The sequence below is a fragment of the Haloarcula hispanica ATCC 33960 genome (assembly GCF_000223905.1).
GTDB lineage: Archaea > Halobacteriota > Halobacteria > Halobacteriales > Haloarculaceae > Haloarcula > Haloarcula hispanica.
This window is the reverse complement of sequence record NC_015943.1, coordinates 226,435-284,105: the sequence shown is the minus strand read 5'-3', so window position 1 is coordinate 284,105 and position 57,671 is coordinate 226,435. Positions and strand designations below refer to the sequence as shown.

Genomic DNA, 57,671 nt, shown 5'->3' with positions numbered 1-57,671 from the left:
GTTTCAATTGTTACTATAGAAATCCCCGTTGACGATGTCCGCGACGCGCTGCCGGTCAAACAGTTCCGTGTCGTCCGTCACGTCCCCGAATACGTCGGGGTAAATCTGTTTTGCGGCCTGTTCGGTCAAAAACAGGTTGTGGATCGGTCCCTGATGGAGGTATCCGCCACGATAGACGCGACCGTTCTTGACGGCCGTCAGTTGGCTACCGACCGGATGATCTTCCATATATGCGAGGATGGTATTTCGGAACTCCTCGACCGACATCTCGGCGAAATTCCGGAACAGAATCACGTCCGGGTCCAAATCGAGTAGCCCTTCGTAGTCGAGGTCCATGTTCCCCGTAGTGCTCTGATTCTCGATGTCCGTCCCGCCAAGTGCGTCGCTCACGCCGAGGTCACGCCACTGCTTCTTACTCGTTCCCTGGTCGTTGAGCCGGTACGGTGTGAACTCATCTGGTTCCTGCGTGACACCGTACGTAAGGAAGACATTCGGTCGCTCATCGGCTGTCGGGAGTTGGCTCTGTATGTCCGCAATGAACTCGTCGTGGAGTTCTTTGAACGCCGCATAGCGCTCTTGTTCTTGGAACACCTGTGCGACCTTTTCGAAGGCCTCGTACAACGTGTAGTACCGGTAGTCGTGCCAGTCGTCCGATCTTCGGAAGATCAAGTTCCCCACGAACGGGGCAACGTTCGTGGTGATTTCCTCGATGTCCGACTCATCCCAGTCGAACCAATTAATGAGCATTTGCGGATCGTATAGGTGGACATCGTTGTCAAGTTCGTAGAATTCTTCCTTTGTCCGGACCTCTGGATAACTCTCGATAGGTTCGGTATCGATCTCCACACCTGGTATTTCGTTGTACAGATGTGTGTAGTATCGGTCAGCACCTCCGATACCGGTCATGCCATCGGCTTGGCCCAGTGCGACCCCCATATCAGCGTAGCTACCGTCGTAGGCAATCCATTGATCAGGAGTTGAGTCGAACTCTACCTCACCTATCGGTTCCATCGTTACCGAATAGTTAGTAGATTCAGTAGCGGTCTCAGTTGATTTCTCCGTTGTATTATTGGCCGGAGTGGATTGAGAGTCAGATCCAAATACACCGGCACAGCCCGCCAGCAATCCGCTGCCTGTAGCAACTCCGCCGTACTTGAGGACATCTCGCCGCGTTGGTGTTTCCTGGGAACCGTTATTGCCGTCCATACTTTTAGGCCAGCCTAATCTCACTTAACGTTGGCGTTTTAGGACGGCCTAAAAGACGTTGTGAGTGGATTCGCTATTTCGACGTAGACCGACTCGTCATCTAAAGTCGAATCCAGTTCGTCATATCCCTCGAACCTCGTAAACAGGTTCCCCTTGCATGGTATTTGATCGCTGTCGAGTAGTACTGAGAGAAGGTCGGAGGTTGCGGGCTCGATCTCCACAAGAGACGCTATCTCTTCGCGGAGAACCTTTAATAGCGTAGTTTCATCAGCAGCCCGGCCGACACCCAGTGCGTTAATCACACCGAATGCATTGTTGATGAATAGATAGTATCTCAGGCAACGGTCAATAATTTCGTCGGAGCAAACGGTTTCTACCCGATTTTCCAGGCCGGGAATCCAGCTATCGACCAGATCGTACCGTGATCTGGGGAAGCAGTATCCACCGTTGTCTCGATAGAACCCTTCCTTTGGCCAGCCGTCCTCATCCAGTCGAACTACAGTGTTTTGCTGATGAGCTTCCAGTCCGACACCAAGCTTGAAGTACGACCACACAACAGGGTGAATTACGGTTCTCAGATACTGACGGAACCACTCACGGGCTACTTTTGACGCCGGACGACCCTCCCGCTGTGCTATTCGCTGGATGATCTGTGAGACCCACGGTGGCTCAGACGGTCGATCCTGACAGAGCGCAACGACGGTAGCAGTATTCTCCGTAGAAATGCCTCTGAATGGGTTTTCTCGAAGAATCATCTCGAACCCCGATTCGCTTCCGGAGCCGACATCGATTGTTGCAGCAGCAGCGTCTGCCAATATCGAGAACTGCGGATGAGCATCACTGAGCCGATCGGCGTACTCTGTAGTGAGAAGCTCGGCAGCGGCGACTGCTAACCGAAGTTTCGACCGCGGTATTGTTCTCTCGGCGTTCGTTATCTCTATGGCTACCGAGGATTTGACCATATAGGGAGTTTCGGGGCTCCATAGCGTCCGAACAGAAGAGGTAGGATAGAATGTGGGACCGAATTCGCCAAGATCGATCAGGTGTCCCGTGTCTATTGCATCCGCCATGTATTGTCGTGAGCGTAGGGCGTCAGCCTGCCACGGATGGACGGGAATAAGTAACTTTCCATCGTTGAGAGCAGACTCTGCTCGCTGCGGGATCATACTGTTCGCTTCGCGGAGTCCTGACGAGATCCACTGGGTTGCACTCTCGTCGTGTGCCGACCATTGTGAAACGATCTCGGCATCAGCGGCAAAGTAGTCGAGCTGAAACGAACCACGGAGTTCTGGTGCATACTCGGCAACCTCGTGCTCCGCGATTCCCTCACGGCTCTTTGGAGTCGGATGGAGGAGGTGACCGTAACAGAGCGACTGTTCTGCTCGAATGAAAGTGGGGAGTTTCTCCAAGTGAGCAGCGTTGTCACTGCGTTCACGAATGAATCGCTCTATTTCGCGCTGTGAGACAAGGATACGTCGCAGTAAATCGGTCGCCTCGGTTGTATCTGCTCCCGTTGACAACATAATCTCGCGGCGGATAAACGCAGCCAGCGTTCCAGCGTCTACTGTAGAAGTCTGGCCCTTTTGACGGACGTGTATCGGAAGGTCAAATATGTGTCGACCGGTTTCAGAGTCGTATCGAAGCGCTGCATACACCGCAACCTCCTGTTGTGTGAATGGTACGTAAAGGATGGATTCAGTACTGTGAACCGACACGGGAGCCTCCGCACCGGAAATGATCCGTCCATTACCGGTCTCCCGGTGATAACAGTTCAGTAGTGCATGCAGGGTAGCTGATTCAGCGTGCTCTGCTGGCGTTTTGCAGTTTGCTCCGAGCCCCTGTGACCTCTTCCTGTCGCTCATAATTATATCCCGGCTGTTTCGTCTATCGCCGCTTCGACGGCTTCGGTGAAACGAACGGCAATCTCGTTCACTTGGTTCTGGTCGATAGTGAGTGGCGGCAGGAACCGTGCGACAGCTGAGTCACGGCCACCGGTTTCGATGACGAGTCCGCGATCAAAACACTCCGCCTTCACCGTCGACGCAAGTTCGCTGTTTGGCGGGGGAACCTCTCCATCGTCAGTGTCCACCGTCTGGTCGACAAACTCTACACCGAGCATCAACCCACAGCCACGTACGTCACCGATCGCATCGAAGCGGGCGTTTAGCGAGTCGAGTTCCTCTCGAAGCTGCTCGCCCATCTTCGCTGCGTGCTCGTCAAGGTCGTTTTCTAATACGTGCCGTATTGTTACTCGGCCGGCGGCCATTGCAAGCTGGTGCCCGCGGAACGTTCCGGCATGAGCGCCAGGTTCCCACACGTCGAAATTCTCATCGTAGACAACAAGCGCCAGTGGGAGACCGCCGCCGACCGCTTTCGAGCAGGTAACGATGTCCGGAGTGATTCCTGCGTGTTCGAACGCCCATGTCTCACCAGTGCGGCCCAGACCGGTCTGGATCTCGTCAACGATCAGCGGAACGTCGTTTTCACGCGTCATTCGGCGGAGCTTCCGCAACCACTTGTCGGGTGCCGGATTGACGCCGCCCTCTCCCTGAACGGGTTCGACGATCGCCGCCGCAGGGTCGGTGACGCCGCTCTCGGAGTCAGCGATCACTCGCTCTACAAATCGGCTGATAGATTCGTGTTCACCTGCCTTCAGCCCGAACGGATGACGGTATGGGTCCGGGTATGGTAGGTGGTGGACGCCTGGCATAAGCCCCGGAACTGCCTCTTTCGCATCGGTGTCTCCCATAAGGCTGAGAGAACCATTGGTCATCCCGTGATACCCGCCCTGAAAGCCGAGGACGCTTCGGTTGCCGGTCGCAGTTTTCGCCAATTTCAGTGCGGCCTCGACGGCGTCAGTTCCTGCCGGGGAGCAGAACTGTACTTTTGCCGTGTCCGAGAACTCGTCCGGGAAGCTCTCGAATAGCGCGTCCACGAACGCTTCCTTCTCAGGGGTCGTGATATCTAATGTGTGGAGGGGCCGGTCCTCGGCTAGCACTCGCTCCACCTCCGAAACCACGTCTGGATGGTTGTGTCCGAGGGCTAGCGTCCCGGCTCCAGCCAAGCAATCGATGTACTCGTTTCCGTCGGCGTCGACAAGTATCGCACCTTTGGCTCGTGCGACTGCGAAGGGAAGTGTTCGTGGATACGTCCGCGCGCTGGACTCTCTATTCTCTTGGCTCTGCCGTAGTTGGGTATTAGATTGCTCGTATCTTCGGTGCGGGATTCTCCCTGAACGGCTGGATTCTCGATACATGCGTTTTTTAGGCTAGCCTAAAAACACAAAAGCCTGTCGGGTGATTGAAAAATGGCGGTGAAATCTGACAGCCGGAATTTTATTCTACATCGTTACAGTGAATGAGGTGGCAAGGGTCTGTGTTAAGCGGTAAGAGCCTAATACACGCTTCGTAGGTGCTCCATCTCCCACGATTGTGCGCTGTCGTACGCGAACTGGCGCCAGTGACTGCGTTTTACCTGTACATATGTTTCGAACAACGCGTCACCGAGCACGTCCCGCAACACGTCGTCGGACTCAAGTTCGTCAAGCGCCTGGCCAAGCGTCCGGGGCAATCGCTCGACACACTTTTTAGACCGCTCCTCCGCAGTGAGATTCCCTGGATCAACGGAGAGTGGTTCGGGAACCTCCAGACCCCGATCAACACCGTCGTATCCAGCCCCGAGAAGTCCCAGCAAGCAGAGATAGGGGTTCACCGCATTGTCCGCACCACGGAATTCCAGTCGTAACGAGTTCCCACTCTGATCGCCCGCCTTAAGCGCCGGGACGCGAACCAAAGCCTCTCGGTTCTCCTGTCCCCAGCAGACGTACCCTGCTGCACCGTTCTGCGGTCGTAGTCGGGCGTACGAGTTGGCAGTGGGGGCTGCAAGGGCTGTAAGTGCTGGTGCGTGCTCTAGCACACCGGCAATGAATTGCTTGCCTATCCGGCTCAGGCTCCCATCCCCAGAGTCGTAGAACTGGTTCGTCTCCCCGTCCCAGAGTGAAACATGAAGGTGGCAGCCATTCGTCGCGTTATCAAACGGCCTAGGTAAGAACGTGGCCCGGTATCCATCAGATCGGGCGACGCTGTCGACCGTCTCACGAACGAGGACGTGCTCATCGGCCGCACGGAGTCCAAACTGGTGACCTGTCACGATTTCGTGCTTTCCGGGGGCGTACTCTGGATGGTACTTTTCCACAACGACGTCTTGTTCCTCGAGAGCATCGATAGCTCGGAGGATCGTCCCGTGTGTTTCGCGCGTGCTTTCTGTAAGATATGCGCCGGGCGAACCGATAGTCTGGTCGCCGCCTTCTGGGTTCCGCTCAAACAGATGGAACTCGCTCTCGAAGGAGACTCGTGGCGACAAGCCTTTACTCTCGAGGGTGCGCGAGAACGAACGGAGGGACGAACGAGCGTCAATCGTCCAGGGATTCCCGTCGAGCGTTTGTATGTTGCAAAACATGACTCCTGTTCGCTCCGCGTAGGGAAGGGCTCGAAACGTGTCTGGGTCCGGACGGAGCCGAACTTCCCCGACAGTCGTGAGATGACCGTCCTTGTTTCTCCGCCCGACCGCGTTGTACATTTGAATCAACTGTGAGACGGTCGTTCCGTTTTCGATTGCTTCGTCCAGTTTGGCCGTGTCAACAGTTTGCGCGCGAACTGCGCCGCTCTGTGTGACGAAGAGCAACCGAACAAGGTCGATATCTTCCTCTGCACATCGGGACTGGATAGCTGGTTCTTTTGTCATCAGCACTCCTCGATAGGAGATGTTATTAGGCTAGCCTAAAAAAGTAGGCGCTGTAGTGTGAAATGCACGATGCTATAGTAACAATTGAAACGATTCACACACTGATCGCACTGCCCTCGTGGATCAGGTGTGCATTGATTTTCAATGGCTACTAGCCGTCCATACAACACACCGTTCTTGCAGGACAAGGTTTATATATAATTTAGGCTAGCCTAAAACTAGGCGATTACGATGTTCGTACTCAGTCACTGCAAGAGCGACAGACGGATTGCAAACACAGACGGGGAGTACAGATAATGGAGTACTCAGACACGGTACGCTCCACATTCGGAAGCGACCACTGGAAGCGGGCGAACGAGGCTATGTTACGGAAGATATTTGCGGAGTTCACCCGCGAGGGCCTTTTAGCTCCGACGGAGACACGGACCGTCCCCGCAGAATCCGACGAACCCGTCGAGGAGTGGACTCGATACGTGGTACGGTTGACAGATGGTGTCGAGTACCAGTTCGACGCGCATCAGCGCGCGCTCGGAACCTATCGAGTCCGTTGTGACTCGATCATTCGACGTGACGGTATTGCAGGGACTGAGCCGGAGCCGGCAGACGATCCGATTCAGTTCCTGGTCGACGCCCAGGCGTATTTGGGAACCAGCCAGACAACCCTCGCACGCCTCCTCAGAGAGTACTACAACACACTCGTCGCCGACACACACGTTCGCGCGTCGAAAGATAACCGTGAGCGTGAGTCGATTCTTGACCTCCCCTACGCAATGGTCGAAGGAGAACTGGAAGGACATCCCAAGTACACATATAACAAAGGCAGGGTCGGGTTCGATTACGACGACTACCATAAGTACGCCCCCGAGACGAAACGTAAGCGGACACTCTCCTGGGTCGCGGCACATGAGAATCGGGCCACGTTCACGTCGGTTGCTGGGATCTCACAGAGAGAACTCCTTGAGAACGAGTTGGGGGACCAGTATCAGGCGTTCAGGTCACGGCTTTCGAGTGACGGGCTCGATCCGGACGACTACGTTCTCTTTCCTGTTCACGACTGGCAGTGGACGGACAGCGTTATCCAACTGTTCGCTGGCGACATCGCGGACGACTTGCTCGTCCCTCTCGGTGAAGGTCCCGATACGTACCTTCCCCAGCAGTCCATTCGTACGTTCTCAAATGTCACGGATCCCGAGAAGAAGCATGTGAAGCTCCCCATACGCGTGCTGAACACCAACGTGTACCGTGGGATACTCGGTGAGCAAGCTGAAGCCGCCCCTCGTGTGACCGAGTTCGTACAGTCAATCCTAGACGACGATCCGTATCTTCGAACCAATTGTAACCTCGTCCTTCCCGGAGAAATCGCAGGTGTGAACTACGAACACCCCAAGTTCAGCCAACTCGAGGACGCTCCGTACCAACTTCACGAGCTACTCGGGTGTGTCTGGCGAGAGAGCGTCACGCCTTCAGTAGACTCCAGCGAGTCCCCGATAGCTCTGGCTGCAGTGTACGAGGATGACTTCGATGGGACGCCGGTCGTGGCAAAACTCGTCGATCGATCGGGGATGACACCGGAGACGTGGCTCACCGAGTTTCTGGAGACTCTGCTGAATCCAATTCTACACTGTCTCTATCGCTATGGTCTTGTATTTATGCCGCACGGTACGAATGTCGTCCTGATACTGGAGGACGACGTTCCCACCCGGATTGCGATCACGGACTTCGTTGACGAGGTTGCGGTCATAGACCGGAACTTCCCTGAACTGATCGAGAAGCTCCCCGAAGAACTCCGCGACGATGACCGATACACGCACAGTATCGTGAAGCGGAAACCACCGATTCTCCTCTGTCATCGAATCGTGGGAACGCTGTTCGACGGTGTGTTCCGGTTTGTCTCTGACGCGCTGGAGCGAACCCACGGACTCACTGAAGCAGCGTTCTGGCAGCACGTTCGGAACACCATCGAAAACTACCACAAAAAGTTCCCGAGATACGAGGATCGGTACGAAGCAATCGACCTTTTTAGACCTCGGTTCCGGAACTACTGTCTCAACCGGAATCGGTTGCTGGATCACGGCTACACGAACACCAATACGCGCCCGAAAGTGCGCCATCACGGTACCATTCCCAACCCACTCGCTGAGTTCACATGATACGCATTGACCAGACTTGCGAGAATCAAGAGTTCAATAGCAGCAGCGTTTTGAACACATGACAGAGGAGAACACAGGCGGGGACGGGTCCACTATCGACGAACTCGGACGGGACATCGAACAGCCTCTCCGTAGTCTGTTCGTTCGATATGGACGGACGAAGCAGCGACGGTTAGCACTCGGATTGTTCGCCAGTGTCGTCTCACGCGGAGCAGGGCTCGTCACGCCGATAGTTCTGGGAACAACCATCGACGCCGTCTTTAACAATGAGGGAGCGTATACACTTCCTCTCGTCCCCAGTGCCTGGTTGCCATCGGACGCAACGAGTCAGTTTTGGCTCTCAGCCTTGCTTGTTGGCGGGTCGCTCGTACTGGTCGCTTTGACGGCATGGCTCCGAGACTATATGATGAATGATTTCGCCCACGGTGTTATGTACGATATTCGAGCGGACAGCTACAGGAAGTTCCAAGAGTTAGACACGGTGTTTCAGGAGGAGGTAGACACTGGGGAGGTCATGTCCATCCTGAACAACGATACGACCAATTTGGAACGGTTCTTCGACAACGGACTTCAAGACATGGTACGGATCGGTGTCATGGTGGTCGGAGTTACGGGAATTCTTCTTCATCTCAACTACCAGCTCGCAGTGATTACACTGCTCGCACTCCCGCTTTTCATAGGTTTCACATGGTGGTTCACCCAGGCGGTCGAGCCACGATACGCCGGCTGGCGGTCGTCAGTCGGGCATCTAAACACTCGTTTGCAGAACGCGATCAGCGGCAGCCTGCTCGTCAAAACAGCGCCAGCAAAGGGATACGAGGCTAACCGCATCGATAACGCGGCGAAAGATCTGTACGACGATGCGATCAGTGCAATCAGATTGAGTGTTGTTTACCGGCCTGGCATGCGGTTTTTAACCGGATTGATACTCTTCGCAACGTTCGTCGTCGGAGGAACTTGGGTGTTCACCGGGCCACCAGGTCCGTTAACGGGTGATCTCACTGTCGGTACATTCGTCGTATTTATGTTACTCACCCAACGGCTCACCGACCCACTCGCGAAGCTTTCCGACGTCGTCGACCGGTACGAGAACGCGAAAGCCTCTGGAAAGCGGATCTGTGGACTCCTACGAGCACCCACGTACGTAACCGAAAATCCCGACGCAGCGGTGCTCGACAGCATCGATGGTCACGTCGAGTTCGATACAGTGTCATTCGCTTACGGGACAAATAATCCTGAGTCGAGCGCTGACGAACCTGTACTTGCTGACATCTCGTTCACGCTGAATCCGGGCGAAACCGTTGCACTCGTCGGCCCGACTGGTGCAGGAAAGTCGACGATAGCAAAGCTCCTCTTACGATTATACGATGTGACGAGCGGAGAGATACGAGCGGACGGGCACGATATTCGGGAGGTGACGCTAGGGAGCTTGCGCGAGTCCATCGGATACGTCAACCAAGAGCCATTCCTATTCGATGGCACGGTAGCGGAAAACATTCGATACGGGCAGTCACAGGCGAGTGACGAAGCCGTCCGACAGGCGGCACGAGCGGCACAGGCACACGAGTTCGTCGAGAATCTCCGAGACGGGTACGGGACAGAAGTCGGGGAGCGCGGTGTGAAGCTCTCTGGGGGACAACGCCAGCGAATCGCGCTTGCCAGAGTATTCCTTCAGGATCCGGATGTCGTCGTTCTTGACGAGGCGACGGCAAGTGTTGACACGGAAACGGAACTGCTGATCAATCGGAGTCTGACTGAACTTGCGGAGGAACGCTCCACGATAGCAATCGCGCATCGTCTCTCAACGGTCTGTGATGCAGATCGGATACTGGTCATTGAAGACGGACAGATAGTCGAGCGCGGCACTCACAAGTATTTGCTGGAGGAAGACGGGTTGTACGCGATGCTGTGGAGAATTCAGACTGGAGAGATGGACGAACTCCCCGAGCGTTTAGAGCGTCATGTTGCGACCGACTCTGTCGTAACTAGGTAACCGACCCTACCCAAAACGTCGTGTTTAGTCAAGGGTCAGGTAATTACTCTGGTGATCCGGGTCCGAGATCCTGCTTGGCGATGGGAAGAAATCGAATATCCCGTGGTCGTTGCAATAAGCTTTGGTGGAACTGTCGGCTCACAGGGGCGTTTTTAGCGACAGTGTCTGTTGGAGAAACCGCTAGAAAGAACCATAGAACCGATTAAATCACCGTATCTTACAAGTGTACGCTTGTTATATCATGATGGTGGTGTTTATACTTGTAAATTCAGGCAGAATATGTGAGAAATATTTTATGTTATTACATAGCACTGGTGTGGCGTTTGGGTTTATTACACATCGGCCACTGCTTCCCATCCATTACTAGTGCCCGAGAACACCCCGTTTGGGTGCTTTAGCTGTCCCAACCCGGAAGACAAATAATCCAACCGCTAGGTAGGTAACCGCCTGCCCGACCAATACCCCTAGGTCGAATACCGGAAGTTCCCACACGCGGAGTTCGCGCTTCCGTTCATCGGTCAGATAGTCATCAGACACGACTTTGGCACTTGCACTACCCTGCTCGCCAGCGATATCTTGGACGTGTTCCAGTAGATCCTGCGTGGTTCGCGAATACGCATCGTACCAGAACCGCCGGCCCATGTGCGACTTCCGTGCGACGCCGTCGATCTCTTCTGGAACTCGGCCTTCTCGGCAAGGTCGTGGAACTAGCCTGCGATTGTGGCTCCGTCGACGTGGCCGTTTTTCGAGCGTTCCGAGGGGAACAGATAGCCGTCGATGCGGGTGGCTTGTACTGGACTTATGTCTCTACGGTGGTTTGGTAAATATCGCTTTAAAGCACACATCGCTATATGGATTGTTGCGTTGGAAGTTGAGACTACAGTGGGTTTAACAGGACTGTGATCCGTGGTTTCAGCCGAATCAACGAATGGAGACGGATTCAAATTGCTCTCCAAACGGTCGGTCTTGTGTACAGGCAACGAATTCAGAGTGGTTCTGAGGCACCAGCTATAGTAACGATTGAAACGATGTACACACTGATCGCACTGCCGCCGTGCGATCAGGTGTGCATTGATTTCCAATGGTACTATAGTGTAGCCACTCAGACGCCGCGCTAACCCGAACGGAGTACCTCACTTTCCGATTCCATTCTTCTTCAGCAGCGTCAACGTATTATCGACTGTCACAATTGGCGAGTGTGCGTATGCACCGGTCAATTCGACCTGCACGAGTCGCTGTATTAGTCATACAGACAAGACATTTATTTCCTTCTCCAGATACCCTACTCATGAATTATCGATTGGTCCATTCAATCTTTGCCCTCATAGTTGCAGCTTCACTCATCGGTGCTCCAATTACTATGTTGGACTGGAGCCAGGAGGCAGACTTCACTACTGAGCCTATCGAGGAATCCGACATCAATGAAAACAGTCCGGTACTCCAGTATGATAATCTCTCAAACTCCGCGCAAGACCCTGTTCGACGAGCCATCGAATCCCCCGACGGCCATTACACGATTTATGGGCATGAAGACTTTCCGGACCGTTTCTTCTACAGTGATACGATCAACCCCGGAAAGGGTCAGTATGTGATTGCCTATGAGGGGCAGTACTATCGGCTCTTTACGATGTCGGGTGGCGGATTCTTCTTCGTATATTTGGTCTACCAACTGCCGTTCATCATCTATGGGGCTCTCCTCGCCGGAGTTGCGTTCATGCCGTCACAAGGTTGGACCGGAACTCGAACTGAGGCACTTATTACTGTCCCCGGAATCGCGTTCCACCTCCTCGGTCCCGAATTTGACTTCCCTTTGCTTGCCCCAATACAATTCGTTAAACTTGGAGTTATCGCCGTTATTGTCGTCCTGATAGGACTCCTGTGGGCATACATGAGGGAGAGGAACGGCAAGCAGTATATGCGGTAGCCGCAATGAATCGCGACCGGTGGGTCATCCACTCGATCTGCGACCCATTGCTTTGTGCGAGCAGCGTATTCGATAGTGTCTGGTCTTGGTCACTTGAGATGCTCGTAGCCCCAACTCTCCAGTATTGAAGCCACAGTGTCGGGATTCTCTGCCGCCAGTTCGACGAACGCCTCGCGCAGATCCGTCACCGAGACATCTTTTGAGCGCATACCGAGTTCATCGGCCACGTCGCCCCTCACTTGGTCCTCTAATTCGGCGTATTCGTCACGGAGGAACGCGACGTGTTCGTTATCGCGGTCTTCTTTGACCGTCTGTCGGCGAATGACGTACGGGATTTCGTCTGTACTCATGTTGTCGGTGCTATCGCTTTCGGATTCGGACGGAGATTCGGCTGTCGTTTCAGGTGTTGGGTCCGGCGCTGGGTCGTCTTGCTCGTCGGTCGTCTCCTCGGCGAACGGGTCCTCTCCGGGGCCTTCTTTCATGCCCGCCATTTACGCCACCTCCTCGATAGCGCCGGGTTCCGGTGGGTTCGGGGCTTCGATCTCGGCTTGCGCTTCGAGGTAGCGAGCCAATCGGTCGTACTGTGCTAGCGTTTCGACCTCGTAGTCACGTCGACGGTCGCGATGGTCTCGGACATACGTGAACGCCGAGCACTGCTGTGCCCACGACCCTTCCATTAGCGAGGTACGGTCGCCGAAGATTTCTGGTGTCGAGTACGGGATCTCGCTAAGGACGCGCTTCTGGTCGTTCGTCCCTTTCACGCCGACCGGGACGGCCACAAGGACGCCTACATCGATTTCAAGCGTGTCTTCAAGCCCGGAAACGAGCTGTTCCAACCCCTCAACAGCGGCTTGACCCTTCGCGCTCGGTTCGACTGGGATAACCAACGACCGTGTGGCGTTGATAGCGTTGTGTAGGTGTGGGCCTTCCGTTGCCGGCGGGTCACAAATCAGCACATCGTACTCATCACGAACGCCAGCATCGGCGAGCGTGCTGAGTAACGCGGCGTGAATATTGAACGCATCCCCGACAGCGGCGGCCTGGTCCTGTTCGCGGCGGAGCCAGTCCCCGAGATCGGCGAGTTGGTTGTGTTCAGGGATGACATCGACGCCGTGTTCAGCGGTGACGATGAGATCCTCAAAGTCACCTTTGGGCCGGTTGATCATATGCCGGGCGAGATGATCGATGTTCTTCGAGCGGTCCTTGTCGACGCCAAATAGCCGCGAGAGATTGCCTTCTTGCGGATCTAGTGGGACGACCAGTGGTTTGAGACCGGCGCGGGCGTGTGCGACGGCGAGGTTCGCGGCGGTCGTCGTCTTGCCGACGCCGCCGGCCTCGCTGTAAGTGCTGTATGAGAGCATAGCTGGTTGTTATAGCCTTCAGTTGAAATAACCTATTGATTGATTTTCCTGATTCAAGCAACTTGTTCAACTAACCGATTCAATCAACTGGTTCAATCAATTGGTTCAATCATCTAGTTCAAGAGGCAACACAAATCGACAAAATGCGGTCAGGGCACACCGCTGGCTGGCCGCGTCTGGTCGTCCGGATCGCTGTCACAAGATAGTACCATGGCTTAAGTACACAACCGCACTACAGAGGAGTCGAATGGGTTCGGAGCCGGAGCCGACGCACACGTCGCTGGAGACACTGCAGGAAGCACTCCAAACGGAGCGAATCACCTACGTCGATACGCTGAACGAGGATATCGGCACAGTCGTCGAGAGCGCAGACCAGCTCGCCTTCGATTACGTCGTCGGTGATGTCTCCGACTATGGTGTGTCCTCAAGCGACCACGTCCACCTCGATCTGGTCCACGAGGGTTCGACGATCCACTGCGTGCTCTTTGGGTACAAACGATCGACAATCGACACCACAATCGAGGATGGGATGCAGGTAGCTGTCAAAGGCTCGCTGTCGTACTACGAAGACGGGGGCAACGTCTCCGTCATCGTCGAAGACATCGTGGCGGTCGGTGAGGGCACGTACCAGCAGATCTACGAGCAAAACAGGGAACTGCTGGACTCGGATGGATTGCTCGATCCGGAGCACAAGCAAGCCCTGCCGGACTTTCCAGAACGGATCGGGATCGCCACCAGTGCGACAAGCGATGCCCGGATGGATGCGATCACCAGCGTCCACGAGCGGTATCCCGACGTGGATATCGTCATCCAGAACACGAGCGTTCAGGGCGACGATGCGATGATGTCGATCATGGGTGCGATCAGTGAACTCGATGACGACCCGCTGATCGACGTTATCGTGCTTACTCGCGGTGGTGGGTCCGACAAGCACCTCCGGGTGTTCAACGAAACGCCGCTCTGCCGTGTTATCCACAAAACCGAGACGCCAATCGTAGTTGGGGTCGGCCACGAGAACGACCGAACACTGGCCGACGAAGTGGCCGACAGACGGGTGATGACGCCGACCGAGGTAGGCAACATCGTTCCGGAGCGGACAACCCTTGACGCGGAGCTGGACACACTCGAAGAGCGTCTCAACACGGCCTACACAGCGACCGTCGAGACGACGCTGGAGACGATGGATGACCGACTCACCCACGCCTACAGACGGACCGCCGAATCGGACCTGTCCTCGTTCGAAGGCGAACTCGACCGCGCATACGACACGCACGTTCGCGATGCACTGACCGATCTTGAGAACCGGCTAGAGCAAGCACGCACCCAGTACGATCAGGAGCGGAAACGGAAACAGGAGGCCACAGCCTATCGCCGCCAGCGTCGACGGCTGCTGCTCGTCCTGCTCGCTCTGGGCCTGCTTGTTGTGGCTCTGCTCCTGTACATCCTGCTTCCACTATGAAAGACGAGACAATCGCCGACAAGACCGACCGGCTCGAACAGATTATCGACCAGCTCGAAAACGGAGACGTCTCGCTGGAACGGGCGAACGAACTCCATGCCGAGGGAACGAAACTGATCGCCGAACTCGAATCCGAACTAGCTGTTGGGGACGGCGAGGTTATCGACCGCTGAAGCCCGGTTGAATCCGTTTTGTGCTGTGGTATCCTCCCCCGCGAAAGCGTTCGAGAAGTACACGTCAGGCACAGTCTTCGCTCCGATTAATTCGTCACCCAATCGAGAGAGTCATTGTGCTGCCGGAGATACGTTGGTGCGACGTTGCCGTCCAGCTGGGGGACTGACTCACCAGCTCGGTCGACGATTGTCTGTTTCAGCAGGTCGCTGTCGGTCTCGAAGTCGGGATTGACGTGCAGCCGATAGTTGCGGTCGATAGTGAATAGTTCGCGGTCGAAAGCTGCGTGGTGAATCTTGCTGAGTGGGAGGACATTGGTGGGATCCGCCCGGTGCTGTGGGTAGTCGCTCCAGGGCAGGACATGAGCGACATCCAACAGCCCGCGGTGGTCAACGCCGGATATCGGGCAGGTCTTATCATACTGGACGAGGACTGTCTCCCGGAACTCCGGATCAACTGCACGGGCCTGAACCGTCGTTTCGCAGGTCGTTACCGTCGGAGTATCTGTGGTAGGTGCATCGGCCTGTGGGGTAGACCCAGCCCACTGCTCGACGGCGGTCTCAACGAACTGGCGGCCCTCATCTGTGAGGGCATACTGCTGGCCGTCCTTGTGGACGAGTCCGAGGCTTCGGAGCCAGTTTGCCCGCTGTTTGGCCATGTCCGTGTTGGCCGGATCCCAGCCCAAGCTTGTATGCGTCTTGAGTTGCTGGTGCCCGATTTCTTCGATTGTCATCGGAGCGGGCACAAGTGAGTACAGCAGGCTCCGGAGGCCGACGTTCCGGCGACACATGATTTCAAGGAGCGTTTCGGTCGTTTTCTCGGCGATGTAGGTGGTCCCCTCCGGGCCGAGTCGCCAGTGGTGGCCGTCGCGTTCGATAAAGCCGACATCTTCGAGATAGTCGATCCGGCGCTGTATCGAGTCCCGGCTCGAAACTCGTTCGAAGTGTCCCCGGTGCCAGCCGATGAGTTCATCGGGAGTGGGCTGTTGGTCGTTGACGTACTCGAGGATTGCATTGAGTGTCTTGACGTAGTTCGTTTCGCCGCCGAACATCGGGACGATACTCCGGAGCCGGTCAGGTGGCATCTCTGGCTGGTATTTTGGAGGTCAGTACATGGTCTTTGGGACTACGCGGTCGGGTCAGTAGTCAATAGCTGGACCGAAATTGAGTGCACTCCGAGTCTTCAGCGTAGTATTTTTGATAACTGTACTGGAGGGTAGACTCAGCTATAGGCTCGAAAGCGGTTGCAGTACACCCAGACAATCATGGGACTGCTGTGGGTAAACTGCCCTACACCGGGTTCACATCCAGAACAAAACCCTGTATCCAGAGTACTGTGGAAACTACCTGGGGTGGTCAGTCACCGTTTGGATCGACGCCTGGTATTCGAACAGATTTGGGTTACGAAAAGAGCGCTTCTCATCGAAACTCAGCCGCTTGTGAACCCGGCGAAAAGACCGACAGCGATAATTTTGCTTGTGATAAACCAGCGAGTAGATGCCCTCCTCACGACGTCGCTTTCTGGGATTAGCCGCCTTGGGAATTACCGGTTCAGCTGACTTCACGTCTCTCGATACGCAGAAACGTATTGGTAGTCAGTCACCCTCCGACTGGCCGATGGGCCGGTACGATCCTCCCGGAACCGGGCACAATCCCGAAGTATCAGGTCCAAAAGACGATGTAGCGGTTGCGTGGACACACCAGGCCCCGGATTGGTTTCGGGGGAGTACCCAACCGATCCGCCGTGGGAAGACGCTATACGTCGGTGGCAACGGACTCCTTGCGCTCGATACCGAGACTGGGAAGCGGCGGTTCAGCTTCCAGGGGCCGTATCACTCAACTCCAGCGATTGCCCCAGCCTCGATCTATCAGACGAAGACACTCGGTATAACCGGGTCAGATGGGGTTTACGGGCTTAACGCCAATGGCGGACGGGAACTTCCCTTCATAGATATGAGTGTCGGCGGCGAGCGATGGACAGGACCGCAATCGCCGACGCCCGGTTTCTTCGGGCCGGCCGAGTCAACAACGCCGGTCACTGCGAACGGGACGATATACACGGCACTACCTGGGACGAACTCAATCGTAGCACTGAACCCGAACAATGGGGAAATTCTGTGGCAACAAACCCATCACAAAGACGAGGCAGTCAGTGGGACGTACAACAGACCCGCGGTGGACGACGGCCTCGTGTTTGTCACCGCGTGGCCACAACAGGCCACTACGTATCGTGCTGATACTGGTGAGCAACACTGGCACCGTGAACTCGAAGGGATGACAGTTCTGCCGCCAGTGGCGACAGACGAGGGCGTCGTCATTCCGACGCGTGAGTCGGTTCAGTTGCGTACCAGGTCCGACGGCGCACTCCTGTGGGAACGCAACCTTGACGGGAATGTGACCGACAGCACGCCAGCGGTAGCCAACGGGACGATATTCGTTGCCGATGAGCGGGAGGAACTGCATGCGCTTTCGCTGGCAACCGGCGAGACACGGTGGACAGCTCCGTTCGACGGAAAAACGACGCCGGTTGTCGCTGACGGTCGCGTCTACGCTGTGGACTCACTCTGGGCACTGGAGGCGTTCGACGTCGCCACGGGTGAGAAACAGTTCGAGTACCATCCTTCGGAAGTACCCCTCTCGCCACCGATGGTCGGGGATGGTATGCTGTATCTGGCGAACCGTGGCCGAGTTCTCGCACTGGAGGAAGCATAGTGCCCCGAAAAGAGGGGGCTGGAAGCGAAAGGGTGTCTTCACCTGGACACCCATCCCCGACGCCTCGACTGTCTACTCTGGGCGTTCTCAAGTCCGCGCTCGGGCGCATTCGTCGCGACCCTGTGCTCGCTGTCCCATTCGCCGTCGTTGGTGTGCTGGTTGCACTCGTCGACTGGCTTCGCCAGCACGATTCAATTCCAATGGCACCAACCGACGCGCTCAGTCAATCGGTCAGTGTCAACTACGCAGTGTTCCCGCAAGGGACTGCACGAACGGCCCGACACGTTGGTGCGTTGGTCGACCTCGAAACACGGTATCTCCTCTGGGCTGTGGGGCTCGAAGCCCTCGTTCCACTCGCAGTCGGGATCGCCGGTTGGGTGACGATTACACGAGTCCTCGATACCCACTCAGGTCCCCGTGCGTTGAGCAGGTATCTTATCGCGCTGGCTGCGGTCGTCTCCATCCCGCAGCTGTTGGGCGGTTTCTCGGTGGATATCACTGGTTTCCTGTTCGGACTGCTGCTGTTGGCGGTTGCTCTGTTCGTTCTGACCCGTCTGTTCCTGCTTCCGGCGTTGCTAGTCACCGGACGTGGCTTTGTGACGGCACTCAGGCAGAGCTATCATCGATCACAAGGTCAGGGCATGACCATCGGCGGCCTCATCATCGTCATTGGTCTCGCCTACTGGGGTCTCGCGACCGTGCCGGTCGCCGGCGGGTTTCTGAGTACTGCGGTAGTGGCACCGATCCACTCTGTGGCGATCGGAACCGTCTTTTCGACCGGCTCTCGTGGGACAGCGGCGATCCCGGCCAACCAGATCGAATCGAGGGATGCACGCCCGGGCGAGAGGCGGTAATACGTTTGTGAGCGGTCTCGCTGTTGTGGATCGTCACTAGCGCATCACTCAGGCACAGGTTGCGCTACCACTGGTTCCAGCTTCCTCGACGGTCAAACTGTGTTCCTGACCAGTTCTGGGACACGTTCGTACTCTAGTGTAGACGTGCGTCCCGTTATCGGCGACTTTCTCGCCGAGGTACACTGTCACGTCCCCACGCGTCCACCCATCAATCGTGGTCGTCACCGTCTCGCCGGGAGCGACGGTGATCTGTTGCGTGGGGACCCCATCGTCAGCGAGTGTGACGTTTCGATCCCCATCCGGCCAGATCAACTGCGAGAGCGTCTTGAGCCTGTGTTCGCCATCTCTGGTCGTGACCTCGAAATTCAGGTACATCGCCTGCTCTCTGCTTTCGACAGTGTACGCTGACAGTTGATACGCTGTCGTGTCGTTGTTTTCCACAGTCAGTGTAGGTTTGAAGGGTCCAGAGACGGTATCATACTGGACATAACCAATCACAAGCGCCGATCCGAGGAGGAGCGCGATTGTTCGACGGGAGACCATCCGTAGGATCGTGTTCCAACAGGAAACAGAATATCATTCCGATTGTCTCATCCGAGTGTCACGGCCAGAGTTGATAAATCGAGATCGAATCAGTGATTCAGGTTGAGATTGCTGATGAGGGGCCAGAAGACCCATGCAGAAAACGGGACGTATTACCGCTGAGGAAGATACGGTCGTCGGACACAGTACTGGTAGTTGATTGTGCTGATGTACTGGCCTGTCTCCGCATTCGATGAGACAGTCGAACGGACAGATAACGTCTCACTCCAGTGCTGAACCAGGAACGCAGCCGATCATATCCGTTCTGCCTGCTCCCGTAATGTCGAAAAACTCACATGGATTTAATACACTTCAGTGACAATTACTCAGTATGGTTGCTCAAACGACACAACGACAAGACTCGTTTTTTACGCTCCCATCGCATCCAGTAGGGTACCTCGCAATCGTAGCTACGCTTACCACTGCTGGCATCCACTTACTGCTCGGTCCACAGGTCATGGGATTCAGTCAGACATTGGGGACGCTGTTTATTCTGAATGGGCTTGGATTTCTTGGCGGGGTCCTCCTGTACAGTAGCCGGTACTGGCGACCCGAGCTGTACCTTGTCGCTGCGGGATACGCCATTGTCACCATTCTCGCACTGTTTGTGTTCCAGGGTTTCAGCTTTGACGCGTTCTATATGCAGGGGAACCTGAATCCGCTGGCCGTCGCAGCGAAGGTAGCTGAGGCCATCCTCGCCCTCTGTGCCATCTACTTGTACAGAACATCGGCTCCGTGAGAAGGCCATATTGACCGTCCATAGAGGAGGGACGCGTCAACGAGACACTGTTTTTCAAGGCAATCAAAGGATTTGTCAGTTAGTCTCAAATGATGGGCCAGTTCAAATCTGGGGTGACGTTCGTGGTCCTCGACCGAGTCATACTGTTGTCTCACTGACTCGGGGAGCGAGCACGTAGCAAATGAGCAGAACATCAATCAGCAGGTGCAGGACAGGTGCTCCTTCTATTGGCTCTGCCGTTGGATACGCTCCGCCAATCAGCTTTCTTGCTCTCAAAGTCATCGTCACCCCGAGAGTAACAACAAATAAGTGGCGCGACTGGTCCGGACAGGTATGGAGATTGTGGAACTCTCAGCAAACGAGCCTGCTGTCCGGCGCTTTATCGAGGAACTCTGGCTACCGTACTACCGCGAACTCGAAGGGACTGTCGATACGTTCTCACTCGCCGACGACGTCGACCTCGTCGCGGAGGAACTCCCGTTCCGCGTCGATCGACTCGATTCGGAGGAGTATCGAACGTGGATCGCCGTCGATGGATTCACCGACGAGACCCCACTCGCCGATGCTGATGGTGAGTTTGCCGGGTATATCGCGGCCGAAGCCGACGAAGCGCCGAGTGTCTTCGACCGCCCCGACCGACTGTTCATCTGTGACATCTACGTTGGCGAACCGTATCGTGGAACCGGACTGGCTGAGGACCTGTTCGACCGTCTCAGAGACTGGGCACGCGAAGCCGGATGTGAGGAGTTCAGTCTCGATCCGCACGTAGACAACGAGCGAGCCATCGCCTTCTACGAAAAGCTCGGATTCGAAAGGACGCAGTCTCACATGGTGGCTAGCGTCGACGACTGTGAGGAGAGATAGGAACTGATATTTGCCCGTTCGTTTGGAGGGAAATGGTGGGCTGCAATGGGCACCTTGCGTAGCGCCCACCACTTTGCTATGTCAGAGGCACGGCTGGGTTCTGGACCCGGGAAACCCAGTCAGACGACCAGCAGTCAGGGGAGCTCGAAGCGGGGACCAGAACCCACTCGGTTGTGACAGACGCCACATAAATAGCCTTTGTGGAACCACGGTAGCAAATACCACGCATCAACCCATTCACAATAGTGGCCAGCTCTACCACCCTACCGATGTTTCCAGTGGCGTACGCACTTGGACGTACACACTACCCCGTGGCTCCGCTGTGTACACCAGCAGAATGGTGGATAGGGGTGGGAGAAGCGGTCTGCAACGCACCATCCGAAGTCGTCTACTTCGACGACGGGCTCTACCCTGAAACAATCGATGGGATGGGTGAGTCCAATGGAATTGGACAGGGCACGGAACCCACTTGCTCCTGATACGAGTGGCCACGAAAACGCTTGTGTCACCCCCACGCTGTCTGTCGATTTTCCGATTACACAACTCACTCAACGATAAACTTCAATGAGACACGCTTGCACGACTCCGACGGTCCAAGCAGCAAAGGCTTGGGGAGATGATGTGCAGCTGGGGGGAGCGGCGTGCTACACACCATTGGAAGCCGTCATCTACGACAACGGGTTCTGGATCCGGGCCGATCGGTGAATCGGATACGATTCAGGGGGGAAGTGGAGTGGGGACCAGAACCCAACTATTCAGTACGTGCTTGGTATCAAAAATACTTGTGATTCAGAGTTACAGTCTATCCATCCGACAACTGCAGAGGCTCCACCGTCCCGCCACCAGAAGGTGGCTCGATGACTACCCCACCGAGCGTTGGCGAGATCGGTACTCGTCGCCTGTACTACCGTTCAAAATGCTCAAATCTGATTTTGATACTACGCTCGACCTAATACCCGACGACAGTAATTCGTGAACACAATGGTGACAGTCTCCGCATTCAAAGACGGATCCGCTGCCCTCCGAGAAAACCCGATCCTGTTCGTTGCCGGGCTCCTCATCGGGGCCGTAAGTCAACTCCAGTACGTGGATCATCTGATCGAATCACCACTACTGTCAGCGGGTGTCTCTCTCGTATGGCTCATTGTGTTCCCGTTCGTTCTCGGTGGCTTCATCGGCACCGCACAGACCGCAATCGAAGGAGTAGACGCGTCGTTCACCCAGTTTTTCATTGAAGGGCGAACACATTATTTCCCACTTCTCCTCGCAACTGTGTTGTTCATACTTATCGTGTTCGGGACCGCTGTCGGACTCGGATTTATCGGGTTCATCCTCGGTATCGGATCGATGGCACTCGCCCCAATTAACGAGATGGCTGCCTTCGTCGCCGGCGTCGGATCTATACTCATCTGGCTGCTGTCCATCCTCGTTGTCATTATGTTCGTGCAGTTTTACGACACTGCGATTGTCATCGAGAACGAGAGTGTTACTGATGCGTTCCGAAAAAGTGTTGCACTCGTCCGCTCAAATCTCAGAAGCGTCGTTGGATTCTCGCTGGCGTGGAGTGTCCTGCTGAACGCCTTCTTCATCCCCGAATATCTCGTCCGGTTGACGCTGACGGACGCTGGACCGGCTGACGTATTACCGATTGAGATAGGGATTCCGATGACCGTCTTGCTCCCTCTTGGGATCGCTTTGTCTTCAGTCGGCTTCGCGTACTTTTATACGGTCTACACGGCCTATTACTTGCGATTGACTGCTGTCCCGGAATCAACATAAACACCGACCAACAATTACAACCGATAGTTTCGAACAGCAACCAGCCGGGTCAGATCCCGTGCTCCAGCCACAGCAGCTACTCACACACATGGCACGACTTCTTCCAACACAAACTGACGCCGCCGTCGAACGAAGTGATAACCCCGCTATCTTGAGTCTCGATGACGACACGACACGGGAGGTAATCGAAGCGTTGTCCTCCGAGACTGCGTACGAGATTTTCCAACTGCTCAACGAAACGCCAGCGACACCGGCACGGATCGCTGAGCAACTCGGCCAGAGCCTGCAGAACGTTCACTATCATTTGGAGAATCTCGAATCGGCTGGCGTAATCGAAGTGACTGACACCTGCTATTCGGAGAAAGGCCGTGAGATGAGTGTATACGTCGTATCAGAGGACCCGACACTCCTCTTTCTCGGCACTGAGGACGACCGCCCGAGTCTCAAACGTGCGTTCAAATCGTTCGCTTCGCTGCTTGGTCCCCCCTCGGTTTTACTCGCTATCGGCGAATCCGTCTCACAGTTCATCACTGCCGAATGAGCGAACACACCGACCCCCCAGTCCGAAGCGCTTCTACCAGTGACGACACAAGCGAGTGTGACGTGGCACCAACGATCAAGTCACGGGAAGATATCGATGGCTGTGGTTGTCTCGAATGCCGAAACATCGAGACGACGACCACCAATCGGACCGTCCTTGATGCATTGGTCTGGTCCGTTCGCCTGTTTCGCTCCTACCCCTCGATCATCGCCTTCGCGGGTGTGACTATCTTGGCCAACCGACTTCTCGAGACGGACATCATCAACGGGCTCCCGATGCCTGTAATCGGCGTATTCGATGCTCTCACGGCGTTTGTGTTCATAATCTTGATTCGAGCTTATGTGGGAACAATTGTCGCCGGAGAACTGACTGATAACTCTGTAACGATACGCGAAGGAGTCCATCGGAGTATCACCCGGACACCGGCGTTGATTGGCGTAACACTGCTTATCGTTTTTTCTGTAATGACGGTTCCGTTCTTTCTGTTTCTGCCACTACTCCTCCTTGCTGGCGCTATTCCGGGAAATCCCGCAGATCTAGTTGGCTTTCCCGTGGTTGCGGCGGTGGGTGCGCTCGTTTTTGCCGTGCCGTTTCTCGGCTTGCTGTTCAAGTTCTGGTTCGCACCGGAGGCCTGCGTTATCGGCCAATATGGCCCTCTCAAATCACTTCGGATTAGCTGGCAGATTACGACGAACTACCGTCGGAAGTTCGTGCTCATCGCAGTGATCGCTATCGGGAGTGTAAGCAACCTCTATCTACCCGAGATAGGGACGGGCGTCGCTTCGGTGACGCCTGTTTTGCGTGTGTTCTCTACAAGCGTTGGAGACCTACTTTCAATCGTGTGGGCGAGCGCGTACGCCCACCTCTACATCCAAGAGATTGTATCGTAAACGCAGTCCCCCAGACAGAAACAGGAGGAAGAGTTAAAGAGACCGGACAGCACAGCGACTTCATTTGTTTTAGATAGGTTCCGCTGAATCGACTTCCCAGCGTGTGTTGGCGTGATTACTCGATTTCTAACTGACCACTTCCGCCGCCCTCCTCGCCATCATTTTCGTCCCATTCGAGTTCGAACTCGACACTTAGCTCCGTCATATTGTCTGCCGGCCCTTCACGTTCGGCTTTGACCTCGAAGGTCGGTCGGGCAGGGGGATCCAGCGTTACGGACTCGGAGCCTGCTTTCAGGTTGATAGCGTTTCCGCTGTCGAGATTATCCGCGACTTTCCGGAGGTACGATGCGATCTCTTCTCGGCTCTGATCACTTTCTGACTTGAACAGGACTTCTTCGGGCATACAGGAATCGATACACAGCCTGCACCAATAAAGCCGCCTGCCGTGTGGGTGCGACGTGATTACGTTCCGTCGACTGCCCGATACCGCCGGTACACTGAGTGGGACACGTTTCGAAGAACGTCTCGTCTATTCCCAGCGATGTGCAATCGTCTCAGCGTTGAAGTGTGCTGTTTCCGATCTTCAACTGATGACGGAACTAACGTTCCACGGACTTAATATCGGGCAAGTCGAACCGAACGACGACCTCGTCGACCGGATCGTCGAGACAGCGGCTGCAGAGTATCCCCTGACAGACGGTGACATCGTCGTCGTCACCGCGAAGGTCGTCTCGTTCGCCGAGAACCGACTCGTTGAAGCCGACGAGGTCGAAGTCACTGACCGCGACCACCAGGTGGCAGACATCACCGGCATCGATCCGCGAGAAGTGGCCGTCATCTACGACGAAAGCGAGGTCATCGGTGCGATCCCGATTGCAGAGGTCGGCGAAGACGTGCTGTTGGAACATGCCGTAGACCCCGAAGCGGCACAGGAGGCACTTGCTGAGGTCCCAGCGATGCTCGTGACCGAGCGGAACGGTCGACTCTGTACGAACGCGGGTGTCGATTGGTCAAACAGTCCGGACGGGATGATGACGTTACTACCTGAAGATCCAGACGAGAGTGCCCGTCGCCTCCGCGAGGGAATCGAGGCACAGACTGGCGCAGATGTGGCTGTCGTCTTGGCCGACTCGGAAATTGCCGGCCCGGGTTCGATGGATCTGGCGATCGGGTGCTCAGGGATCGAGGCGATCGATAACAACTTCGGACAGACTGACCTGTATGGAGAGCCGAAGGTCGGCGGTGTCGACCTCGTCGCAGACGAACTCACCGCCGGGTCGGCGTTGCTGTTCGGACAGGCGGACGAACAGATCCCCGTTACGGTCGTCCGGGGACTGGAGTACGAAGACGGAGAGGGCGTGCCGAATTCGGGCGGTGTCGTCCGCCGCGGACTCCGCAAGAGCGTCCAGCTAACGGCTCGCCTGAAGGCCCGCGAGTGGTTCTGATAACGACGTTATAATCTAGAGTCGGGATACTGGAGAGGTCATCGAACTCTCGGTACACATTGACGATGATGTGCCTGTGCTGACAGTCACTCGGCCGCGCGATCCATCGGGTCTTCGAGTTCACCGGTGATTGCCTCGAAGGCGTCTGTCGCGGTGAGGAGACCCACGACATCGTCGTCTGCAACCACGAGGGCGAGTTCCTGACTTTCGGCCTGACACCGGTCGATGAAGTCACTGATAGTCGTCTCAGCAGCGACAGTTAGCGGCGAGGTTGCCAGTTCTTCGAGTGTGGTCGTCCCCGAATCCAGCGCTTCGTAGTTGTGCAGCACCGTCGGCGCGTAGACAACACCCACGAACGAGTCCAGTGAGCCTTCGATCAACGGAAAGCGGACGTATGGCATTCCGTCGATCCGGTCCATGTTCGTCTCGAAGTCGTCAGTCGTCGAGAGCGCGACGATGTCACTGCGGTCAACCATGATCTCACTGACCGTCGTCGCGCCGATGTCGAGAGCGTTGATAACTTCAGTCCGTCGCTCTTCAGGGATATCGAGTCGGCTGAGCGACTCGCCCATTTCGCTACGCAGTTCGGCCCGAGTAGTTGCGAGATCGCTTTCGGCCTCCGATTCGGTCCACGAACGGGAGATCTCAACGCCGAAGAGGCCCAGCAACGTTTTCGCCACCCAGTCCGCCGAGATGATTACCGGATACATGAGCTTTGTCCAGGCGTACAGCGGGCCCGAACCGTACCTGGCGACGAACTTGGCACGCTCGATCCCCAGATACGTGGGTGCCTGCTCGCCGACAATAACGTGCATGAGATTGACAACGACCAACGCGAGGAGGACAGACAGTGTCGTGTGTCCGCCGCCGGTGACGCCAACTGCACCCAGTAGCGGTCCCAGGACTGCTGTGACGGCCGGTTCAGCGACCACTCCCAGGCCGACACTGCAGATGGTGATCCCCACCTGACAGCCTGTGAGAAATATCTCCAACCGCTTGGTCATGTTCCAGGCGCGTTCAAGTCCACGTCCATTACCGAGAAACTCCGCCTCCTCGAACTGCCTGACGCGGGTCATCGCGAACTCGGTCGTGACGAAAAAGCTGTTTCCCAGAAGGAGGGCGACACCACCGAACAGACGGAGCCACGTTACCAGCGAGATAGCCATCAAATCCTGGTTTCTCCGGGCATTATCTAAATCTATTGTTGACACGCCGGAGTCGGACGCTCTATGTAGATTTAGGACCTCACAAAGCCGGTTAGTTGAGACGTCTGCTTGCTGCGAATGTGCCTAGCAAACAGCAGCAAGCAGACAGTGAAATTCACGAGTACCAACTCCTTAACTTCCTCGTCAACCGGCTTGACGAGGAAGTTTCTCTCGGTCTTGCGAACGTTTCTATGACACGCTGGTGTCTTAACCAATAGCGACCGCAATACTTCCCGACTGTTGGTTAACGCTACTTTTGTGTCTCCCCGGTCGGGTGAGGGATTTCCTTCATGGACCCGACTGAAACAGTTCCAGACTACGAGCGCTTCGAGCGCGAACAGATCGCACAGGACCGCGACCGGCAGCGTCCCGATACTGTCGAGATCGACGAGCCACGAGGCTGTGAGGTGGTCACCAGTCTACTCAATGAGGGTGTGGTTGAGCCAATTCCTGAACAAAACGTCTTTCAGCACGTTCCATCCGGGCAGTGTTTTGACTCCGACATGGCGCTGGTGTACTTTCATAAGGGCTGGGAGGCTGCCACCGAGGAGTAGCGGATTTGCGTCTGTTAGACTCTTAAGTCAATAGAATGAGCTACCAGACTATCTATTTGCGTTAACTACTCTCGGAAAGAATTAATTGTCACAAATACACATATGGTACACGTAAAGGCACTGTCTAGTTGAGCGAGTTTGAGAAGCGAGGAGGTCTTAGTGAGTTTTTGTCCATGAAGCTCGCAGACCTCCTCAGAGAAACGTTAGACGAGGACAGTCAAGACGTTTGGGAGAACGAGCGCACCCCGACACCAGTCCGGCGGTTTGGGGTGCGTCTCCACACGGCGGGGCTGTCGATCAGGGAGACAGTCGCAATTTTAGACTTGCTGGGTGTCGATCGCTCTCACGGAGCGGTCTGGAACTGGGTTCACACGCTATCGGAAGCACAGAGCGACCCGCCGACGGCGGAGCCGTCGCGGGTCGCGGTCGACGAGAAACAAATCGAGGTTGACGGCGAAAAGAAGTGGCTGTACGCCGCCGTCGACGTTGATTCGAAGCTGTTGCTAGAGGTCGACGTGTTCAGCCGCCGCGGGACCGACCCCGCGGCGGCGTTCCTGCACCGACTCACTCAGAAACACGATGTCGCCGATACAGAGTTTCTCGCCGATGCTGGCGGCTATCTGACTGCCCTCTCACGCCACGATTTGAGCGGTCGGCTCAACTACCGAAGCCGGAACCACATCGAAAAGTGGTTCCAGACTGTGACCATGCGAATCGACCGCTTTCATTTCTTCTGGAGGGGCAGTCAATCCAGCGCGAAACAGTGGCTACGACGCTTCAGACACCACTACAACCACGAACGACCCAACCAAGCACTTGACGGACGAACGCCAACTGAGGTCATCCAAAACTAGACAGTGCCTAGAACTTGAGATCCCGAAAACGTGACTTCCCCCTCTCCCCAGTAGTTGAGATTGGCCATCTCAATGCATATGGCTCGTCTCTTGTTAGGCTATGATCTAGAGCTGGTCGATTGGCTTGTTAATAATCTCGAAGACTTCGCTTGCACGGTAGAACCGATTACGCTCTTTTCCAGTGAGTTCTTCGAGTATCCCGTCATCTTCGAGTTGTCCAATCAGTCGGTTGGCTGTGCTGTATTCGACATCCAACCAGTCGGCTGCTGTGTTCACGTCCAAGTACGGATCTTCGAAGAGTCGCATGACCAGTTCGAGGATATTCTCAGACCGCTCGCTCTGGTAGCGCTGTTGATAGTCCTCTCGGAGGTCGACCAGTAGGTTCGCTCGCTGGTGAGCTTCATCTGCCTGTGACTGCACACCACGTAGAAAGAACAGCAACCATTCTTCCCACTCACCCCGCTGACTGACTGCCAGTAGGTGATCGACGTAGTCCGAACGTCGTGCATTGAAATACGAACTCAGGTAGAGATACGGCTCGGGCAAAAGACCGTCACGTTGTAGGAGGAGACTGATCAATAGCCGCCCGAGTCGTCCGTTCCCATCGAGAAACGGATGAATCGTCTCGAATTGGTAGTGAATCAATCCGATTCGGAGGAGTGGATGTAAATTCGTCTCTTGGTTCGCATACTCGAGCAAGTCTTCGAGAAGGTCAGGGATTTCGTTCGGTGGTGGCGGCACGTACCTGGCGTCTTGGATGTATGGCGTACTGCCGATGAAGTTCTGGGTTGTACGAAGTTCACCTGGGTCAGCCTCATCCCCACGGACATCCGAAAGCAACCGGTTGTGCATTTCGCACAGCAATTCGACGGTAATTGGATCGCCAGCTGTGATCGCATCCAATCCGTGCGTCAGGGCGTGTAGATAGTTCACGACTTCCTGGGTGCCCTGCTGTCTGTCTTCGTCGATAAGAGCTTCCTGTCCGGCCTCATAGGCGTAGATATCCGAGAGGGTAGCATGTGTTCCTTCGATTTGCGAGGATTCCAGGGCTTCTTTTCGAATGAACGGTTCGATCAGGATCTCTCTTGAGCCAACACGTGGGCCGATACCGTGGAGTCGTCCAAGTGCCTGTGTCGCCTCGGCCAGCGGTGTAATGAGCTGTTCAGTGTCAGTTGAGGGGGGAAGCGGGTCAGGCCGGAACGCCGAATACGTCCCTTTCGGCGTTGTCGTGGGAATGATTTCGCCAGGGGCCGTCTCGTCGAAGTCATCTCGCTCCATCAGTGGTATTTCTACAGATATGCTGGCCACTATTGGTATTTACGGGACCAAATCAAAATAGTATGGCTGTTGATTGCACCGTCACCACTACTCGGGATTTCTGGAGACAGATTTGATATACAGCTTTCGCCCCCTATCTTGCAGGTGAAACAACTGCTCAGTAAGGTGCTTAGTTATCAACAGATGACCCCGGCTCGGAGGTGGTTCTCTCACGTACTGCTTGGGTCTTTCCCCTGTTATAGAGCCAGAATAGGACGAGTAGCGTCAGAGGGAACAATACAATAGCGATGATGGCAAGAGGCGGGAAGAGGAGGAATAGACCAAATGTTTTCCACGAAACGAGGGTGTCACGGGGCATAACTGAACTTCCGGTCAAGGCAATATCTGTCTTGTGGACTTCAAAAAAGTGAGTTTACGTACCTTCCCTGTACTGAGCAGTAAACGGATTCTTGAGCCTGCCGTGGCCAGCATCTCGTATTGGTTGCGAGCTGTGATTCACGACGCACTGTCTTTCAACGAATCGCACAGCAGTCATACGCTGAGTGGCCAGCATATGATTCGACTTCACTCTACGACCGGAGTTCTCTCGCCGGCCTGAAAGAAGACATCTGGACCGTTGCGTCCACATGGTTCGACCATGAGGACCACCACTCCGTCGATGAGTTCGTGTCTCACTACCCAGTAGCATATGTCGAGTTTGGGCCACACGACCGGTATTCTGGAGCCACCCAGTACGAGATGGCTCAACTGTTCCGATTATTTCTACTCAAAGAACTTCACGGCTGGACCCACGAAACGGCACTCCTCACGTACCTCACCCACCATCCTGAGCCCCGTGAGCAACTAGGCATAGAGACGATCCCAGACCAGTCGACGCTATGGCGAAGCTGGCACGATCGATTCACTACAGAGCTTCGCGAGACAATTGAGGCAGCTGCGCGGACGATTCTAATCAAGGCTCAGAACGCAGGCGTTGCTGTTCCGCGCGAGCCAGAACGTAGCTTTCCACCGCAAGATGACGAAGAAGAACCAGTCTCAGACGATCAAGCCGTCCTCGACGAAGCGGCATCAATTACGAACCACATCAGTCACGTCGTTTTCCCGGCATTCTCACTGAATCGTGACAATGGCTGTGAGATCCACGAGAACGCCTACTGGGACTTACAAACATATCTCGGACTTCGTGAGCGGTTAGCTGCCAATGAAGGAGCCCGCAGTTTCGTCTATGAATCGAATCGGGATCGGACGCCATTGGGCCACGCCCATCGCGATCAGATTCGTGACCTCTCTATTGAGCAGATTCGGGAGATGTACCGGCAGGCTGTGACTCGACTGTTGGAGGAAGCAGCGGAGACGGAGGAGTTCTTCCGAGCAGGAATCATCGCTATCGATATTACTGAAGCAGACCCGTTCACAGGCGACAGAACCGGACACGAAGATGAGATTATTGGGACAAAGGAGAAGACCGATGAGTACGCCTATCAGTGGGCGACGGTCCAGTTGGTCGGCAATGCGGTTCCGATTGTCCTCGATGCCCGTCCTGTACGAAGAGGTGAATCACGGAAAGAGATAGTGGAGGATCTGCTGGATTCAGCCCAAGACGCCGTTCACGTCGATAACGTACTGATGGATCGTGAGTTCGACAGCCAGCACATTCTGGAGATGCTCAGCCAACGAGGGCTTTCGTATGTCGTCCCGAAACGGATGCAGACGAGTGAGAGAGCCCAAGCCAAGCGATTGCTCCAGCGGGGTCAAGACCGATACGAGACGGATAGGAAACTCCATCTAGGGAAGAACGAGTGGCACGAGACGACACTGATCTACCGCCGGAAAGAAGACTCTGAGCACGGGGACTATCGACAATACTCGGTATTCATGACGAATACCAGCAGTGCCTTTCTCACCGAGTATGGGTATCGCTGGGAGATTGAGAGCGGCTATAGGTCGATCAAGCGGTTCATGGCTGCCACCACGTCAAAAGATTTCGGGCTTAGATTCTTTTATTTCGCGTTTGCGTGCCTGCTGTACTCGATTTGGCGAGCAGTGGATCTGCTCGTGCAGGTCGAGTTGACTGGTGAGTACGAACACTCGCCAATTGTGACAGCCGACAACACGCTGACGTTGCTGAAGAAGGAGACAGGAATCGGGTAGCAGGGTGCTTGATTCGGGTTAGCGCGGTGTTTGAGTGGCTACACTGCTGGAAGTCTCGAAAATTTGCCCATTTGATTGGCAATGTACCAAGAATAGCCATCTGAAGAGTAATTTGAGGCAGTTCCCGATCACTGAAACAGTCGAAACCACGCATTACAGTCCCGCTAAACCCCCTGTAGTCTCAACTACCCCTTAAGATAGATTGATATAGCTATATAGACTTTATCAGGCACAGAAAGCCCGAATATTCACGCATAGAGTGACTGAAACGCCGATATTCTGGTTTTGTAGATAGGTTTGTATTAGTGTAGTAAGCACCACCAGTTTTAGGCGGGCCGCCGCTGTACGGGAAGCATGGATCGGCTTCCGCCTGCATACGACGCTACTCCCGGGGATGATGCCCTCGAAGCAGCCATCGAGAAACGACTGGTCGATATCGACTCCGGGCGCTACCGAACAAACGTCGCCAGCGTGCTACGGAAGTTCGCAGCTTGGTCCCGGGACCAGCACAATATCTCCAGTCCCGAGGACATCGACGACGACCTCTGTCGGCAATACGCTCGTGACCTTGCTCGAGCTGATGACCGAGACGATATTTCACCGGAGACTGCTCGTCGGTACTTCGCGTATGTCCGCTCGTTTCTCACGTGGGGTGTCTATGAGGGCTTGATCCCGACGAACCCGGCCAAGACCAACCACGCCGAAGGTCCGCTCCCGACCGATGAGACCGAAACAGACCAGCAGTACTGGACCGCCCGGGACCGCGACGCTATCTGCGCTACCGCGACGGCTCGCGTCGACAAGGCCGGCGAGAGCGACGATATCGACCGCACGGCGGCCTACCGCGACCAAGCACTCGTCTTCTTGCTCGCGTACTCAGGAGCCCGCAGCGCGGAACTGGTTGCTGTCTCTGATGATGAAGAACGGAATGGTCTGCGGTGGCGACACGTCAACCTCGAAGCCGGTACAATGCAGGTGTTCGGCAAGAACCGAACCCGAGAGTCCGCGCCGATCCTCGACGATGCGCTTCGCCCGCTCCGGCGCTGGAAGCAACTTCGAGAGCCCGACGAGAATGAAGCTGTGTTCCCCAGACTCGACAACGCGGCAAAGGCATTGGATCCGACACCGTCGATCACCACACAGTCGGCTCGAAATATCCTCGCCGATCTCTGTGAGTGGGCCGACTATGAGTTCGAGGAACCACTAAAGCCACACGGCGCCCGTCGTGGCCTCGGGCGAGAAATCTATCGCGAGAACCCACAGCTGGCACAGGACGTACTCCGGCACAAATCCATCGAGACAACCCACGAAGGCTACGCACAGGAGGCCGCGAAGCGGACACGCGACGAAGCGAACGATATCATCTCCGGTGAGTAAGTTGCCAGTACCTCTTCACATGGAAGCGACAGACGACCCCCAATTGAGCCGGTCAGCGAGGTGAGAACGTGTCGTGTGTCTTGGACTCGCTTCTACAACCGACGGTAAATGATGATCCCACCGAGAACAGCGACGATCATGCTCCCGCCGATAAGCAGATTCGTGGGTGAGCCGCCAGACGGCTCGACAGTGTCTGTGGTCCCGGTCTGAGACGGGGTGATTGCTGGCCCACCACTGCTGGTCTGGGTTGAGGTTGATTGCTTGGTGTCTGTCTCGGTCGAGTGTTCAGTTTCCGTGGCCGTTGTTGTTGGGGTGTCACTGGGCGTCGGTTCCGTTACTGTCGGTGTGGCCGTCGCTGTTGCTGTGTCACCAGAGTCACTGCCGCTGGAGTCGCTACCATCATCGTCATCTCCGCCATCATTATCACCGTCATCATTACTACCGCCGGAACTCGACGAGTCTTCCTCGGTAGGAGTTTCTGTTGCAGTCGGAGTCGGTGTTGGCGTCTCCGTTGCGTTTTCTCCGGACTCGACTGTCAGTGTTCCATCGCGGACGCTGGTGACATTGTATGCGGTCCCGGATTCGTCACCGACGGCTGCAACGGTCAGATCCACATCGCTCGTCCCGGCAGCCTCGCCGGTGAGCGTGACAGAGGCAACAGATATCGAGCCACTGTCGGCGGTATCCATTCCAGTCGCCGCGATACGGACGCCGTTTGCCTCCTCGGCAGACTGGACTGTTTCTGGATTTCCAGCAACAGACGTGTTCGAGACTGTTGCAACCGAATCGTTGGTGCTTGCAATATCGAGATCCAGTGAACCAACCCCGTCTGTGGTCGACGTGACTACGATATCAACAGTGGTTGTGTTTCCAACCGTAACAGTGTCAGTCGAAGGCTGGACCACGACACTGGTCGTTCCCGCCCCCATCGCGATCCCCGCCCAGAGGGATACTGCTATACAAAGGCCGAATACTGTCGCAAGCTTCCTCATTAAATATACTGTCTCAATAAGTAGGATTAAGTATTCTGGTTACTGATTCAAAATCACAATACTACCTCTGGTGGGGGTTTATATGGCAAGTTCAACGACAAAATTACAAGCGTTATTTGGAGTATTACTATTAGTGACTGTCGGTCCGGTCTCGGGAATGATGACCGGTACCGGGGCCGGCCCGCTGCAGACGGCTGGCAATGACATCCCTGGTACAAGTGCCGGAAACCAGGCCGTCACCACGGCTGGAAATGAGCCGACACGGACACAATCGACACAAACACCCACCTCTACGGCCGGGAACCAGGCGACCGGACCACTTTCGACCAGCTGGAATGGCTCAACCGAGCCGAATGCGAGTGCTATTGAGCAGTTAGCGCCCCGGGAAAACGACTCTCACCCGTACCCGCTCGTTGGCGATAACCAGCCCACTGATCCAGATGGCGACGGACTCTACGAAGACGTCAACGGCGATGGCGCTGTCAACATTGTCGACGTTGACGCCCTGTCTCGTCACTTGGGATCCACAGCAGCCGGTGCCAACTGGAGCGCGTATGATTACACGGGAGACAACCGAACCGACGTCGGGGACATCCAGTGGCTCTTCGTCGCCACGCGCTCGACGCCCTCCAATGACACTGATGGCGATGGACTTCCGGATGCCTACGAGCGAAACGTTACGAAGACCGACCCCAGGGTAGCAGACTCTGACGGGGATGCTGTGATTGACGGCGCAGAAGACTGGGACAATGATACGCTGCCAGCGTATCGCGAATACCGACTCGGTACTGACCCCCGAAGCAACGATACAGACGGTGACAGGCTCCCTGACGGAGTCGAATCACGGCTCCAGAGCGTTGATCCGACCGACCCCGATACGGATGACGACGGCGTGCAGGACAGCGCTGCCGATCCAGATAACGACTCACTGAGCATCTACAACGAGACCGTCGCAGGTACTCTCAGCAACGATCCAGATACGGACGGTGATGGCCTGCTGGACGGGACAGAGGTCCACCAGCTTGGAACCGACCCGCTCAAAGCGGATACAGATAGTGACGGCCTTCCAGACGGCGCGGAAGTTCGCCTCGGAACAGACCCACTCGTCGCCGATAGCAACGACAACGGCGTCAGTGATGGTGAAGAGAGCTATACCACGACGGCGGCCAACGAGACGCTCGGAGTTACACTGAGCCTGACTGGCAACGGTGATATCGGCAATGGGACGACCATCGCCCCGCAAGATGACCCACGGTTCAACACGTCCCGCGTAGGGAATATGAGTGCCTCGCCAGTTGTTAAACTCAACTCCGAGCAAGAATTCTCCTCGGCTAACGTTACCCTGGCGTACAACGAGACTGGGGTGGAAAATGAGAGTCAGGACCTCGCCGTGTTCACATACGATCCCGAGGCGGGGATTTTCGTGCCGTTGAACTCCACTGTTGACGCCACTAACAACACGGCCACTGCGGAAACGACTCACTTCTCCACGTTTGCGGTCTTTGACATCTCCAACTGGGCGACGACGTACAACGCAACTGAGCCAGTGCGACAGACCGACGACGATGGTGTCAAGCCCGTCGATGTCGTCATGCTGCTGGACGCCTCGGGGTCGATGAAAGGCGAAGACCCTGACCGACTAGCGAAGGATGCTGCACAGCGATTCACGGGCAGTCTACTGGAGACCGACCGTGCGGCGGTCATTGAATTTGATAACTTTGGGCGTGTCAAACAGCCGCTGACGAGCAACCACACAGCGGTCAACCGCTCGATACGGGATGTGGAATACGAGGGTGGCAACGGCGGGACGGACTTCGCATCGATTAGCGCAGCAAACGACCACTTCGCCGAACAGAGTAGTCCGAACCGCACCAAGATTATAATCTTCCTGACGGACGGGAAATCGAAATATTCCGATGGGGTGGCCGAAGCCGAGCAAGCGGCCGAACAGAATATTACCATCTATCCGATCGGATTCGGTGGGGCGACGCGCGACCAACTCTCAGCCATCGCCACCGCAACCGGCGGGGAGGTCAACTTCGTCGATGACGCAGCGGGACTGCCGACAGTGTTCTCGCGTGTCGCAAATACCACGACCGAGATCAACGATACCGACGGTGACGGCCTGAGTGACGAGATGGAACGCGAAGGGGTCATACTGGGTGGACCCAATGGGGATCGCGTCACGACAGATCCGAAGAGCGCTGACACCGACGGTGACGGCCTCTCCGACAGCAGAGAAATCGGCCAGTACACGGAAGTCAGTTATCGTGGCAGGACCGCCTCCTATTACAACCATCTCGCCAATCCAAGGCAGGTCGACACTGACGGCGACAACCTGACCGACGCGGAGGAAGTCGCAGGCTGGGAAGTTCAGCGGACACAGAGTGCAAACGCCTCAAAGGGATATTTGAACGTTTCTCGTCCCGATCCCTCGAAACGATTGCTGAGGTCATATCTCCGTTCGTTGTACCGCGGCGAGACTGAATCGTATCAACCTCAAATTAGTCGTGGTCCAGATAGTAGTTCTTCAAAAGCACTCGCAATAACAATTGCAGAACAAACAGATATCGACGTTTCAACGCTCAATGAAACTGGTCATGGCCCCTCACCGAATGGGTCGTATCTCACGAACATAACGGCTACATCCGACCCGTTACAGCCTGACACCGATCATGATGGACTTGCGGACAACGTTGAGCACCTCCGGGGGACAGACCCCAGTCGTGCTGATACTGATGGCGACGGCATCTCTGACCAGACGGAGTTCACAAGTGGAACGGCTCCAGTCCTGTTCGACCACCGCGCTCCAACGGTAACCATCGAAAGCATTCGAACAAAGCGTATAAAAAATACAACAAAAGTGATTGTGAGGCAACAGGGCACTACAAAAACGGTACGCCCTGAAAACATCAAGACTACTGATTCGACTTCTTCTGGGGCTATTCTGGTTGCAAAATACCGGTATACCGTCCGTTTACGTGCGCATGATCCGAGCGGTGTCTCCAAATTGGTAGTGAAGCCAGATTGTCAGTATCTTGCTCGTCGAGCAGGCTCGAACTTGGGCTCTCTCATGGAGTCAGCGTGTCAGGGTGATGGGGAGACAATCCGATTCGACAACGAGACAACAACATCGTACAGGCGAGTCGAATTCACCGTCCGAACACCTATCGACAAAGCTGGAGTGTTTGCCTTTCAAGAGTTTAGTCAGTTCTTTGAATCCTTTCCAGTAGCTGTTACAGCAGTTGATAGCAACAGGAACAGTCGATCCAGTGACTACACTTCTCCCGGAGCAATTCCCGAGTTAGCCAAGACTGCTGCTGACCATCCGGCTACTGGCGAGCGGACGGAAGACCGCGTGATCGAAGAGATCGCATACCGTAGCGGGGGAGTATGGGGTGTTCGACAATCAGCGCTTGATCTGTCATACTTCCTCTCACATCCGTGGACGGCTGTTACCTGGCTCGGAAATATCGATCGACTCCCTGATGCGGCTTTGAGAGCGCCCGAAACCCTCCCCTCTGCAGCCAGAAATCTTCAAGACCGGCAGAACCCCTTCGACCGGAGGACTGAGACAGAGAATTACAAGCTCTATGGTCAGAACTGGTTAGTGGGATACGGCAGTGGCGTCGCTGGCTCTGAGCTCAGTATCGGCCTTGCAACCGGTGGTGGCTCAACGGTCTCGAAAGCCGCAAAATTGCGGAAGGTAACTGACACAGTTGGTGATGCTGGAACGGCAGCGAGAGGCTGGACCTTCCATCGGTCGGTCAGGATGGCCTCAACCATTTCGAAAGGCACTGATATCAAGCCAGCAGGAACCCGGCGCGCACTCGGGCGGGTGACGATACCCGAGCGTGTGCGCCACGCACAGCGGCTGAACTCACCACGGTGGACACGACTCATCGAATCGCTCCCAGAGCGTGCTACAGGCCCATCCCGAACCGAACGAGTCAGCCGCACTATGCGCCGGACTGGCGATGATGGTCGTCAACTGATGCTCCAACTGCACAACTCGGGTGACCAGCGCGCTCTAGAAACGTTCATCGCAATGGACGAAACGCCAGGGACACAGCGGGCACTGGTTCGAGCGTCTCGCGAAGATCCCGACGTTTCGAAACAGGACCTCAGCGAGGCGCTGCGGAGGTACGACGAACTGGATGCAAACGAGAGAAGCGAATTCGACCGGTTCGTCGAGGCGTCCGGCGATAACGGTATCAAGTTCGCTTCGGATCTCGATACCGACCAGGCAAGAGAGTTCTTCAGCTCAGCCTGCCGTCGGTCACCGTCCATCGGCGCTGCGCCGCGACCGCGCAGCGACCGCTTCTACTCTATCAAGACAATTGGCGGTTCGAGCCTAGCCGGCTGTGGTGACGACCTCACTGACGCCGAAGAGACGAGATACTACAGTCGCATCGCCGATGTAGCGGCCGAAAACGAAGATATCAGTGCGGGTGAAATATTTGAACAGGTATCCGATGTCGACGATGCAACCCGGAGAGAGGCAGTCAAACGGCTGTTAGCTGACTCCGGCGAAGATGGAGTTCGACTCACCCGCAATATCGATTCCGACGCACAGGAAATCTTCTTCGACCTCGGCCGAAACGATCGTATCGATGGGTTCGACGATTTCGATGAGTGGCGTTCGGCAATTGCGAACGCGGAGGATGTCGATGCGGCAGAAGCAGGCCGGTACGCCGAGCGTGTCGACAGCGCTGCCACCCGGGATAACATAGATGACGTGCATGAAATACTTGATGAGACTACCCCGCGTACCGATGCAGTGGCAGGAGAAAGCGGTGAAGCCGCGAGCGCGATTCGGTACGCGGACGACGGTGCCGAAGTTGAGATGGAGCCAGGACAGACCGATGCCTACGATATGTCCGTTGAAGAAGGGGGAACGACCGAATACGTCGAAGTGAAAACGCGAGCCGATAACGACGTCGATTACAACTATATCAATACACAAATATCTGAAATGAACAAGAAACACAACAATGCGCTTGATGATCCAGAGTTAGATGTCTCCGAGAACGCACAAGTGCTAGAGATCCGGACGAGAGCACCGTCTGATGAGTTGTCATCGGCACAGACAGCCGCGGAGAATGTTCTCGACGACCGGGTAGATGCGCAGGTAGATGAGATCCGTTTGGTCGCTGAAAACGGTGATACCGTCACTGTAGAACCATGACACAGATCAATCGGCCCGAAGTTCGAGTGTCGATAGCAGCAGGTTTAACATGGGAATTTCTCGTCCCGTCGTCGGCAGCGACATGTGCCGAACAGGCCGAAGAGATGTGCGAGTTTTGCGACCGGTTGTACAGTGCGTTTGGCGAGTTTCTTGTCCCCATTGAGATCAGTTATGTCATCACCAAATTCGACCAAGACAGAGAGCTCAGACCGGACACCGATACTGGTGAGCAGGTGAGACGCGAACTGCGAAACGACGCTGGGATCGGTGTCTCGGAGTTCGTCGAATCCACTGCAATTGACCAACACGGGGTTCGCTGGATTCCGCAAGTCCCGTTCGATAAGAACCGCTACAAGGTCCATTTCGACGGCACTGACTATGCCGTCAAGCGGAGTGATTGCACACCGTATCAAAATGGTGAATGCCGCCAAGGAATGGCTATCCCAGACCCGCTGGAGCTGACTGTTACCCATCGACCAGCGAGGGACCTCCTATCAGCCACCGCAGATCACGTACTGACCGTCTCAGTTGCGATGCATAGTGATCTCTGGCTGCGTACATCGACTGACGGGGAAAGAAATAGAGAGTATCTCGGGAGCTTTCTGTCGGATATAGCTGGTGCTGTTTCAGCCGAATCAGTAAAACGGGACAAGTACAAAACCAGCGACTTCTGGAACGATCTATCCGTCTACAGCGGTGACGACGCCTATATCAATCTAGAGCCGGAGGAGATATACTAACAGCTACCGGCGGCCAGTATCGGTACTTCCCAACCAGCGTAATCAGCTGAATTGAATCGCCGGATTAACCACACGAAAGTGTCTGGATCTGGATGTGTTCAAGATCCCCGATCCAGACGGGTTCCTTTCGGCGGCGGATGTAAAAGACGTAGCGGAAGAGGTCATTACGGCCCTTCCCTTGCCGGGTGTCGAGGGGAGCCCCCTTGACCCCGGCGACATCTGGCTCGTCGTCATTATGGCCTGTGTCAACCAGAACTCGATTTGGGATACCTGCAACGACACCAACGGGACACCGTGTGACGACACTGTTCTGACGTGGCTGCATACGCTCGACCGAGACTGGCTTGAGTTCGTCGCTAACCTTCTGCTTGGACGCCTTGCCATGACGATTCTCGACCCTGGCCGGTCGAGAATCGTCTCCATCGACTTCATCGACAACCCCTATCACGGCGAGCATCATGCCAACGAAGGCGAACTCTGTTCGATGGCTCCTAAAGACGGCACAACGACCTGCCACCGATATTGTACGGCGTACGTCGTCTCCAACGGAAAGCCGGTGACACTGGCGATGACCTATGTTCGCAACGATGAAGACGAGGCCGACGCGGTCGAGCGCGTGTTCGCCCGCGTCGAGAACTATCCCTTCGATATCGACCTCCTGCTTGCCGATAGCAGCTTTTATAACGAGCGCGTCATCCGCCGCGCTCATGATATCGCCGCAACGGTGGTTCACGTGCCCAAAAAGGGTGAACGCATGAAAGATAAACTCGACACCCACAAGTCGTACATGACGACGTATCGGATGTACAAAGACAGCGAGCGGGAACTGCGCTTCCCGCTCGCGGTCGCTGTCTCCTATCAGAACGGTGATCGGGGTAAGCACGGAGAAGTTGTTCGTGGCTACGTGGCTTGTGGCGTTACGGAGAAGTCACCGAAGCAAGTTGAACACCTCTACAGGAAGCGTTCAGGTATTGAAACGACCTATCGGTTGCTGCGGCAAGCACGCGGGATCACGACGACACGTGATCCCGTCGTGCGATTTGCCATCATGCTAGTCGCAGCACTGCTGGAGAACCTGTGGCTTGTTCTCAGGTGGGCGGTCGTCGCCCGCCCTCGGCGAGGCGGGCGCGACCCTCCCGAGGAATTCACGCTCAAGACTTTCCGTGACTGAATACGTCACGAGTTGGAAGAGGAGTTGCGTCGGCAGTGGAAGATCAAAGCGAACGGGGTTGGTGTGCCGGCTTCACAGATAACGGCCGCGGGCTGACCACGGTCAGCCCACGGCCAGCCCGATAGACGGTGAGCGACAGCTGTCGGCAGAGACCGTCGCAATCCGGTTGATATCGTCTGTCCATAGCAGTGAATCGGAACAGCCTCGGTCTACTCTGCGGTAGCAGCTGAAACAGACCGTCAAATCATACGGAAAGTGATTGTTTTGCGGCGTTCAGGCAGCACTCTCTCGACTCATTTGGGAAGTAACGATACTATTTGGCTGGAAGAGGGTGATAGCGCAAGTAGCTTCGAGCACATCTTGGACCGTCACGCAAATTCAGATGAGTCCACGCGTGGGCGTGGTTCGTATAATGGAGACAAGCCACCCGTGTTCATCATCGCCGACCACGGCACCGGACAGCGGTACGTGATCCCGGCGAAAGCCGCAGACGAATCGACGATTCGACTCCTGCTGGCGGTCGGCCAGCAGGAGTCGCTCACTGTCTATACCGACAGCTTTCGAGCGTACGAACCGCTCGAAGACGACGACGCATTCGACCGCGAATACGCCGACGACGAGGTGCACGTCAACGCCTGCGAGAGCCACGCGTCGCGGGTGCGACGGTGGCTCTCGCCCTACCGAGGTATCTCCAAAGACAAGCTAACACAGTATCTCAGAGCGTTTCAACTACGCCGAGAGCTGTTTCGGAAACCCGACCGAGACGCTCTCAAACACGCTGTTCGAGCGACGCTGTGAAATCAACAATGTGCTACGGATGAGCGGGTTATTGATACTGTCGGCTGAAAATTCTTTAGGCTAGAGTGTGACTGTCGAGTATGGCCGCGCTTGACGACGCCACTCTCGACGACCTCCGCGAGGCTCTCGCGGAGGTCGAGGACAAGAAGCCGACACAGCGGCTAATGGCGGTGATTAACTACCTCGAAGAAGACAGCGCAACGATGGCAGAAGTAGCTGAGCGGTACGGATACACCGGTCCATGGCTGTCTCGATGGGTTGGGCGGCTCGACCGGCTCGCTGATGAGCCGGTCGAGCAAGTCGTCTATGACGATCCACGTGAAGGCAGAACAGCAGAACTCTCTGGTGAACAATACGACCAGTTCGTTGAGGCTCTCCACGAATCACCCGAAGAAGTTGGACTAGACGCGCCCGCGTGGTCTGTTCCACTAGCCCGTCACTATCTAGCCGAAGAATTCGACGTTGAGTATTGTGAACGCCACGTCCGTCGATTGATGTCTGAGGCCGGGCTGTCCTGGAAGACAGCCCGGCCGGAGTACTACAAATCCGACGAGAGAGCTCAAGAAGCCTGGCAAGAAGGCTTCAAAAAAAGCGCGACAACCTGGACGACGAATACACGGTCCTGACCATCGATCAGACGCGTCAAGTGCTCTCGACGCTGATCTATGCGTGGTTTCCCGAAGGAGAGCGCCCGTCACTCCCGGTGACGGGCGCGTGGGACAGCATCAAACTACTCGGTGCAATCAGCGATTCCGGCGAGACGTTCTTTCTACCCTGTGAGGAGAACTTCAACAGCGACACGACGAATCGCTTGCTAGACGCTCTCCAAACCGAATTCGGCGAGAAAATCTGCGTCATCTTGGACAACGCCTCGTATTTCACGGCCAACGCAGTACAGGAATTCGTCGAAGACACGCCGATCGAACTGTGTTATCTTCCGCGGGGTTCACCAGAGCTGAACCCCGCGGAAGAGTGCTGGCGACAACTCGATCAAGAGCTTGGCAACCGTCTGTTCGACACACTTGACGATCTGCGTGATGCTGCGCTCACTGCACTCGATCGAATTGAAGTTCCAGATGTCTTCACGTATTTATGTCCGTGAGTATCATCGAATATCGGACCGGATACGTCCAGTCCCTTGAGGATGATCTCTCAGCAGCAACAACAAAAATCAGAGTTACAGATACGCATGGGAATGCACGCTCGTCCCCTGCATTCACTCGAAGCACGATCTTTGTTGAGGGAGCACAGCATTCTGAGGCGGTAGATACCAATTCCAGAGTAGCTGCACAGGGACTGGGGTTCTCTTCGGGACTAGCAACAACGTTTGGCAGTAGCATTGAGTCACTCCAGTCCTTCGCTAAAGACCCACTGGGGGCCATCGAGGCGATCAGTACCCTTCTGGACTCGATTCCTGGTCTGGACTCACTGAGCAACCTCCTCTCGCAAGCGCCGGCAGTGTTTGACGCGATGGTACAGAGCTATGAGGATCGTCAAGACAGGGCGAATCCCTACGATCAAGACGCAAAGCCGGAGCTGCACAAAGACTTCCGGGCTAACTACTTCGCCGGGATGCTCTGGGGCGAGGTTGCCCGGTCCGTCACCGGCAGCCAAGCAGCCAGCGCGGCCAAGCGAACCCAGACGGCGAACACTGTAGCTGACCGGTTAGGCGGGACTCGCGTAATGCGGGCGGCCCGGACGTACAGTCGGGCACAGGACCGAACTGGGGAGTGGCGCGCCCGGCAACAGATGCGAGCGATATCACAACTATCGAAGGCAACGACGGTCCCACGGAGCGGCGCTCGGCGTGTCCTCAAACCCGCCAGAACAGCAACTGATACAGTCCGCATCCGGCACACGATCCGTCGGACAGACGTCGACATGGCGGAGCTGGACCCAGCCCAACAGCGACGCCTCGGCACACTGCTTGCAGAAAACGATCCAGCCGTTGCCCGTGCCGTCCGGCAAATGGACCAAGACGAAATTGATGCCCTGACCCGGGTCGAGATGGATGCCCGTACCCGGAGCGATTTCGCCCGCGCATACGAGAGTGGCGAGGTCGACAGCGATGAACTCACGACGGCACTCACCCGCTACGACAGTTTAGATGCGGATGGAAAGGCGGAGTTCGACGACCTACTGGCGCGCAACGGTGACGACGCGGTCGACTTCGCCGGGCGCACGGACTCGGACACGTTCGATTCGACGTTTAGATGTGACATCAGTAGTGCACCGTCGCTCGGTGCTGCGGGCTCATTGCGGTCCGGCAGGTATCACTCAGTCACGGCACCGTCGTCGCCGTCCCTCCAGAGCGGCGGTGACTGTCTCCCCGACAAACTGGGGCTTTCGGCCAGTGAGAAAAGCAAATATCTCTCTGCGTTGAATGCGGGATCGGACGTTGATAGCGGGCCGATCACTACCGCCGACGAACTGGAAGGCCTGTTGGACGACCTGCAAGGCCGAGACGGCTTCGACGACATCGGCAAGATTGCAGGGGATATCCAGGGCAATAAGAAGGGGTTCAAAGGTCTTGCCGGTGAAGGACACGTCGGACGTGCACTCGATGACCGGTCTAATATCGATGCCGGCGATGGCGATATCGAACTCGAAAAAGACCTCTCTTCGGATGATATCGCGGATGAGTACAGTCAGGACATTGCCGACGGTGTCGAGAACAGTGATGCGTTCAAGAACGTCAACAGTGAGAGAGGTGGCTCTAGTAGCGACATCGATGCGAAAGCGAACACTGAGGTAGAAATCAACGGACGGACGCTCAAGGACCCAGCAATCGAATCTAAAAACCTCGATCCGGACAGCGCTGAATTCTTCCGAAGAGACAACTGGAACGGGTTAAAAGAGAAGCTACGGACGCACGCAGTAGCAGGAGAAGATGAAATCGTGGTGGCCATGGATCAAGACTATATCGACGTGGAGGCTAATCGCCTTGGCGGGAGCAGTAGTTCGTCGTCCCGAGAGGTCCTGAGCAACAGACTAGAAAATGACATCGAAACAACCCTGGCAGATGAGTTCGGGATATCCAAAGACGTAACCGTTGAAGTGACTAGCTATAGTGACCTATAATAATGTCACCACGCCATCTCACGGTCCACGTTCCCGAATTTACGGATGACATCGTTTCGACCGGTTTCGACGCGGCTGAAGAGGTTGGATTCGATATAGACAGAGATCAGGAATCGGACGATGGCGAGTGGCCGTACTATAACGGTAATTACAACAAAACGACCGTTTCGTTCATGTTCCACATCTCTTCGGATAGAGAGATGTATGAACGGGTTCTATCTGTGGGACTTTCGGACATCCTCATCCCGTCGAATTGGTCAGACGAGCAGAACTACGCCGAATTCGTGACTGCTGTCGTCAACCTTGCTTGTGAGCTAGCCGTTGCGTATGACGCGGAATACGTCCCGCTGTTCCAAACCACTAACCATAACACAATCGCGCCGACGGGTATGCCCTTCGCTGAGCACATCGATCAGGTCCCACAACTGGCCGTCTACTCCGAGACACTGTTCGAGGAGTTGGGCGGTTTCGACGCGCTGTACGGCGGGACTCCGTGGCGGTACGCAGAACTCGATAGCGGACACGTTTTCGCCATGACTTCCGACGGCCCCTGGGAGAACTCCGAGTTCACCAACTCGAAGCGGCGGGACCTGCAGCGTGGGGAAACCGTGACTGACCTCGATCTTTCGGACCCGTTCATGACACTCGATCCGGGTGAGTACGGGACGGACGCCGTCATTACGAAAGACGATATCGCTCCCGAGTTCACCAACGAAGCACTGACACTGGAGCGGGTGTACCGGGACGAGTCAGACACCCTCCGCCGTGTCGAGGACGATTCGTTCGTCCGGCGGCTCATCGATGATGGAAACGTGTTAGGCGAGCTCCCCGACGGTGTGGACACGGACGACGAGCGACTCTCAGCGCTCATCGAGGGGTCGATTCCGCCAGCGTTCGTCCGGCTCAACGCTCCCAACGACGAATCGATCGTCTCGAAGACGCTGGCGCTCGACATCGAGACTAGCAAGTTTGAACTGTTGGTGAATCTGGCACAGACTGCGCGTTCTGCGGATGTCTCTGACGATGTAATGGCGACTATCGAGGGGGTACTGGACCAGCTGAGTGAGATGGACGATCAAGACGGTATCGACCAGTACATCGAACAGAAGCTTCTGTGACTGCGGTAGCTTTTCACATAGCTTGAACACGCACTGAGTAGCCGGCACGGTCGCGCCTGTGACGGCCTTGGGCGGCGGAAGCGTCCTCCAGAAAGGACTGAGTAGCTCATCAAAGCTCAGACGGCTGGTCGACGCCGCCGACTCGGCGGTGCCCTCTCGGGTGCCAAACGGCGTCAAGCCGACGGCACTACGGCGGGCTGGGAAAGTCGACGACTCGGTCCCCGACGCGGACGTGCCGACCGGGCGCATGAGCGCGAAGCTCAACGACATGCCCGGGCCGAAGCGCCAACGGACCACCGAGCAGTTCGACCAACTCGACACTGACGGGAGCGATTACCTGGGCAACACCGACATCAACGACCCGACGCTGAAGGCCACCGACCTCTTCGAGAACACCGGGCCCAGTGGGCGTCGCGCACTCAACGATCTGGCGGAAAGCGATCAGGACGCCGCCGACGCGCTCCTACAGATGGACGACGCTGCGACCCAACGCCGGTTCGTTCGAGCTTACGAGAGCGGCGAGGTCGACAGCGATGAACTCACGACGGCGCTGCGAAGGTACGACGAGTTGGACGCGAACGAAAAACGAACGGCCGATGCGATGGTGATGCGTGGCGGTGACGATGGCGTCTCACTCCTCGATGAGCAGGTCTGTAACAGTCCCTGTGATAGTTTCACTGAGGCCTGACATGGACTCAAACAAACTGATTCAGTCAGTTCCAATGACGCCACCACCTTCCGAAACAATCTACTGGGAGGCGTCCAACGAGGCGAAATAAGCGATGACCGGGCAGCCGACCTCCTCGGAGACACGAAACAGCTCGCCACCGACGAGGGTCGTGATGTCACTGATGTCATCAACAGAGACGATCGCTTCTCACGAGCGCTCATCAGACAATACGAGGAGTCAGATTCTGTCGGGACGGACACGTTGCGGAGGATGGATCAAGTCGGGGAGATAGACCTCCCAGACGGCCAAATTGAGCGCAAATACAAACATGCTGATGACTTCGGCGTGACCGGTAACAACAACCCAGAAAATCAGGAAGCGTTCAGAGAGGCAATCGCTGAGCATACGGTTAATCCAAATACGGAACGAATCGAAGGTCGATACACTCGATTAGAAGGCGACCAAAGCGTCACGCACCTCTACAATCCAAACACTGGAAATAATATCATCATTGACGACGGAGAGTTCCTCACTGGATTCAAATTGACTCAGGGACAAAGGACGAATATGCGAAACACGGGAGTCATTGGAGGGGGATGACTATGAAAGCTGTTCAGAGAGCCAACAAGTATTTAGATCTTATACGCTCCTACACAGATGGAGAAATAGAAGAATCAGAATTCATGCATACGTATCTGACTGAGTTCAAGGAGGATTACCAAGATGTTGCTCCAGACGAGCCATACGAAGTACTCGAACAGTTATTCTTTGCATGTGATGTTTACTGCGATGACCCAGAGCTACGAGGGAAACATGATATTGGGGAGCGCCAATTTTTCAAAGAAGCAGCCTATGCCCGAAGGAGACTGGAGGAGATGCTGAACGAAATGGAAGAAAGTGGCTCCAACGAATAATTGGCGGAACGAATAACGACCAGTTCGATTGGTCAATGAAGAACTACTTCGACGGTAACGATACTCACATGAGGCCACCGACTGACAGAGATACATATGGACGAAACGAGCGATGACAACTCGATTACCCTCGAACTGACTCGGAACGAAGCGATGGTTATGCTGGAGTGGTTAGAGCGAATGGATAAACCAGAAGATAGGGAGAATCTGGAACCGTTCGAAGCGGCTGTGTTGAGTGTGCGCGCTGATGTCGAGTGTATACTAGAAGCATCCCACCCCGATATATTTGCACCGGGTTATGAAGACAAACTCGAGAACGCTATTGACGACGTGCGGTACAATCGGTCCGGCGACGCGTGATCGACGAAGGACGGGTGGAGCAGCACTCGCCAATGTGCAGTCTTAATTCTGTCAAACCACTTGAGTAGCGTAGATAGTCGGAAAGTCTGTATTTCGTGTGCCCGCTGAAGGGGTGGCGATGGCGCCGTCGGTCCTGGACTCACTATCATAACCACGACCGGGGAGGCACGCGAGCGGGGTCACTGATCTCTTCGAGCACACCGGGCCCAGTGGGCGTCGCGCACTCAACGATCTGGCGGAAAGCGATCAGGACGCCGCCGACGCGCTCCTCCAGATGGACGACGCCGCTACCCAGCGGCGCTTTACTGAGGCCTACGAGAGCGGCGAGGTCGACAGCGATGAACTCACGACGGCACTCACCCGCTACGACAGTTTAGATGCGGATGGAAAGGCTGAGTTCGACGACCTACTGGCGCGCAACGGCGACGACGCGGCCGACTTCGCCGGGCGCACGGACTCGGATACGTTCGACGCTGTGGTCTCACCTTGTGGGGCCAGAAGTGCGCCGTCGCTCGGTCGTGCGGGGTCGCTTCGCACTGACCGGTATCACTCGGTCGCAACGCCGCCGTCGACCCTCGCACAGAGCGGTGGAAGCTGTCCCGATCTTCCGGATGACGTAGAGGATGACCTGCAGAATGCCCTTGTAAATGTCGACGGAGACCTCGATGCCGACAGCGTCGACGATGTCCGCCGATCTATCAACGAGCTAGACAGGGACGCACAGGACTCCGCTACCAATCTCATCGAGAGCGAGGGCACTGACGGTGTCTCGGTCACCAACGACGCAACTGATCTCAGTGACGGCAGCGATAGTGTTCTGACTGACGAGGACGTAAACAGTCTTATCGAATCTTACGAACTCTACAGTCGCAACAACGACGCGCCTAACTCTCGGAGCGCCAGAGATATCCAGAACGACATCAACCAGCTTGATGCACAAAATGTCGAAGGCCTACAGAGCGCGGTACGAGGTGGGTTCGGCACTCGGACGAATATGAAAGGCCTTGACGGCGAGGTCGACATAGCGACGGATCTGATGGACAACAACGATGCTGTCACGGTCAGGGAACTGTCCGTTGATGGCGATGACATGACCGCTGATATTCCTGACCAGGGGAGGAGAGAATCGGAAGTCGACATCGAGCTTGAAACTTCCGACGGGAGGACAATCGGTGTCGAATCGAAAAATCGGGATTACAACGATGTCACGTTCGACCAACTAGCAGAGTCCGATATCGACGACCTCACTAACAAATTCAACGTCATCTCCCGAAACCGTGATGAAATGTATGTCGTCAGTCGGACAGACAATCCCCGCGACAACGAGATCATCTCAGCAGCCATTGATAAGGCTAATTTCCCGGATGGCTTTGATCCGCAAAGTGATCTAAAGTTTATCTCTCCGGACGAACTATCTCGTATAGAGTAACATGGACGATCCGTATCACATCGGGTTTGTCGCCAACAAAACACCTGATGCCCGAGAACTGTATAATCGGTGCCAACAGGCCGGGTTGAAAACAACTCACGACGGGGAGGCAGACATCGTCGCAGAATATCGTATCGGTCTCACAGGACACACTGATTCGAGTCTGGAGGACGCATTGAACGCGCTGGAGCAGACGGAAAATGGTTCTATGCGGTTCTGGACAGAGGCAGATATGATGATTCGTGTGGGCATCTCCCACCCTACGACCGAGGACGAGCAAATGATGGGGTGTGTGAATATCGGTTTCCAAACGAGTGAAATCTATGGTGGCGCACATCCAGACTCGACCTACAGAGCACGTATCGACGAATTACTCGATATCGTGGCAGAAATAGTGCCTACCGTTGAACCGAAATATGTCTGGAGCTCAGTATACAAGGGCCACGAAGACTACGAGCGGTTCGTGCCCGATGGTGAACCGATAGCTAATAATATTGAAAACCTATCCTCAGTACCTCACAAAACATCGCCAGTTAACCTGACCTGAGTCACCTGTTCTGTCGAGATGAGTCGTCGATAGTGGTCAAGGGACGCCAATCGAAGGGGAAGCTGCCGCTGTCGGCGGCGATCAGCCGCCGACGCGGCAGCGTTGCCACTCAAAAGGAGGCGTCCTTCCTGATGATTACCGGTGGAACCGGTCGTCCGGTGGCCGGTTCGCGGGGACGGCCCGACGCACTGCGAGGGCCGTCCACGCTGCCCGACACAGCATATTGATGAACTCCTCGAACGACCAGGACCAAAGGCGACGCCCGCCACGGCGGGGCGTCGCCACGTACTCCCAATGGAGATACCGCCAGACATTCTGCAAGAGTAGACTCACCACGACGTACAGCAGCCGTACGACTGGATTCTGCGTTGTGGTTGTCGCAATGCTTTGTTCGGAGAGTCGGTAGCTGGCTTCGATACCGAAGCGTTTCGCGTAGTGGTATCGAGCATCTCGTGGAGTCTCAACGAACGGCGCGTCAGCGGCGTAGCCGTGACGCGCCACTCCGTGTTCGTCGTACCGCCCGTTTTGGTAGGTGCAGTCTATGTAGACGGGAAAATCGACGGTCCAGCTGTGACCGTCGAGTTTTCCCGTCAGATCATGTTGGATGACACGACTCCAGCCTTCCGAGAGTTCCTGCTTGATCGTCTTTCCCCACCGGACAACCGGCATCACGTACGCGTAATTGTGGGCCTGAAGAAGCGTGAGACACTTGCTATCGTAGAATTCCCGATCAAGATAGACGGCCTTGACGCTGAGGTCAAGGCCGTCAAGGAGACCAAGAAACTCAGCGAGGACACTGCTGGCGGTGTCGCCGTCGACGAGACGGCGCACCGCCCGCGTGTACCGTTTATTCTTCACACGCGCGTAGAGTGTCGTATAGGCGTGGAATGCGGTAGTTCCACGCTTTGCTTCTGAGTGATAGAGACCATCCGTCTCGTCTTTGTCACCGTAGTAGGGTCGCAGGTGGAGGTCTGCGCAGACCTCCACCTGCTTGGGTAGGATCTCTAGAACGTCCTTTTGGAGGAGTGAGTTCCCGACTTGTTCAACCGACGCTAGGTCGAACTTCTCACGGAGATGGTACAGAACCGTGTTTTTGTGGGGAGAATTTTCACTGGTCTCGCAGAGTTCAGATATCGAGGTCCCGTCGGCGCATGCGCCGACGAGGACCTCTAAGATGTCCACAGCATCGATTTCAGCATTGTTGCCGAGTCCAAGCACAACTTCCTCGTCAAGCGAGTTGACGAGAAAGTTAAGGAGCTGGTCCTCGTGGATTTCATCGTCTGCTTGCTTCTGGTGTTTGGACACATCCTCAGCAAGCAGACGTCTCAACTAACCAGCTTTGTGAAGTACTGAGACTTTCTGAGCTCATTGCCAAGCAGCCAGAACACTCAAAACACCTGTTACAGTCGCTTGCGTTACAAGTACAGGATACGTCAGGTGAGAACCCTCCAATCCCAACGAAAAGCGTCTATTCGGTGTATGAACGCCTTTGTGAGAGCAATGGAGTCGATCCACTGAAAGTGCGACGTGTTCGGGATCTACTCTCTGAACTTGCGTTTCTCTCGCTCGTTGAGCAGGAGCGCAAAGGGCGGGGAAAGGGCAAGGGTGCACACACAGTAAACCAACTTGTTGACGACCCTGAAGTTGTGATTAAAGCGTGCAAGTCAGCGTAAATCGCCCGAGGCCAAGCTCTATTCGCCTTGACCACGAGTGAAAATCGCGAATGTGACTGAACCAGTAATTGTGATCTGGGGTGACAGGCACGGATCGCACTCCAGAGCCCGAACTACTCAGCACCCTTTGCAATAGCTGTATCTTTCACTGCTTTCCAATGATATCGTTCGCTTCATCGCGTGTCCGCTTTGCGGCCTCCTGAGCGTACCCTTCATGTGTCGTTTCGATTGATTTGTGACGGAGTACATCTTGCGCCAGCTGTGGATTCTCGCGATAGATCTCCCGCCCGAGGCCACGGCGGGCACCGTGTGGCTTCAGTGGCTCCTCGAACTCGTAGTCGGACCATTCGCAGAGTTTGGCAAGGATATCCCGGGCCGACTGCGTGGTGATCGACGGCGTGGGATCAAGCGCTTTCGCAGCGTTGTCGAGTCTGGGGAACACGGCCTCATTCTCGTCAGGTTCTCGAAGCTGCTTCCACCGCCGGAGTGGACGGATAGCATCGTCAAGGATCGGTGCAGACTCGCGGGTGCGGTTCTTTCCGAACACCTGCATTGTGCCGGCTTTGAGGTCGACGTGCCGCCACCGCAGGCCGTTCCGTTCTTCATCATCAGAAACAGCGACGAGTTCTGCACTACGCGCACCGGAGTAGGCGAGGAGGAAGACGAGTGCCTGGTCGCGGTAGGCCGCCGTGCGGTCGACGTCATCGCTTTCGCCGGCCTTGTCGACACGGGCGGTGGCTGTCGCACAGATAGCGTCGCGGTCTCGTGCGGTCCAGTACTGCTGGTCTGTTTCAGTCTCGTCAGTCGGGAGTGGGCCTTCGGCGTGGTTGGTCTTGGCCGGGTTCGTCGGAATTAGGCCCTCGTAGACGGCCCACGTGAGGAACGAGCGGACGTAGGCGAAGTAGCGGCGGGCAGTCTCCGGTGAAATATCGTCTCGGTCGTCAGCTCGAGCGAGATCGCGAGCGTACTGCCGACAAAGGTCGTCGTCGATATCCTCGGGACTGAAGATACCGTGCTGGTCCCGGGACCAAGCTGCGAACTTCCGAAGCACGCTCGCGACGTTCGTTCGGTAGCGCCCGGAGTCGATATCGACCAGTCGTTTCTCGATGGCTGTTTCGAGGGCGTCACCCCCAGGAGTAGCGTCGTATGCAGGCGGAAGCCGATCCATGCTTCCCGTACAGCGGCGGTCCGCCTAAAACTGATGGTGCTTACTACACTAATACAAACCTATCTACAAAACCAGAATATCGGCGTTTCAGTCACTCTATGCGTGAATATTCGGGCTTTCTGTGCCTGATAAAGTCTATATAGCTATATCAATCTATCTTAAGGGGTAGTTGAGACTACAGGGGGTTTAGCGGGACTGTAATGCGTGGTTTCGACTGTTTCAGTGATCGGGAACTGCCTCAAATTACTCTTCAGATGGCTATTCTTGGTACATTGCCAATCAAATGGGCAAATTTTCGAGACTTCCAGCAGTGTAGCCACTCAAACACCGCGCTAACCCGAATCAAGCACCCTGCTACCCGATTCCTGTCTCCTTCTTCAGCAACGTCAGCGTGTTGTCGGCTGTCACAATTGGCGAGTGTTCGTACTCACCAGTCAACTCGACCTGCACGAGCAGATCCACTGCTCGCCAAATCGAGTACAGCAGGCACGCAAACGCGAAATAAAAGAATCTAAGCCCGAAATCTTTTGACGTGGTGGCAGCCATGAACCGCTTGATCGACCTATAGCCGCTCTCAATCTCCCAGCGATACCCATACTCGGTGAGAAAGGCACTGCTGGTATTCGTCATGAATACCGAGTATTGTCGATAGTCCCCGTGCTCAGAGTCTTCTTTCCGGCGGTAGATCAGTGTCGTCTCGTGCCACTCGTTCTTCCCTAGATGGAGTTTCCTATCCGTCTCGTATCGGTCTTGACCCCGCTGGAGCAATCGCTTGGCTTGGGCTCTCTCACTCGTCTGCATCCGTTTCGGGACGACATACGAAAGCCCTCGTTGGCTGAGCATCTCCAGAATGTGCTGGCTGTCGAACTCACGATCCATCAGTACGTTATCGACGTGAACGGCGTCTTGGGCTGAATCCAGCAGATCCTCCACTATCTCTTTCCGTGATTCACCTCTTCGTACAGGACGGGCATCGAGGACAATCGGAACCGCATTGCCGACCAACTGGACCGTCGCCCACTGATAGGCGTACTCATCGGTCTTCTCCTTTGTCCCAATAATCTCATCTTCGTGTCCGGTTCTGTCGCCTGTGAACGGGTCTGCTTCAGTAATATCGATAGCGATGATTCCTGCTCGGAAGAACTCCTCCGTCTCCGCTGCTTCCTCCAACAGTCGAGTCACAGCCTGCCGGTACATCTCCCGAATCTGCTCAATAGAGAGGTCACGAATCTGATCGCGATGGGCGTGGCCCAATGGCGTCCGATCCCGATTCGATTCATAGACGAAACTGCGGGCTCCTTCATTGGCAGCTAACCGCTCACGAAGTCCGAGATATGTTTGTAAGTCCCAGTAGGCGTTCTCGTGGATCTCACAGCCATTGTCACGATTCAGTGAGAATGCCGGGAAAACGACGTGACTGATGTGGTTCGTAATTGATGCCGCTTCGTCGAGGACGGCTTGATCGTCTGAGACTGGTTCTTCTTCGTCATCTTGCGGTGGAAAGCTACGTTCTGGCTCGCGCGGAACAGCAACGCCTGCGTTCTGAGCCTTGATTAGAATCGTCCGCGCAGCTGCCTCAATTGTCTCGCGAAGCTCTGTAGTGAATCGATCGTGCCAGCTTCGCCATAGCGTCGACTGGTCTGGGATCGTCTCTATGCCTAGTTGCTCACGGGGCTCAGGATGGTGGGTGAGGTACGTGAGGAGTGCCGTTTCGTGGGTCCAGCCGTGAAGTTCTTTGAGTAGAAATAATCGGAACAGTTGAGCCATCTCGTACTGGGTGGCTCCAGAATACCGGTCGTGTGGCCCAAACTCGACATATGCTACTGGGTAGTGAGACACGAACTCATCGACGGAGTGGTGGTCCTCATGGTCGAACCATGTGGACGCAACGGTCCAGATGTCTTCTTTCAGGCCGGCGAGAGAACTCCGGTCGTAGAGTGAAGTCGAATCATATGCTGGCCACTCAGCGTATGACTGCTGTGCGATTCGTTGAAAGACAGTGCGTCGTGAATCACAGCTCGCAACCAATACGAGATGCTGGCCACGGCAGGCTCAAGAATCCGTTTACTGCTCAGTACAGGGAAGGTACGTAAACTCACTTTTTTGAAGTCCACAAGACAGATATTGCCTTGACCGGAAGTTCAGTTATGCCCCGTGACACCCTCGTTTCGTGGAAAACATTTGGTCTATTCCTCCTCTTCCCGCCTCTTGCCATCATCGCTATTGTATTGTTCCCTCTGACGCTACTCGTCCTATTCTGGCTCTATAACAGGGGAAAGACCCAAGCAGTACGTGAGAGAACCACCTCCGAGCCGGGGTCATCTGTTGATAACTAAGCACCTTACTGAGCAGTTGTTTCACCTGCAAGATAGGGGGCGAAAGCTGTATATCAAATCTGTCTCCAGAAATCCCGAGTAGTGGTGACGGTGCAATCAACAGCCATACTATTGTGATTTGGTCCCGTAAATACCAATAGTGGCCAGCATATCTGTAGAAATACCGCTGATGGAGCGAGATGACTTCGACGAGACGGCCCCTGGCGAAATCATTCCCACGACAACGCCGAAAGGGACGTATTCGGCGTTCCGGCCTGACCCGCTTCCCCCCTCAACTGACACTGAACAGCTCATTACACCGCTGGCCGAGGCGACACAGGCACTTGGACGACTCCACGGTATCGGCCCACGTGTTGGCTCAAGAGAGATCCTGATCGAACCGTTCATTCGAAAAGAAGCCCTGGAATCCTCGCAAATCGAAGGAACACATGCTACCCTCTCGGATATCTACGCCTATGAGGCCGGACAGGAAGCTCTTATCGACGAAGACAGACAGCAGGGCACCCAGGAAGTCGTGAACTATCTACACGCCCTGACGCACGGATTGGATGCGATCACAGCTGGCGATCCAATTACCGTCGAATTGCTGTGCGAAATGCACAACCGGTTGCTTTCGGATGTCCGTGGGGATGAGGCTGACCCAGGTGAACTTCGTACAACCCAGAACTTCATCGGCAGTACGCCATACATCCAAGACGCCAGGTACGTGCCGCCACCACCGAACGAAATCCCTGACCTTCTCGAAGACTTGCTCGAGTATGCGAACCAAGAGACGAATTTACATCCACTCCTCCGAATCGGATTGATTCACTACCAATTCGAGACGATTCATCCGTTTCTCGATGGGAACGGACGACTCGGGCGGCTATTGATCAGTCTCCTCCTACAACGTGACGGTCTTTTGCCCGAGCCGTATCTCTACCTGAGTTCGTATTTCAATGCACGACGTTCGGACTACGTCGATCACCTACTGGCAGTCAGTCAGCGGGGTGAGTGGGAAGAATGGTTGCTGTTCTTTCTACGTGGTGTGCAGTCACAGGCAGATGAAGCTCACCAGCGAGCGAACCTACTGGTCGACCTCCGAGAGGACTATCAACAGCGCTACCAGAGCGAGCGGTCTGAGAATATCCTCGAACTGGTCATGCGACTCTTCGAAGATCCGTACTTGGACGTGAACACAGCAGCCGACTGGTTGGATGTCGAATACAGCACAGCCAACCGACTGATTGGACAACTCGAAGATGACGGGATACTCGAAGAACTCACTGGAAAAGAGCGTAATCGGTTCTACCGTGCAAGCGAAGTCTTCGAGATTATTAACAAGCCAATCGACCAGCTCTAGATCATAGCCTAACAAGAGACGAGCCATATGCATTGAGATGGCCAATCTCAACTACTGATCTTAAGAATAGGTTGAGACTACAGGGAGTCTAGCGGGACTGTGATGCGTGTTTTTAGCCGATTCAGTCCGCGAGAGCTGCCTCAAATCACTCTCCAAATGGCTATTCTCAGCACTTCACAAAGCCAGTTAATTGAGAGGTCTGCTTGCTGAAGGTGTGCCTACGACCCAGCAAGCAGACAGTGAAATCCACGAGAACCAGCTTCTTAATTTCCTCGTCAACACCCTTGACGGGAAATTGATCTCAGTCTCTGCGATAATGCTGAAATCGAAGCTGAGGACATCTACGAGGTCCTCGTCGGCGCTTGCGCCGACGGGACCTCGATATCTGAACTCTGCGAGACCAGTGAAGATTCTCCCCATCAAAACACGATTCTGTACCACCTCCGCGAGAAGTTCGACCTAACGTCGGTTGAACAAGTTGGGAACGCACTCCTGCAAAAGGACATTCTAGAGGTTCTTCCCGAGCAGGTGGAGGTCGTTGCAGACCTCCACCTGCGGCCCTACTACGGTGACGTGGACGAAACAGCTGGCCTCTACCACTCAGAGGCAAAGCGTGGAACCACCGCGTTCCACGCCTATGCGACACTATACGCGCGCGTGAAGAATAAACGATACACGCTGGCGGTGCGCAGTCTCGTCGACGGCGACACCGCCAGCAGTGTCCTCGCTGAGTTTCTTGGTCTCCTCGACGGCCTTGACCACAGCGTCAAGGCCGTCTATCTTGACTGAGAATTCTACGATAGCAAGTGTCTCACGCTTCTTCAAGCGCACAACTACGCGTACGTGATGCCAATCGTCCGGTGGGGAAAGACGATCAAGCAGGAACTTTCGGAAGGATGGAGTCGTGTCATCCAACACGAGCTGACGGGGAAACTCGACGGTCACAGCTGGACCGTCGAGTTTTCCGTTTACATCGACTGTACCTACCAAAACGAACGATACGACGAACACGGAGTGGCGCGTCACGGCTACGCCGCTGACGCGCCGCTCATTGAAACACCACGAGATGCTCGATACCACTACGCGAAACGCTTCGGTATCGAGGCCATCTACCGACTCTCCGAACAAAGCATTGTAACGACCACGACGCAGAATCCGGTTGTACGGCTGCTGTACGTTGTGGTAAGCTTACTCTTGCAGAATGTGTGGCGGTATCTCCATTGGGAGTAGGTGGCGACGCCCCGCCGTGGCGGGCGTCGCCTCTGGAAGTGGTCGTTCGAGGAGTTCATCAACATGCTGTGTCGGGCAGCGTG

44 protein-coding genes and 4 pseudogenes (1 of these 48 running past the window's edge) are annotated in these 57,671 nt (G+C 55.5%); 33 read left to right on the top strand and 15 right to left on the bottom strand.

Annotated features, from left to right (window positions below; translation table 11 throughout):
• Positions 1–3 precede the first annotated feature (3 nt).
• The 4 genes from HAH_RS16490 to glnA2 all read right to left on the bottom strand — a co-directional run bounded on the left by HAH_RS16490 (position 4) and on the right by glnA2 (position 5,949).
• Complete coding sequence (locus HAH_RS16490; protein ID WP_014030835.1) at positions 4–1,206, bottom strand: ABC transporter substrate-binding protein; 1,203 nt, start codon at positions 1,204–1,206, stop codon at positions 4–6.
• A 38-nt stretch (positions 1,207–1,244) separates the two neighbouring features.
• Positions 1,245–3,068, bottom strand: a complete 1,824-nt coding sequence (locus HAH_RS16485; protein WP_014030834.1) for an IucA/IucC family protein — start codon at positions 3,066–3,068, stop codon at positions 1,245–1,247.
• Between the two features lie 2 nt (positions 3,069–3,070).
• Complete coding sequence (locus HAH_RS16480) at positions 3,071–4,462, bottom strand: diaminobutyrate--2-oxoglutarate transaminase family protein (protein ID WP_014030833.1); 1,392 nt, start codon at positions 4,460–4,462, stop codon at positions 3,071–3,073.
• A gap of 137 nt (positions 4,463–4,599) precedes the next feature.
• Complete coding sequence (gene glnA2, locus HAH_RS16475) at positions 4,600–5,949, bottom strand: gamma-glutamylputrescine synthetase (protein ID WP_014030832.1); 1,350 nt, start codon at positions 5,947–5,949, stop codon at positions 4,600–4,602.
• Positions 5,950–6,245: 296 nt separating this feature from the next.
• On the opposite strand from glnA2, the gene HAH_RS16470 reads away from it, so the two are divergent.
• The 3 genes from HAH_RS16470 (at position 6,246) to HAH_RS16455 (ending at position 12,016) form a co-directional block, all read left to right on the top strand.
• Complete coding sequence (locus tag HAH_RS16470) at positions 6,246–8,099, top strand: IucA/IucC family protein (RefSeq protein ID WP_014030831.1); 1,854 nt, start codon at positions 6,246–6,248, stop codon at positions 8,097–8,099.
• Positions 8,100–8,157: 58 nt separating this feature from the next.
• Entirely contained in the window at positions 8,158–10,092 is a 1,935-nt protein-coding gene (locus HAH_RS16465) for an ABC transporter ATP-binding protein (RefSeq protein WP_014030830.1), read from the top strand.
• A 1,288-nt stretch (positions 10,093–11,380) separates the two neighbouring features.
• Positions 11,381–12,016, top strand: coding sequence for a hypothetical protein (locus HAH_RS16455; RefSeq protein WP_014030828.1), 636 nt, complete (start codon positions 11,381–11,383; stop codon positions 12,014–12,016).
• 89 nt (positions 12,017–12,105) lie between these two features.
• On the opposite strand, the gene HAH_RS16450 is transcribed toward HAH_RS16455, so the two are convergent.
• Together HAH_RS16450 and HAH_RS16445 are read right to left on the bottom strand one after the other, a co-directional pair.
• Positions 12,106–12,507 carry a hypothetical protein gene (locus HAH_RS16450; protein ID WP_014030827.1) on the bottom strand — a complete coding sequence of 134 codons (402 nt, stop codon included), beginning with the start codon at positions 12,505–12,507 and terminating at the stop codon, positions 12,106–12,108.
• The gene (locus HAH_RS16445; protein ID WP_014030826.1) at positions 12,508–13,377 is read right to left on the bottom strand and encodes a ParA family protein; all 870 of its coding nucleotides are present in this window, start codon (positions 13,375–13,377) and stop codon (positions 12,508–12,510) included.
• 247 nt (positions 13,378–13,624) lie between these two features.
• Here HAH_RS16445 and xseA point away from each other — a divergent pair, with 247 nt between their 5' ends.
• Both xseA and xseB read left to right on the top strand, forming a co-directional pair.
• The gene (gene xseA / locus HAH_RS16440) at positions 13,625–14,836 is read left to right on the top strand and encodes an exodeoxyribonuclease VII large subunit (RefSeq protein ID WP_014030825.1); all 1,212 of its coding nucleotides are present in this window, start codon (positions 13,625–13,627) and stop codon (positions 14,834–14,836) included.
• Complete coding sequence (xseB, locus tag HAH_RS16435; protein ID WP_014030824.1) at positions 14,833–15,009, top strand: exodeoxyribonuclease VII small subunit; 177 nt, start codon at positions 14,833–14,835, stop codon at positions 15,007–15,009. Before xseA ends, xseB begins: the two co-directional genes overlap by 4 nt.
• A gap of 86 nt (positions 15,010–15,095) precedes the next feature.
• Here xseB and HAH_RS16430 read toward each other — a convergent pair whose 3' ends face one another.
• The gene (locus HAH_RS16430; protein ID WP_014030823.1) at positions 15,096–16,091 is read right to left on the bottom strand and encodes an HNH endonuclease; all 996 of its coding nucleotides are present in this window, start codon (positions 16,089–16,091) and stop codon (positions 15,096–15,098) included.
• Positions 16,092–16,959: 868 nt separating this feature from the next.
• Between HAH_RS16430 and HAH_RS16425 the strand changes: the two genes are divergently transcribed.
• Entirely contained in the window at positions 16,960–17,718 is a 759-nt protein-coding gene (locus HAH_RS16425) for a PQQ-binding-like beta-propeller repeat protein (RefSeq protein ID WP_144443774.1), read from the top strand.
• A gap of 122 nt (positions 17,719–17,840) precedes the next feature.
• On the top strand, positions 17,841–18,572 hold the full coding sequence (locus HAH_RS16420; RefSeq protein WP_014030820.1) for a hypothetical protein: 732 nt from the start codon (positions 17,841–17,843) through the stop codon (positions 18,570–18,572).
• 48 nt (positions 18,573–18,620) lie between these two features.
• On the opposite strand, the gene HAH_RS16415 is transcribed toward HAH_RS16420, so the two are convergent.
• Positions 18,621–19,115 (bottom strand): hypothetical protein, encoded by a 495-nt coding sequence (locus tag HAH_RS16415; protein ID WP_014030819.1) that lies wholly within the window; start codon positions 19,113–19,115, stop codon positions 18,621–18,623.
• Positions 19,116–19,485: 370 nt separating this feature from the next.
• Between HAH_RS16415 and HAH_RS16410 the strand changes: the two genes are divergently transcribed.
• From HAH_RS16410 to HAH_RS16390, 5 genes are all read left to right on the top strand, one after another.
• Positions 19,486–19,893 carry a DUF7475 family protein gene (locus tag HAH_RS16410; RefSeq protein WP_014030818.1) on the top strand — a complete coding sequence of 136 codons (408 nt, stop codon included), beginning with the start codon at positions 19,486–19,488 and terminating at the stop codon, positions 19,891–19,893.
• Positions 19,894–20,226: 333 nt separating this feature from the next.
• The gene (locus tag HAH_RS16405) at positions 20,227–20,757 is read left to right on the top strand and encodes a GNAT family N-acetyltransferase (RefSeq protein ID WP_014030817.1); all 531 of its coding nucleotides are present in this window, start codon (positions 20,227–20,229) and stop codon (positions 20,755–20,757) included.
• Positions 20,758–21,738: 981 nt separating this feature from the next.
• Positions 21,739–22,536 (top strand): DUF7847 domain-containing protein, encoded by a 798-nt coding sequence (locus HAH_RS16400; protein ID WP_023842926.1) that lies wholly within the window; start codon positions 21,739–21,741, stop codon positions 22,534–22,536.
• A gap of 88 nt (positions 22,537–22,624) precedes the next feature.
• Positions 22,625–23,077, top strand: a complete 453-nt coding sequence (locus HAH_RS16395; RefSeq protein WP_014030815.1) for an ArsR/SmtB family transcription factor — start codon at positions 22,625–22,627, stop codon at positions 23,075–23,077.
• A gap of 62 nt (positions 23,078–23,139) precedes the next feature.
• A complete protein-coding gene (locus tag HAH_RS16390; RefSeq protein ID WP_233425855.1) occupies positions 23,140–23,967 on the top strand; it encodes a hypothetical protein in 828 nt (275 codons plus the stop codon).
• A gap of 115 nt (positions 23,968–24,082) precedes the next feature.
• Here the strand turns inward: HAH_RS16390 and HAH_RS16385 are convergent, their stop codons facing one another.
• A complete protein-coding gene (locus HAH_RS16385; protein ID WP_008308543.1) occupies positions 24,083–24,370 on the bottom strand; it encodes an amphi-Trp domain-containing protein in 288 nt (95 codons plus the stop codon).
• Positions 24,371–24,557: 187 nt separating this feature from the next.
• Here HAH_RS16385 and HAH_RS16380 point away from each other — a divergent pair, with 187 nt between their 5' ends.
• A complete protein-coding gene (locus HAH_RS16380; protein WP_023842924.1) occupies positions 24,558–25,412 on the top strand; it encodes a coenzyme F420-0:L-glutamate ligase in 855 nt (284 codons plus the stop codon).
• Positions 25,413–25,498: 86 nt separating this feature from the next.
• On the opposite strand, the gene HAH_RS16375 is transcribed toward HAH_RS16380, so the two are convergent.
• The gene (locus HAH_RS16375) at positions 25,499–26,578 is read right to left on the bottom strand and encodes a CNNM domain-containing protein (protein ID WP_014030812.1); all 1,080 of its coding nucleotides are present in this window, start codon (positions 26,576–26,578) and stop codon (positions 25,499–25,501) included.
• Positions 26,579–26,907: 329 nt separating this feature from the next.
• Between HAH_RS16375 and HAH_RS16370 the strand changes: the two genes are divergently transcribed.
• Entirely contained in the window at positions 26,908–27,171 is a 264-nt protein-coding gene (locus tag HAH_RS16370) for a hypothetical protein (RefSeq protein ID WP_014030810.1), read from the top strand.
• A gap of 173 nt (positions 27,172–27,344) precedes the next feature.
• Complete coding sequence (locus HAH_RS16365; RefSeq protein ID WP_014030809.1) at positions 27,345–28,025, top strand: IS6 family transposase; 681 nt, start codon at positions 27,345–27,347, stop codon at positions 28,023–28,025.
• Positions 28,026–28,130: 105 nt separating this feature from the next.
• On the opposite strand, the gene HAH_RS16360 is transcribed toward HAH_RS16365, so the two are convergent.
• Positions 28,131–29,303 (bottom strand): Fic family protein, encoded by a 1,173-nt coding sequence (locus tag HAH_RS16360; RefSeq protein WP_014030789.1) that lies wholly within the window; start codon positions 29,301–29,303, stop codon positions 28,131–28,133.
• Between the two features lie 477 nt (positions 29,304–29,780).
• Between HAH_RS16360 and HAH_RS16350 the strand changes: the two genes are divergently transcribed.
• Complete coding sequence (locus tag HAH_RS16350; protein ID WP_014030790.1) at positions 29,781–31,454, top strand: transposase; 1,674 nt, start codon at positions 29,781–29,783, stop codon at positions 31,452–31,454.
• 354 nt (positions 31,455–31,808) lie between these two features.
• Positions 31,809–32,831: a tyrosine-type recombinase/integrase gene (locus HAH_RS16345; protein WP_014030808.1), complete on the top strand. Its 1,023-nt coding sequence runs from the start codon at positions 31,809–31,811 to the stop codon at positions 32,829–32,831.
• A 92-nt stretch (positions 32,832–32,923) separates the two neighbouring features.
• On the opposite strand, the gene HAH_RS16340 is transcribed toward HAH_RS16345, so the two are convergent.
• Entirely contained in the window at positions 32,924–33,760 is an 837-nt protein-coding gene (locus tag HAH_RS16340; RefSeq protein ID WP_014030807.1) for a hypothetical protein, read from the bottom strand.
• Positions 33,761–33,905: 145 nt separating this feature from the next.
• Between HAH_RS16340 and HAH_RS16335 the strand changes: the two genes are divergently transcribed.
• The 13 genes and pseudogenes from HAH_RS16335 (at position 33,906) to HAH_RS16270 (ending at position 49,839) form a co-directional block, all read left to right on the top strand.
• Positions 33,906–39,011 (top strand): VWA domain-containing protein, encoded by a 5,106-nt coding sequence (locus tag HAH_RS16335; protein WP_079891644.1) that lies wholly within the window; start codon positions 33,906–33,908, stop codon positions 39,009–39,011.
• Positions 39,008–39,751: a hypothetical protein gene (locus HAH_RS16330; RefSeq protein ID WP_014030805.1), complete on the top strand. Its 744-nt coding sequence runs from the start codon at positions 39,008–39,010 to the stop codon at positions 39,749–39,751. The genes HAH_RS16335 and HAH_RS16330 overlap by 4 nt, the downstream gene beginning before the upstream one ends.
• 94 nt (positions 39,752–39,845) lie before the next feature.
• Positions 39,846–41,018: pseudogene (locus HAH_RS16325) on the top strand (ISH3 family transposase).
• A 291-nt stretch (positions 41,019–41,309) separates the two neighbouring features.
• Positions 41,310–41,720: pseudogene (locus HAH_RS16320) on the top strand (IS1595 family transposase); the annotation flags it as partial.
• Between the two features lie 80 nt (positions 41,721–41,800).
• Positions 41,801–42,822 (top strand): IS630-like element ISHhi1 family transposase gene (locus tag HAH_RS19340; protein WP_076611118.1). Its coding sequence is split into 2 segments (ribosomal slippage): positions 41,801–42,304 and positions 42,307–42,822, totalling 1,020 coding nucleotides; the frame shifts between segments, so codons are not numbered across the junction.
• Positions 42,823–43,190: 368 nt separating this feature from the next.
• On the top strand, positions 43,191–44,801 hold the full coding sequence (locus tag HAH_RS20090; RefSeq protein ID WP_174878668.1) for a hypothetical protein: 1,611 nt from the start codon (positions 43,191–43,193) through the stop codon (positions 44,799–44,801).
• Positions 44,802–44,803: 2 nt separating this feature from the next.
• On the top strand, positions 44,804–45,919 hold the full coding sequence (locus HAH_RS16300; protein WP_014030799.1) for a hypothetical protein: 1,116 nt from the start codon (positions 44,804–44,806) through the stop codon (positions 45,917–45,919).
• Positions 45,920–45,977: 58 nt separating this feature from the next.
• Entirely contained in the window at positions 45,978–46,607 is a 630-nt protein-coding gene (locus HAH_RS20195; RefSeq protein ID WP_014030798.1) for a hypothetical protein, read from the top strand.
• Between the two features lie 252 nt (positions 46,608–46,859).
• Positions 46,860–47,189: a colicin D domain-containing protein gene (locus tag HAH_RS20190; protein WP_014030797.1), complete on the top strand. Its 330-nt coding sequence runs from the start codon at positions 46,860–46,862 to the stop codon at positions 47,187–47,189.
• A gap of 2 nt (positions 47,190–47,191) precedes the next feature.
• Complete coding sequence (locus HAH_RS16285; RefSeq protein ID WP_158307641.1) at positions 47,192–47,503, top strand: colicin immunity domain-containing protein; 312 nt, start codon at positions 47,192–47,194, stop codon at positions 47,501–47,503.
• A gap of 96 nt (positions 47,504–47,599) precedes the next feature.
• Positions 47,600–47,863: a hypothetical protein gene (locus HAH_RS16280; RefSeq protein WP_014030796.1), complete on the top strand. Its 264-nt coding sequence runs from the start codon at positions 47,600–47,602 to the stop codon at positions 47,861–47,863.
• Positions 47,864–48,137: 274 nt separating this feature from the next.
• A complete protein-coding gene (locus HAH_RS20085) occupies positions 48,138–49,292 on the top strand; it encodes a hypothetical protein (RefSeq protein WP_014030795.1) in 1,155 nt (384 codons plus the stop codon).
• A 1-nt stretch (position 49,293) separates the two neighbouring features.
• On the top strand, positions 49,294–49,839 hold the full coding sequence (locus HAH_RS16270) for a hypothetical protein (protein ID WP_014030794.1): 546 nt from the start codon (positions 49,294–49,296) through the stop codon (positions 49,837–49,839).
• A 135-nt stretch (positions 49,840–49,974) separates the two neighbouring features.
• Here the strand turns inward: HAH_RS16270 and HAH_RS16265 are convergent, their stop codons facing one another.
• Positions 49,975–51,144, bottom strand: coding sequence for an ISH3 family transposase (locus HAH_RS16265; protein ID WP_049891337.1), 1,170 nt, complete (start codon positions 51,142–51,144; stop codon positions 49,975–49,977).
• Positions 51,145–51,182: 38 nt separating this feature from the next.
• On the opposite strand from HAH_RS16265, the pseudogene HAH_RS20425 reads away from it, so the two are divergent.
• Positions 51,183–51,512: pseudogene (locus HAH_RS20425) on the top strand (cell division control protein Cdc6); the annotation flags it as partial.
• A gap of 145 nt (positions 51,513–51,657) precedes the next feature.
• Here the strand turns inward: HAH_RS20425 and HAH_RS16260 are convergent.
• Both HAH_RS16260 and HAH_RS16255 read right to left on the bottom strand, forming a co-directional pair.
• Positions 51,658–52,680: a tyrosine-type recombinase/integrase gene (locus HAH_RS16260; RefSeq protein WP_014030791.1), complete on the bottom strand. Its 1,023-nt coding sequence runs from the start codon at positions 52,678–52,680 to the stop codon at positions 51,658–51,660.
• A gap of 354 nt (positions 52,681–53,034) precedes the next feature.
• Complete coding sequence (locus HAH_RS16255; protein ID WP_014030790.1) at positions 53,035–54,708, bottom strand: transposase; 1,674 nt, start codon at positions 54,706–54,708, stop codon at positions 53,035–53,037.
• A gap of 477 nt (positions 54,709–55,185) precedes the next feature.
• Between HAH_RS16255 and HAH_RS16245 the strand changes: the two genes are divergently transcribed.
• Positions 55,186–56,358 carry a Fic family protein gene (locus HAH_RS16245; protein ID WP_014030789.1) on the top strand — a complete coding sequence of 391 codons (1,173 nt, stop codon included), beginning with the start codon at positions 55,186–55,188 and terminating at the stop codon, positions 56,356–56,358.
• 214 nt (positions 56,359–56,572) lie between these two features.
• Positions 56,573–57,671, top strand: a pseudogene (locus HAH_RS16240) (ISH3 family transposase) (it continues 67 nt past the right edge of the window).

What these genes read in the sequence shown, in the direction of transcription:
- HAH_RS16490 (WP_014030835.1), bottom strand. Translation starts at nt 1,206, where the DNA reads ATGGACGGCAATAACGGTTCCCAGGAAACACCAACGCGGCGAGATGTC.
- HAH_RS16485 (WP_014030834.1), bottom strand. Translation starts at nt 3,068, where the DNA reads ATGAGCGACAGGAAGAGGTCACAGGGGCTCGGAGCAAACTGCAAAACG.
- HAH_RS16480 (WP_014030833.1), bottom strand. Translation starts at nt 4,462, where the DNA reads ATGTATCGAGAATCCAGCCGTTCAGGGAGAATCCCGCACCGAAGATAC.
- glnA2 (WP_014030832.1), bottom strand. Translation starts at nt 5,949, where the DNA reads ATGACAAAAGAACCAGCTATCCAGTCCCGATGTGCAGAGGAAGATATC.
- HAH_RS16470 (WP_014030831.1), top strand. Translation starts at nt 6,246, where the DNA reads ATGGAGTACTCAGACACGGTACGCTCCACATTCGGAAGCGACCACTGG.
- HAH_RS16465 (WP_014030830.1), top strand. Translation starts at nt 8,158, where the DNA reads ATGACAGAGGAGAACACAGGCGGGGACGGGTCCACTATCGACGAACTC.
- HAH_RS16455 (WP_014030828.1), top strand. Translation starts at nt 11,381, where the DNA reads ATGAATTATCGATTGGTCCATTCAATCTTTGCCCTCATAGTTGCAGCT.
- HAH_RS16450 (WP_014030827.1), bottom strand. Translation starts at nt 12,507, where the DNA reads ATGGCGGGCATGAAAGAAGGCCCCGGAGAGGACCCGTTCGCCGAGGAG.
- HAH_RS16445 (WP_014030826.1), bottom strand. Translation starts at nt 13,377, where the DNA reads ATGCTCTCATACAGCACTTACAGCGAGGCCGGCGGCGTCGGCAAGACG.
- xseA (WP_014030825.1), top strand. Translation starts at nt 13,625, where the DNA reads ATGGGTTCGGAGCCGGAGCCGACGCACACGTCGCTGGAGACACTGCAG.
- xseB (WP_014030824.1), top strand. Translation starts at nt 14,833, where the DNA reads ATGAAAGACGAGACAATCGCCGACAAGACCGACCGGCTCGAACAGATT.
- HAH_RS16430 (WP_014030823.1), bottom strand. Translation starts at nt 16,091, where the DNA reads ATGCCACCTGACCGGCTCCGGAGTATCGTCCCGATGTTCGGCGGCGAA.
- HAH_RS16425 (WP_144443774.1), top strand. Translation starts at nt 16,960, where the DNA reads ATGAGTGTCGGCGGCGAGCGATGGACAGGACCGCAATCGCCGACGCCC.
- HAH_RS16415 (WP_014030819.1), bottom strand. Translation starts at nt 19,115, where the DNA reads ATGGTCTCCCGTCGAACAATCGCGCTCCTCCTCGGATCGGCGCTTGTG.
- HAH_RS16410 (WP_014030818.1), top strand. Translation starts at nt 19,486, where the DNA reads ATGGTTGCTCAAACGACACAACGACAAGACTCGTTTTTTACGCTCCCA.
- HAH_RS16405 (WP_014030817.1), top strand. Translation starts at nt 20,227, where the DNA reads ATGGAGATTGTGGAACTCTCAGCAAACGAGCCTGCTGTCCGGCGCTTT.
- HAH_RS16400 (WP_023842926.1), top strand. Translation starts at nt 21,739, where the DNA reads ATGGTGACAGTCTCCGCATTCAAAGACGGATCCGCTGCCCTCCGAGAA.
- HAH_RS16395 (WP_014030815.1), top strand. Translation starts at nt 22,625, where the DNA reads ATGGCACGACTTCTTCCAACACAAACTGACGCCGCCGTCGAACGAAGT.
- HAH_RS16385 (WP_008308543.1), bottom strand. Translation starts at nt 24,370, where the DNA reads ATGCCCGAAGAAGTCCTGTTCAAGTCAGAAAGTGATCAGAGCCGAGAA.
- HAH_RS16380 (WP_023842924.1), top strand. Translation starts at nt 24,558, where the DNA reads ATGACGGAACTAACGTTCCACGGACTTAATATCGGGCAAGTCGAACCG.
- HAH_RS16375 (WP_014030812.1), bottom strand. Translation starts at nt 26,578, where the DNA reads ATGGCTATCTCGCTGGTAACGTGGCTCCGTCTGTTCGGTGGTGTCGCC.
- HAH_RS16370 (WP_014030810.1), top strand. Translation starts at nt 26,908, where the DNA reads ATGGACCCGACTGAAACAGTTCCAGACTACGAGCGCTTCGAGCGCGAA.
- HAH_RS16365 (WP_014030809.1), top strand. Translation starts at nt 27,345, where the DNA reads ATGAAGCTCGCAGACCTCCTCAGAGAAACGTTAGACGAGGACAGTCAA.
- HAH_RS16360 (WP_014030789.1), bottom strand. Translation starts at nt 29,303, where the DNA reads ATGGAGCGAGATGACTTCGACGAGACGGCCCCTGGCGAAATCATTCCC.
- HAH_RS16345 (WP_014030808.1), top strand. Translation starts at nt 31,809, where the DNA reads ATGGATCGGCTTCCGCCTGCATACGACGCTACTCCCGGGGATGATGCC.
- HAH_RS16340 (WP_014030807.1), bottom strand. Translation starts at nt 33,760, where the DNA reads ATGGGGGCGGGAACGACCAGTGTCGTGGTCCAGCCTTCGACTGACACT.
- HAH_RS16335 (WP_079891644.1), top strand. Translation starts at nt 33,906, where the DNA reads ATGGCAAGTTCAACGACAAAATTACAAGCGTTATTTGGAGTATTACTA.
- HAH_RS16330 (WP_014030805.1), top strand. Translation starts at nt 39,008, where the DNA reads ATGACACAGATCAATCGGCCCGAAGTTCGAGTGTCGATAGCAGCAGGT.
- HAH_RS20090 (WP_174878668.1), top strand. Translation starts at nt 43,191, where the DNA reads ATGGTACAGAGCTATGAGGATCGTCAAGACAGGGCGAATCCCTACGAT.
- HAH_RS16300 (WP_014030799.1), top strand. Translation starts at nt 44,804, where the DNA reads ATGTCACCACGCCATCTCACGGTCCACGTTCCCGAATTTACGGATGAC.
- HAH_RS20190 (WP_014030797.1), top strand. Translation starts at nt 46,860, where the DNA reads ATGGATCAAGTCGGGGAGATAGACCTCCCAGACGGCCAAATTGAGCGC.
- HAH_RS16285 (WP_158307641.1), top strand. Translation starts at nt 47,192, where the DNA reads ATGAAAGCTGTTCAGAGAGCCAACAAGTATTTAGATCTTATACGCTCC.
- HAH_RS16280 (WP_014030796.1), top strand. Translation starts at nt 47,600, where the DNA reads ATGGACGAAACGAGCGATGACAACTCGATTACCCTCGAACTGACTCGG.
- HAH_RS20085 (WP_014030795.1), top strand. Translation starts at nt 48,138, where the DNA reads ATGGACGACGCCGCTACCCAGCGGCGCTTTACTGAGGCCTACGAGAGC.
- HAH_RS16270 (WP_014030794.1), top strand. Translation starts at nt 49,294, where the DNA reads ATGGACGATCCGTATCACATCGGGTTTGTCGCCAACAAAACACCTGAT.
- HAH_RS16260 (WP_014030791.1), bottom strand. Translation starts at nt 52,680, where the DNA reads ATGGATCGGCTTCCGCCTGCATACGACGCTACTCCTGGGGGTGACGCC.
- HAH_RS16245 (WP_014030789.1), top strand. Translation starts at nt 55,186, where the DNA reads ATGGAGCGAGATGACTTCGACGAGACGGCCCCTGGCGAAATCATTCCC.